At 61.5% G+C, this 54,549-nt stretch carries 48 protein-coding genes (1 of these 48 running past the window's edge); 18 read left to right on the top strand and 30 right to left on the bottom strand.

Annotated features, from left to right (window positions below):
- Nucleotides 1-185: 185 nt before the first annotated feature.
- Nucleotides 186-1,373 carry a Na+/H+ antiporter NhaA gene (nhaA, locus tag V7773_RS17670; RefSeq protein WP_092223190.1) on the bottom strand — a complete coding sequence of 396 codons (1,188 nt, stop codon included), beginning with the start codon at nucleotides 1,371-1,373 and terminating at the stop codon, nucleotides 186-188.
- Between the two features lie 266 nt (nucleotides 1,374-1,639).
- Between nhaA and V7773_RS17665 the strand changes: the two genes are divergently transcribed.
- A complete protein-coding gene (locus tag V7773_RS17665) occupies nucleotides 1,640-2,734 on the top strand; it encodes a PLP-dependent cysteine synthase family protein (protein ID WP_336074284.1) in 1,095 nt (364 codons plus the stop codon).
- Between the two features lie 148 nt (nucleotides 2,735-2,882).
- Here the strand turns inward: V7773_RS17665 and V7773_RS17660 are convergent, their stop codons facing one another.
- Nucleotides 2,883-4,496, bottom strand: a complete 1,614-nt coding sequence (locus V7773_RS17660) for an NAD(P)/FAD-dependent oxidoreductase (protein WP_336074283.1) — start codon at nucleotides 4,494-4,496, stop codon at nucleotides 2,883-2,885.
- A gap of 245 nt (nucleotides 4,497-4,741) precedes the next feature.
- Nucleotides 4,742-5,416: a COG3650 family protein gene (locus V7773_RS17655; RefSeq protein ID WP_092144308.1), complete on the bottom strand. Its 675-nt coding sequence runs from the start codon at nucleotides 5,414-5,416 to the stop codon at nucleotides 4,742-4,744.
- Between the two features lie 176 nt (nucleotides 5,417-5,592).
- On the opposite strand from V7773_RS17655, the gene V7773_RS17650 reads away from it, so the two are divergent.
- Nucleotides 5,593-5,964, top strand: coding sequence for a hypothetical protein (locus tag V7773_RS17650; protein WP_336074282.1), 372 nt, complete (start codon nucleotides 5,593-5,595; stop codon nucleotides 5,962-5,964).
- Between the two features lie 29 nt (nucleotides 5,965-5,993).
- Here V7773_RS17650 and V7773_RS17645 read toward each other — a convergent pair whose 3' ends face one another.
- Nucleotides 5,994-6,593, bottom strand: coding sequence for a short chain dehydrogenase (locus V7773_RS17645; RefSeq protein ID WP_336074280.1), 600 nt, complete (start codon nucleotides 6,591-6,593; stop codon nucleotides 5,994-5,996).
- A gap of 104 nt (nucleotides 6,594-6,697) precedes the next feature.
- Here V7773_RS17645 and V7773_RS17640 point away from each other — a divergent pair, with 104 nt between their 5' ends.
- Nucleotides 6,698-7,612: a LysR family transcriptional regulator gene (locus tag V7773_RS17640; RefSeq protein ID WP_063322668.1), complete on the top strand. Its 915-nt coding sequence runs from the start codon at nucleotides 6,698-6,700 to the stop codon at nucleotides 7,610-7,612.
- A gap of 83 nt (nucleotides 7,613-7,695) precedes the next feature.
- Here V7773_RS17640 and V7773_RS17635 read toward each other — a convergent pair whose 3' ends face one another.
- From V7773_RS17635 to V7773_RS17595, 9 genes are all read right to left on the bottom strand, one after another.
- Nucleotides 7,696-8,175, bottom strand: a complete 480-nt coding sequence (locus V7773_RS17635; protein WP_336074279.1) for a DoxX family protein — start codon at nucleotides 8,173-8,175, stop codon at nucleotides 7,696-7,698.
- A complete protein-coding gene (locus V7773_RS17630) occupies nucleotides 8,172-8,930 on the bottom strand; it encodes an HvfC/BufC N-terminal domain-containing protein (RefSeq protein ID WP_336074278.1) in 759 nt (252 codons plus the stop codon). Before V7773_RS17630 ends, V7773_RS17635 begins: the two co-directional genes overlap by 4 nt.
- Nucleotides 8,927-9,796, bottom strand: a complete 870-nt coding sequence (bufB, locus tag V7773_RS17625) for an MNIO family bufferin maturase (RefSeq protein ID WP_092144203.1) — start codon at nucleotides 9,794-9,796, stop codon at nucleotides 8,927-8,929. The genes V7773_RS17630 and bufB overlap by 4 nt, the downstream gene beginning before the upstream one ends.
- A gap of 27 nt (nucleotides 9,797-9,823) precedes the next feature.
- Complete coding sequence (locus V7773_RS17620; RefSeq protein ID WP_063322664.1) at nucleotides 9,824-10,129, bottom strand: BufA1 family periplasmic bufferin-type metallophore; 306 nt, start codon at nucleotides 10,127-10,129, stop codon at nucleotides 9,824-9,826.
- A 278-nt stretch (nucleotides 10,130-10,407) separates the two neighbouring features.
- The gene (locus V7773_RS17615) at nucleotides 10,408-11,109 is read right to left on the bottom strand and encodes an ABC transporter ATP-binding protein (RefSeq protein ID WP_063322663.1); all 702 of its coding nucleotides are present in this window, start codon (nucleotides 11,107-11,109) and stop codon (nucleotides 10,408-10,410) included.
- Nucleotides 11,110-11,877, bottom strand: coding sequence for a high-affinity branched-chain amino acid ABC transporter ATP-binding protein LivG (livG, locus tag V7773_RS17610; protein ID WP_063322662.1), 768 nt, complete (start codon nucleotides 11,875-11,877; stop codon nucleotides 11,110-11,112).
- The gene (locus V7773_RS17605) at nucleotides 11,874-13,130 is read right to left on the bottom strand and encodes a high-affinity branched-chain amino acid ABC transporter permease LivM (protein ID WP_063322661.1); all 1,257 of its coding nucleotides are present in this window, start codon (nucleotides 13,128-13,130) and stop codon (nucleotides 11,874-11,876) included. Before V7773_RS17605 ends, livG begins: the two co-directional genes overlap by 4 nt.
- Nucleotides 13,127-14,050 (bottom strand): high-affinity branched-chain amino acid ABC transporter permease LivH, encoded by a 924-nt coding sequence (livH, locus tag V7773_RS17600; protein WP_014336891.1) that lies wholly within the window; start codon nucleotides 14,048-14,050, stop codon nucleotides 13,127-13,129. The genes V7773_RS17605 and livH overlap by 4 nt, the downstream gene beginning before the upstream one ends.
- Before the next feature lie 229 nt (nucleotides 14,051-14,279).
- Entirely contained in the window at nucleotides 14,280-15,407 is a 1,128-nt protein-coding gene (locus tag V7773_RS17595) for a branched-chain amino acid ABC transporter substrate-binding protein (protein WP_336074277.1), read from the bottom strand.
- Nucleotides 15,408-15,746: 339 nt separating this feature from the next.
- Between V7773_RS17595 and V7773_RS17590 the strand changes: the two genes are divergently transcribed.
- Nucleotides 15,747-16,052, top strand: a complete 306-nt coding sequence (locus V7773_RS17590) for a DUF2288 domain-containing protein (RefSeq protein WP_092223176.1) — start codon at nucleotides 15,747-15,749, stop codon at nucleotides 16,050-16,052.
- Between the two features lie 287 nt (nucleotides 16,053-16,339).
- Here V7773_RS17590 and V7773_RS17585 read toward each other — a convergent pair whose 3' ends face one another.
- Nucleotides 16,340-18,517 (bottom strand): hypothetical protein, encoded by a 2,178-nt coding sequence (locus tag V7773_RS17585; RefSeq protein ID WP_336074276.1) that lies wholly within the window; start codon nucleotides 18,515-18,517, stop codon nucleotides 16,340-16,342.
- A 352-nt stretch (nucleotides 18,518-18,869) separates the two neighbouring features.
- Between V7773_RS17585 and V7773_RS17580 the strand changes: the two genes are divergently transcribed.
- On the top strand, nucleotides 18,870-20,219 hold the full coding sequence (locus tag V7773_RS17580; RefSeq protein WP_336074274.1) for a spinster family MFS transporter: 1,350 nt from the start codon (nucleotides 18,870-18,872) through the stop codon (nucleotides 20,217-20,219).
- A gap of 199 nt (nucleotides 20,220-20,418) precedes the next feature.
- On the opposite strand, the gene V7773_RS17575 is transcribed toward V7773_RS17580, so the two are convergent.
- Together V7773_RS17575 and pobA are read right to left on the bottom strand one after the other, a co-directional pair.
- The gene (locus V7773_RS17575; protein WP_336074273.1) at nucleotides 20,419-21,954 is read right to left on the bottom strand and encodes an MDR family MFS transporter; all 1,536 of its coding nucleotides are present in this window, start codon (nucleotides 21,952-21,954) and stop codon (nucleotides 20,419-20,421) included.
- Between the two features lie 51 nt (nucleotides 21,955-22,005).
- Entirely contained in the window at nucleotides 22,006-23,196 is a 1,191-nt protein-coding gene (pobA, locus tag V7773_RS17570) for a 4-hydroxybenzoate 3-monooxygenase (RefSeq protein ID WP_336074272.1), read from the bottom strand.
- Between the two features lie 175 nt (nucleotides 23,197-23,371).
- Here pobA and V7773_RS17565 point away from each other — a divergent pair, with 175 nt between their 5' ends.
- Nucleotides 23,372-24,265 carry a helix-turn-helix domain-containing protein gene (locus V7773_RS17565; protein WP_063322654.1) on the top strand — a complete coding sequence of 298 codons (894 nt, stop codon included), beginning with the start codon at nucleotides 23,372-23,374 and terminating at the stop codon, nucleotides 24,263-24,265.
- A gap of 7 nt (nucleotides 24,266-24,272) precedes the next feature.
- Here V7773_RS17565 and V7773_RS17560 read toward each other — a convergent pair whose 3' ends face one another.
- The 6 genes from V7773_RS17560 to arcD (V7773_RS17535) form a co-directional block, all read right to left on the bottom strand.
- Nucleotides 24,273-24,449, bottom strand: coding sequence for a hypothetical protein (locus V7773_RS17560; RefSeq protein ID WP_162843733.1), 177 nt, complete (start codon nucleotides 24,447-24,449; stop codon nucleotides 24,273-24,275).
- 286 nt (nucleotides 24,450-24,735) lie between these two features.
- Nucleotides 24,736-25,095, bottom strand: coding sequence for a DUF5064 family protein (locus V7773_RS17555; RefSeq protein WP_072349103.1), 360 nt, complete (start codon nucleotides 25,093-25,095; stop codon nucleotides 24,736-24,738).
- 65 nt (nucleotides 25,096-25,160) lie between these two features.
- Nucleotides 25,161-26,090: a carbamate kinase gene (arcC, locus tag V7773_RS17550; RefSeq protein ID WP_092463753.1), complete on the bottom strand. Its 930-nt coding sequence runs from the start codon at nucleotides 26,088-26,090 to the stop codon at nucleotides 25,161-25,163.
- Nucleotides 26,091-26,150: 60 nt separating this feature from the next.
- Nucleotides 26,151-27,161, bottom strand: coding sequence for an ornithine carbamoyltransferase (locus V7773_RS17545; RefSeq protein WP_014336901.1), 1,011 nt, complete (start codon nucleotides 27,159-27,161; stop codon nucleotides 26,151-26,153).
- Nucleotides 27,162-27,232: 71 nt separating this feature from the next.
- Nucleotides 27,233-28,489 (bottom strand): arginine deiminase, encoded by a 1,257-nt coding sequence (gene arcA, locus V7773_RS17540; RefSeq protein ID WP_092144217.1) that lies wholly within the window; start codon nucleotides 28,487-28,489, stop codon nucleotides 27,233-27,235.
- A gap of 31 nt (nucleotides 28,490-28,520) precedes the next feature.
- Nucleotides 28,521-29,948, bottom strand: a complete 1,428-nt coding sequence (gene arcD / locus V7773_RS17535) for an arginine-ornithine antiporter (protein ID WP_336074271.1) — start codon at nucleotides 29,946-29,948, stop codon at nucleotides 28,521-28,523.
- A 395-nt stretch (nucleotides 29,949-30,343) separates the two neighbouring features.
- On the opposite strand from arcD (V7773_RS17535), the gene arcD (V7773_RS17530) reads away from it, so the two are divergent.
- On the top strand, nucleotides 30,344-31,771 hold the full coding sequence (gene arcD, locus V7773_RS17530; RefSeq protein ID WP_336074270.1) for an arginine-ornithine antiporter: 1,428 nt from the start codon (nucleotides 30,344-30,346) through the stop codon (nucleotides 31,769-31,771).
- 189 nt (nucleotides 31,772-31,960) lie between these two features.
- Here arcD (V7773_RS17530) and V7773_RS17525 read toward each other — a convergent pair whose 3' ends face one another.
- The 7 genes from V7773_RS17525 to gap all read right to left on the bottom strand — a co-directional run bounded on the left by V7773_RS17525 (nucleotide 31,961) and on the right by gap (nucleotide 40,177).
- Nucleotides 31,961-33,307, bottom strand: coding sequence for a CoA transferase (locus V7773_RS17525; RefSeq protein WP_336074269.1), 1,347 nt, complete (start codon nucleotides 33,305-33,307; stop codon nucleotides 31,961-31,963).
- Between the two features lie 34 nt (nucleotides 33,308-33,341).
- Complete coding sequence (locus V7773_RS17520) at nucleotides 33,342-33,782, bottom strand: YbaN family protein (RefSeq protein WP_336074267.1); 441 nt, start codon at nucleotides 33,780-33,782, stop codon at nucleotides 33,342-33,344.
- A gap of 116 nt (nucleotides 33,783-33,898) precedes the next feature.
- On the bottom strand, nucleotides 33,899-34,489 hold the full coding sequence (locus V7773_RS17515; protein ID WP_092223162.1) for a biliverdin-producing heme oxygenase: 591 nt from the start codon (nucleotides 34,487-34,489) through the stop codon (nucleotides 33,899-33,901).
- A 141-nt stretch (nucleotides 34,490-34,630) separates the two neighbouring features.
- Entirely contained in the window at nucleotides 34,631-37,225 is a 2,595-nt protein-coding gene (locus tag V7773_RS17510; protein WP_336074265.1) for a TonB-dependent receptor, read from the bottom strand.
- Between the two features lie 119 nt (nucleotides 37,226-37,344).
- Entirely contained in the window at nucleotides 37,345-38,307 is a 963-nt protein-coding gene (locus V7773_RS17505; RefSeq protein ID WP_092223158.1) for a FecR family protein, read from the bottom strand.
- A 99-nt stretch (nucleotides 38,308-38,406) separates the two neighbouring features.
- Nucleotides 38,407-38,928: an RNA polymerase sigma factor gene (locus tag V7773_RS17500; protein WP_063322642.1), complete on the bottom strand. Its 522-nt coding sequence runs from the start codon at nucleotides 38,926-38,928 to the stop codon at nucleotides 38,407-38,409.
- A 247-nt stretch (nucleotides 38,929-39,175) separates the two neighbouring features.
- A complete protein-coding gene (gap, locus tag V7773_RS17495) occupies nucleotides 39,176-40,177 on the bottom strand; it encodes a type I glyceraldehyde-3-phosphate dehydrogenase (protein ID WP_003184623.1) in 1,002 nt (333 codons plus the stop codon).
- Nucleotides 40,178-40,395: 218 nt separating this feature from the next.
- On the opposite strand from gap, the gene edd reads away from it, so the two are divergent.
- The 11 genes from edd (at nucleotide 40,396) to V7773_RS17440 (ending at nucleotide 54,188) form a co-directional block, all read left to right on the top strand.
- Nucleotides 40,396-42,222 carry a phosphogluconate dehydratase gene (gene edd / locus V7773_RS17490; protein WP_336074264.1) on the top strand — a complete coding sequence of 609 codons (1,827 nt, stop codon included), beginning with the start codon at nucleotides 40,396-40,398 and terminating at the stop codon, nucleotides 42,220-42,222.
- Nucleotides 42,219-43,178, top strand: a complete 960-nt coding sequence (locus V7773_RS17485) for a glucokinase (RefSeq protein WP_092144235.1) — start codon at nucleotides 42,219-42,221, stop codon at nucleotides 43,176-43,178. The genes edd and V7773_RS17485 overlap by 4 nt, the downstream gene beginning before the upstream one ends.
- A gap of 184 nt (nucleotides 43,179-43,362) precedes the next feature.
- Entirely contained in the window at nucleotides 43,363-44,094 is a 732-nt protein-coding gene (locus V7773_RS17480; RefSeq protein ID WP_336074263.1) for a response regulator transcription factor, read from the top strand.
- On the top strand, nucleotides 44,084-45,553 hold the full coding sequence (locus tag V7773_RS17475; protein ID WP_336074262.1) for an ATP-binding protein: 1,470 nt from the start codon (nucleotides 44,084-44,086) through the stop codon (nucleotides 45,551-45,553). Before V7773_RS17480 ends, V7773_RS17475 begins: the two co-directional genes overlap by 11 nt.
- Before the next feature lie 209 nt (nucleotides 45,554-45,762).
- Nucleotides 45,763-47,022 carry a D-mannose isomerase gene (locus V7773_RS17470; protein ID WP_336074261.1) on the top strand — a complete coding sequence of 420 codons (1,260 nt, stop codon included), beginning with the start codon at nucleotides 45,763-45,765 and terminating at the stop codon, nucleotides 47,020-47,022.
- Between the two features lie 116 nt (nucleotides 47,023-47,138).
- Nucleotides 47,139-48,440 carry an ABC transporter substrate-binding protein gene (locus V7773_RS17465; RefSeq protein WP_092144242.1) on the top strand — a complete coding sequence of 434 codons (1,302 nt, stop codon included), beginning with the start codon at nucleotides 47,139-47,141 and terminating at the stop codon, nucleotides 48,438-48,440.
- Nucleotides 48,441-48,668: 228 nt separating this feature from the next.
- Nucleotides 48,669-49,577 carry a carbohydrate ABC transporter permease gene (locus V7773_RS17460; protein WP_003198535.1) on the top strand — a complete coding sequence of 303 codons (909 nt, stop codon included), beginning with the start codon at nucleotides 48,669-48,671 and terminating at the stop codon, nucleotides 49,575-49,577.
- A complete protein-coding gene (locus tag V7773_RS17455; protein ID WP_003198539.1) occupies nucleotides 49,570-50,415 on the top strand; it encodes a carbohydrate ABC transporter permease in 846 nt (281 codons plus the stop codon). The genes V7773_RS17460 and V7773_RS17455 overlap by 8 nt, the downstream gene beginning before the upstream one ends.
- Nucleotides 50,416-50,417: 2 nt before the next feature.
- Complete coding sequence (locus tag V7773_RS17450; protein WP_072348860.1) at nucleotides 50,418-51,578, top strand: ABC transporter ATP-binding protein; 1,161 nt, start codon at nucleotides 50,418-50,420, stop codon at nucleotides 51,576-51,578.
- 130 nt (nucleotides 51,579-51,708) lie between these two features.
- On the top strand, nucleotides 51,709-53,055 hold the full coding sequence (locus V7773_RS17445; RefSeq protein WP_336074260.1) for a carbohydrate porin: 1,347 nt from the start codon (nucleotides 51,709-51,711) through the stop codon (nucleotides 53,053-53,055).
- A gap of 278 nt (nucleotides 53,056-53,333) precedes the next feature.
- Complete coding sequence (locus V7773_RS17440) at nucleotides 53,334-54,188, top strand: D-hexose-6-phosphate mutarotase (protein WP_092144246.1); 855 nt, start codon at nucleotides 53,334-53,336, stop codon at nucleotides 54,186-54,188.
- 58 nt (nucleotides 54,189-54,246) lie between these two features.
- Here V7773_RS17440 and V7773_RS17435 read toward each other — a convergent pair whose 3' ends face one another.
- Nucleotides 54,247-54,549, bottom strand: partial view of a MurR/RpiR family transcriptional regulator gene (locus V7773_RS17435; protein WP_170842276.1) — the end only. 558 nt of this gene lie beyond the right edge of the window; only the last 303 of its 861 coding nucleotides appear in the window; its start codon lies beyond the right edge, outside the window; its stop codon occupies nucleotides 54,247-54,249.

Below are 54,549 nucleotides of genomic sequence, written 5' to 3'. Positions count from 1 at the left end.
CCGTAAGGGCGGAACCCTAAGTAGCCGTTACCGCAGAAACGGATATACACACCAACCCTACTTCTATTTTTCCATTAATTACTACTTTCCTAAATACCGGTAGGGACGGATATTGAGGACCCAGCACGACTTAAAGACAGATCGCTACACCGAAACGATGTAGCGATATGTCGTGTTGGAAAGTATCAGGAAGACAACGCAGCACGCTTGCGACTGGCCGCCGCCGTCACCGCATAACCCAACAACGCCGCCAGTATCGAACCAGTGAGAATCCCCATCCGGTCCATGCCCGCATAATCGCTGACACCCGGCTCAAACGCGAGGGAGCCAACGAACAGGCTCATGGTGAACCCGATACCGCACAGGATCGCCACCCCCAATACCTGGCCCCAGTTAGCGCCAAGGGGCAGGCTGGCGATGCCGATTTTCACCGCCAGCCAGGTCAGGCCGAAGACGCCGACGGTCTTGCCCAGCAACAGGCCAATGGCGATACCCATTGGCACATGATGGGTGAAGCTTTCGACGGTGACGCCGCTCAGGGACAAGCCGGCGTTGGCGAAGGCGAACAGCGGCAGGATGCCATAGGCCACCCAGGGATGCAGGGCATGTTCCAGGGTTAGCAGCGGCGAAGTCTCGGCGTTTTTCGTGCGCAGCGGGATGCAGAACGCCAGGGTCACCCCGGCCAGGGTGGCATGGACACCGCTCTTGAGCACGCAGACCCACAGAATCAGGCCGACAACCATGTAGGGTCCGAGTTTGACCACGCCCATCCGGTTCATCGCCACCAGGGCGGCGATGCAGGTTGCCGCCAGTATGAGCGACAGGCTGGACAGGGCGCCGGAGTAAAAGATCGCGATGATGATAATGGCGCCCAGGTCGTCGATGATCGCCAGGGTCATCAGGAACAGCTTGAGCGACACCGGCACCCGCTTGCCCAGCAAGGCCAGCACGCCGAGGGCGAACGCGATGTCGGTGGCCGTCGGAATCGCCCAGCCGGCGAGGGCGGCCGGGTTGTCGCGGTTGAGGAACCAGTAGATCAGCGCCGGCACGACCATGCCGCCAATTGCCGCCGCACCCGGCAGGACGATTTGCGAGGGTTTGGACAGTTGCCCATCGAGTACCTCACGTTTGACTTCGAGGCCGATGAGCAGAAAGAACATCGCCATCAGGCCGTCGTTGATCCACAACAACAGCGGTTTGGCGATCTTTAGCGCCCCGACCTGGGCCACTACCGGCGTGTCCAGCAAGCCGTTGTACAACCAGGAGAGCGGCGAATTATTGATGGCCAGGGCCAACACGGCGGCGGCGATCAACAGCAGGCCGCTGGCCGCTTCCAGTTGGAAGAAACGCGTCAAGGAATTACGTAGAGGCATGATCGCTCTCCCTATCGAATCAAAAAGATGGCACACCCTAACCCGTACTGTTAGTTGTTAAAACAAAAGTTATATTCTTTTTTGTTATATGTCGTTACGACGCGTGCGCCGCACAGTCGGGCAGTTGCGGCGCATATTGGACCTTAGCTGTACCTGTGCGTGATGTCGGTTTTTTCCTAAGCTTGCGCCTGGTTTTTCCGAGACCACGTCGCGCCTGCATGACCGTCAGGTTTCCCCGCGTCGAACCGAGCCAGTGAGAGGACACCATGAACGACCACCGCCAGTGGGCGCGCGAAGCGATTCGCATCATTGAGGCTGACTTCCAGCGCAGTGCCGATACACATCTGATTCCCCTGCCGCTGCCAGGTCTGCCGGGAATCGAGCTGTATTTCAAGGATGAGTCCAGCCATCCCACCGGCAGCCTCAAGCATCGGCTGGCTCGTTCGCTGTTCCTCTACGCATTGTGTAACGGCTGGCTCAAGCCCGGCGCGCCGGTGATCGAGGCTTCCAGCGGCTCGACAGCCATTTCGGAAGCGTACTTTGCAAGGCTGCTCGGCCTGCCCTTTATCGCGGTGATGCCGGCGACCACCTCCCGGGAAAAAATCGCACAGATCGCTTTCTATGGTGGCCAGAGCCATCTGGTGGACGATCCTACGCAGATCTACGCCGAGTCCGAGCGCCTGGCCCGTGAGCATGACGGTCACTTCATCGACCAGTTCACCTATGCCGAGCGCGCCACGGACTGGCGGGCCAATAACAACATTGCCGAATCGATCTTCCAGCAGATGCGCTTCGAGCGACATCCGGAGCCGAGCTGGCTAATTTCCAGCCCCGGCACCGGCGGTACCACAGCCACCTTGGGACGTTATGTTCGCTATCGCCAGCATGGTACCCGCGTGCTGTGTGCCGACGCCGAGCGGTCGGTGTTCTTCGATTACTACCGCAGCGGCGATGCCAGCCTGCGCCTGGATTGCGGCTCGCGAATCGAGGGTATCGGCCGGCCACGGGTCGAGGCGTCGTTCTTGCCGAAAGTCATCGATGCGATGGTCAAGGTGCCGGACGCCTTGTCGCTGGCGGCCATGCATTACCTGGCCGAGCGTCTGGGACGACGCGTCGGTGGGTCCAGCGGCACCAACCTGGTCGGCGCGCTCATGGCGGCCCGGCAGATGGCCGATGCGGGGGAGTCGGGGTCGATCGTGGCGATCTTGTGTGACGGCGGCGAGCGCTACGCCACGACCTATTACGATCCGGCATGGCTCAAGGCCCAAGGCTATGAGTTGAGCGGGTTGATGGACATCGTGGCGGCATGTGTGGAACGGGGCGAGGCGCTGCCGGAGAGTGTGTTGCGGGCCAATATCTGACCTTGAAGGCACTGAGGTCTTTTGTGGGAACGGGCTTGCTCGCGAAGGCGGTGAGTCAGTCAACTTATCGGTGAATGATGTACCGCATTCGCGAGCAAGCCCGCTACCACAGGGTCATGCTGTCTACTTAGGCTGAGTCATTAACCCCTCAGGCCTTGAGGCCAAGGATATCCCGCGCCACGGCCTCGGCAATCCGGATCCCGTCCACCCCCGCCGACAGGATCCCCCCGGCATAACCGGCGCCTTCACCGGCCGGGAACAGGCCCTTGACGTTCAGGCTCTGCAGCGATTCGTTGCGGGTAATGCGCAGTGGCGACGAGGTGCGGGTTTCGATGCCGGTCAGCACGGCGTCGTGCAGCGAGTAACCGCGAATCTGTTTCTCGAACGCTGGCAGGGCCTCGCGGATGGCTTCGATGGCAAAGTCCGGCAGGGCCAGGGCCAAGTCGCCCAGGGATACCCCTGGTTTGTAGGAAGGTTCGACGCTGCCCAGTGCCGTAGACGGTTTGCCGGCAATGAAGTCGCCCACCAACTGCGCCGGGGCTTCATAGTTACTGCCGCCGAGGACGAAGGCGTGAGATTCCAGGCGTTCCTGCAACTCGATGCCGGCAAGCGGGCCACCCGGATAATCCACTTCCGGAGTGATCCCGACGACGATGCCGGAGTTGGCGTTGCGCTCGTTGCGTGAATACTGGCTCATGCCGTTGGTCACGACGCGGTTCGGCTCGGACGTCGCGGCTACCACGGTGCCGCCCGGGCACATGCAGAAGCTGTACACCGAACGACCATTCTTGGCGTGGTGCACAAGTTTGTAGTCGGCGGCGCCAAGTTTCGGGTGACCGGCGTACTTGCCCAGGCGCGCGCTGTCGATCAGCGACTGCGGGTGTTCGATACGGAAACCCACCGAGAACGGCTTGGCTTCCATGTACACGCCGCGGCTGTGGAGCATGCGGAAGGTGTCCCGAGCGCTGTGGCCCAGGGCAAGGATCACATGTTTGGAATGAATCTGTTCGCCGCTGGCCAGTTCGACGCCGACCAGTTGGCCGTCCTCGATCAGCACATCCGTGACCCGCTGCTGGAAACGTACTTCGCCGCCCAGGGCACGAATCTGCTCGCGCATGGTTTCCACCACGCCTGTCAGGCGGAACGTGCCGATGTGCGGCTTGCTGACATAGAGGATTTCTTCCGGAGCCCCGGCCTTGACGAATTCGTGCAGGACCTTGCGGCCAAGGAATTTCGGGTCCTTGATCTGACTGTAGAGCTTGCCGTCGGAAAACGTCCCGGCGCCGCCTTCACCGAACTGCACGTTGGATTCGGGGTTGAGCACGCTTTTGCGCCACAGGCCCCAGGTGTCCTTGGTGCGCTGGCGCACTTCCGGGCCGCGCTCGAGGATGATCGGCTTGAAGCCCATCTGCGCCAGCAACAGGGCGGCGAAGATCCCGCACGGGCCGAAGCCGACCACGATCGGTCGCTCGCTCAGGTCGGCCGGTGCCTGGCCTACCACTTTGTAACTGATATCCGGCGCTTCGTTGACGTTACGGTCATCGGCGAACTTGCGCAGCAGGCTGGCTTCATCGCGCACCGTCAGGTCGATGGTGTAGATGAAGCACAGTTCGGAAGATTTCTTACGTGCGTCGTAGCTGCGCTTGAACAGGGTGAAGTCGAGCAGGTCATCGCTGGCGATGCCCAGGCGCTGCACGATGGCAGGACGCAGGTCTTCTTCGGGGTGGTCGATTGGCAGCTTGAGTTCGGTGATTCGTAACATGGCGGGATCCGGTTCGCGGGGCGCACAACTGCGCCAAGGCGTTTGAAGCGGGCGATTATAAGCCGCAATCGCCGGTTCCCCTATAACGCTGTTCACTTAAAGCGGCTGTGACGCCGTCGTGGCGAGGGAGCGGGGACGGTATGCTGCCGCGGATCGATCGTTCCCACGCTCCCGCGTGGGAATGTCGCCAGGGACGCTCCGCGTTCCGCTTCTGGACGACGTGAAGCTGCGGTGACGCCACGCAATCAGTCGTCGCGCGCGCCGCCGAAGTAGGCGCAGCCGCGTTGGACCTGGCCGTTGACCCGCAACTCGGCGCTCATGTGTTGCACGCTGTTGCTGACACTGTCGACACAACGCGCAGGTGTGACCCAGAGTTCGACTTTCTGGCCGTTGGCCTCGGTGCCCAGGTTGAAGCGGCCATCGCCCAATTGCTCCTCGACGTAAGGCACCGCCAGCGGCGGCTGGCCTTCGCGGTCCAGCACCAGGCCCTTGCCACTGGCCTTGAGGGTCCATTCCGGGCTGTGTCCTGCGGCGCGCAGGATCACTCGTTTGAAGTCAATGTCTTCGCAAGCCGTTCCCGAGCGTTCCAGGCGATACAGCTGTTCAACGTCCAACTGACTGTCGGTGCCGGCCGCTGCGCTGGAGACGATGCGACCGCGCACATCGGCAAACAGTTTGCCCTGGTCATCGGCCAGGCTGGCGGCCTGCTGCAGCACGCTGGTGCCGCCGCTGTCGTTGACGATGTAGCGGCGCTGTTCCTGGCATGGCTGGAACACCAGTTTGCCATCAGCTGCGGTGAGCTCACCCTGCATGCGAGTCTGGCCCGCATGGGACGCGCTCTGCCGTGGGGCTTCGAGCAATTGGCAGCCGGTGAAGATGGAGAGGAGGGCGACAAGCAACAGGGAACGGGCGGCACGCATCATTGGGTCTCCAGACAAGTGCCGCCACGTTACTCAGACTGATTCTACAGTACAAGCCATCAGGCAAACCTGGCGGGCCAGCAAGGTCTTCGCGGTTACATTGCGAATCATACCGATGGCCTGGGCAGGGGGGCGGATGCAGTAGGCTTCGCGGGTTCCTGGCCTAGGGGTGGCATATGAAAAAGACACAGCGATTCATGTTCATAACCTTGGGGATGACCGCGGCGTTGCAATGCATGGCGGCTGATATCCATTTTTCGTCCGCTTCGGATTTCACGGAAATCGATTTGAATCTCAAGCGTGCGGATGGCATCGACCTGAGAAACGTGACGTTGAAGGTGGCGCTTGCCCCCGACGCCCAGCGTCGCTTGGCAAGGGTTACTCGAGAGGAAATGAACAAGCCCCTGCGCTTGTACATCAATGGTGTGTTGGTCAGTACCGCGACAATCAAAGGGGTGATTGAAAGTCCCGAGGTCGTGATAGGCGTGCCGCGTGAGGTCGCCTCTTCATTGATACCCACATTGCTCGAGCCGTCGGCGCCCCGATGAAATCAGGCGCGCCTGCGGGCGTCCGTTTCTCAACCCACGTGATAGGTCTGGCCGGTCTGCAGGCCTTCGACGCTCTTGGCGTAGGCCAGGGCGACATCGGCGGCCGGCACCGGCTTGTAGCCCCGGAAGTAAGGTGCGTACTTGTCCATGGCCTCCACCAGCACGTTCGGGCTGACCGAATTGACCCGCAGCCCCCGGGGCAACTCGATGGCCGCGGCGCGCACGAAACTGTCCAGGGCGCCGTTGACCAGGGCCGCCGATGCGCTGCTCTTGATCGGGTCGTGACTGAGCACGCCGGTGGTGAAGGTGAAGGAGGCACCGTCGTTGGCGAATTCGCGGCCGATCAGCAGCAGGTTGACCTGGCCCATCAGCTTGTCTTTCAAGCCCAGGGCAAAACTGTCTTCGGTCATGTCAGCCAGGGGCGCAAAGGTGACGTTGCCAGCGGCGCAGACCAGGGCATCAAAACGGCCAGTCTTCTCGAACAGGGCGCGAATCGAGGTGCTGTCGCTGATGTCCACCTGCAGTTCACCGCTGTGGCGGCCGATCCGAATGATTTCGTGGCGCGGCGACAGTTCGTTATCGATGGCCGAGCCGATGGTGCCGTTGGCGCCGATCAACAGGATTTTCATGAGCTGTTCCTCAATGGGTTGAATGAGTTTTCAGTCTAGAGGGGTTCTTTCCATGGATAATCATGCTAATAGGCAACCTTTGGTTTTCAATTGGAAACAATCCAATGAGCGAAATGGATGACCTGGCGGCGTTTGCCGTATTGATGGAGGCCGGCAGTTTCACCCTGGCGGCCCAGCAGTTGGGGTGCAGCAAGGGCCAGTTGTCCAAGCGCATCAGTCTGCTGGAGAAGCGGTTTTCGGTGGTGTTGCTGCAACGCACCACGCGGCGCCTGAGCCTGACGGCGGCAGGGGCGGCGTTGCTGCCCCAGGCTCAGGCGTTGCTGGTGCAGGTGGAAAGGGCCCGTCAGGCATTGGCTCGGTTGAAGGACGATATTTCCGGGCCGGTGCGTATGACGGTGCCGGTTTCGTTGGGCGAAACGTTCTTCGAAGGCTTGCTGATGGAGTTCGCTCGTACGTATCCCAACGTGCAGATCGAGCTGGAGCTCAACAACGGTTACCGTGACCTGAGCCGCGATGGCTTCGACCTGGCGATCCGTTCCGACGCCGCCATCGATGAGCGATTGGTGGCCCGGCCACTGCTGGCGTGGCACGAAATGACCTGCGCCAGCCCGGCCTACCTCGAACACTATGGCGAACCCGAGACGCCCCAGGCCCTGGCCGAACACCGTTGCCTGCTCAATAGCCATTACAGCGGGCGGGAAGAATGGCTGTATCACCAGCAACACGAACTGTTGCGGGTCCGAGTGTCGGGGCCGTTCGCCAGTAATCACTACAGCCTGTTGAAAAAAGCCGCCCTGGCCGGTGCCGGAATCGCCCGTCTGCCGTCGTATCTGCTGCATGAAGAGTTGGCTGACGGACGCCTGCATTGGCTGCTGCGCGATTACCAGACCCGGCGCATGCCAATGTACCTGGTGCATCCCTACCAGGGCGGCCTGCCCAAGCGCACCCAGGTGCTGGCTGATTATCTGATCGACTGGTTCAAGCGCAGTGGCGAGGCGTTGGATCGGCTGCAGCGATAGTCCATCCGTTGGACAACCCTGTGGGTGGCTTGGATGTTTCGACCTGTCCAGATCCCCTGTGGGATCTGTAAGAGGATCTGTGTTCAGCCGTGGGTGTAACGCTTGGCTATCAAGTGATCGATCGACAACACCCCAGGCCCACGGGCCATCAGGTAGAGCAATACCGCCGCCCAGGTACCATGGGTCGGGTAGGCGTCCGGGTAGACGAACAGTTGGATGGTCAAGGTCATGCCCAGCAAGGCCAGCGCTGAAAAGCGCGTCGCCAAGCCAAGCAGGATCAGCACCGGAAATACATGCTCGGCAGAGGCCGCCAGGTGCGCAGCCAGTTCCGGCGACAGCAACGGCAGGGCGTATTCGCTTTTGAACAGGGGAATGGTCGAGTCCGCCAGCCGCGGCAGACCGATCTGGAAAGTGCCGTCGACCAGGTCGATGGCCAATCCTTCGATTTTGGTCTGGCCGGATTTCCAGAACACCGCGGCAATCGAGAATCGCGCGATGAAGGCGATCAGGCTGTGGGGGATTTTCTCCAGCCATTGAATGAAACCGGCAATCAGGGCGTTCATGGGGATACCTGTTCAGCTAGGAGGTAAGTGATAGCGCTGTGACGAATGAGCCCCGCCAGGGTCTGTTCCAGGTCGAGGTCGATTGAGGCTTCAATGGCAGCGGCCAGGGACAGCCCCTGTTGCAGGGCGGTGATGAACCCGTGGGCCGCGTGATTTATCGCGAACACTTGCACCTCGAGGCCGTTGCGCAGCACCAAGGCGTTTTGTGCAGAAAACGCCTCGAACGGCACGGGTGTCTCGTGCTGATGGGCGGCCCAGATCGTCACCACGGCGAAGGGCGAGTGCAGCAGCCGCAGTGACGGGTGCAGACCGATCTTCAGGTGCTTTGTCTGTGTGGCGGACGACAGCACCTCGACGATCCGTTCTGCGGCCATGGGCTCGGCGTCGGCGGCATGCCAGGCCTGCACATGCAGTCGCTCCAGCCGAGCGACGTCCGCCAGGTAAGGCACGCTGGCGGCGGGTTCGAAGTGTTCGATGAAGCCGGCGAAATCATCCCCGTAGTCGTTCATCACCGGGCTTCGCGGTGGTGCCGATTGGACGTAGACCCCAGCCATGCCTCGGAAAAATTCCTCGCCCACCAGTTGCGCCACCACCGGGTAATTGTCGGCCAGGGCGTTGATCAATGAGCTGAGCACGTTGTTGCGGTACACCGCGAAGCGACTCTGCGGGTCGGCGCCGTTGGCGCTGAGCAGGCCGGAGGGGCAAGCCTTGCGCGGGTCGAGCAGGGCGGCGGCGAATGTGCACTGGTCGCTCATGATCGGGCTCCAACGGCATTTAAAAGCTGATCGGCCTGGCGCGCTTCGGCCAGCAGCACTTCCCATGGGGGGATGTGGTTGTCGCGCTCGATCAAGGTGGCTACCGGCCCGGTCTGCGCCAGAACCTTGAGGTACAGTTGCCAGACTGCGTTATCGATTGGCGCGCCGTGGTCGTCTATCAACAGGCGCTCGCCAAGGCTGTCGGTGTCTTCGGCAAAACCGGCCAGGTGGATTTCGCCGGTCGCTTGCAGGGGCAGGGCGTCGAGGTAGGCCAGTGGATCGCGGCAGTGGTTGACGCACGAAACGTAGACGTTGTTCACATCCAGCAGCAGGCCGCAGCCGGTACGACGAATGACTTCGCTCATGAAGTGCGGCTCGTCGAGTGTCGAGGCTTCGAACGCCAGATAGGTCGCCGGATTCTCCAGCAGCAGCGTACGTTTGAGGCTGGATTGCACCTGGTCGACGTGTTCGCAGACGCGGTCGAGGGTCGCTTCGTCGTAGGCCAGGGGGAGCAGGTCATTGAGGAACACCGGGCCGTGGCTGGACCAGGCCAGGTGTTCGGAAAAGGATTGGGGCTGATAGCGGTCGATCAATGCAGCCAGGCGCTGCAAATGCGCGATATCCAGCGGCCCCTCCCCACCGATCGACAGGCCGACACCGTGCAGCGACAGCGGGTACTGTTCGCGTATCCGCCCCAGGAAGTGATGAAGCGGCCCGCCGGCCACCATGTAGTTTTCCGCGTGCACTTCGAAAAAGCCCAGGTCCGGTCGGGCCTGGAGTATCTCGCGAAAATGCTCGCTCTTGAGCCCCAGCCCTGCCCTTGGCGGCAGCCGGTTATCAGTGGCGAGGGATGGGGTATTCAACATGGTGGCAGAGGCCTCAGGCAGATGCGATCAGGACTTGGCTTTGAACGCTTCGAGCTGGCCGAAACCAGTCGGGGAGGTTTCGCTTTTGGTGGTGGTGCAAGTGCCTTTGGGGACCGATTTCCAGGCGTTGCCCTGATAGTCCATTTTTGCCGTACCGGCGCAGGTGGTGCCGGCGCCGGCGGCGCAGTCGTTCTTGCCTTTGAGGGCAACGCCGAAGCATTTTTCCATGGTGTCGTCGGCTGCGTGGACGGTCGAGACGGCTGTCATGCTCAGGGCAGAACCCAGGGCCAGGATCAGGGCGGTGGCGGACAGGGTGCGGGTCGAAGCAGTCATGATGATTCTCCAGTCATTCAGGGAAATGAACCGGCGTCAGCGCCGGTCTGCTGAACTAGAGAAGGGAGGTGGGGGAGTGTTACAGCGGACTCTCGATTTTTTTTATGCACTGCAAAACCCTGTGGCGAGGGAGCTTGCTCCCGCTGGGTCGCGCAGCGGCCCCAAGATTTTACGGTCGCTGCGCAACCGAGCGGGAGCAAGCTCCCTCGCCACAGGGGATTGCGGCTGGCCCGGGCGAAAAAAAACGGCCCTAAGGCCGTTTTTTTACTGCGACAGACTTAACCGCCCAGGTACGCCTCACGCACTTTCGGGTCGGTCAGCAGGGCCTCACCGGTGCCTTGCATCACCACGCGACCGTTTTCCAGCACGTACGCCCGGTCGGCGATTTTCAGCGCCTGGTTGGCGTTCTGCTCCACCAGGAACACCGTTACGCCGTCCTTGCGCAGTTGTTCGATGATGTCGAAGATCTGCTGGATGATGATCGGTGCCAGACCCAGGGAAGGCTCGTCGAGCAGCAGCAGCTTAGGTTTGCTCATCAGCGCACGGCCGATGGCGAGCATTTGCTGTTCACCGCCGGACATGGTGCCGCCGCGCTGGGTGAAGCGTTCTTTCAGGCGTGGGAAAAGGTGCAGGACCTTGTCCATCTGTTCCTGATAGTCGCCCTTGTCGGTGAAGAATCCACCCATGGCGAGGTTTTCTTCCACGGTCAGCCGGGCAAATACCCGACGACCTTCCGGCACCACCGCGATGCTCTTGCGCATGATGTGCGACGAGTCCTGGCCCACCAGTTCCTCACCCATGTAGCGGATGCTGCCGCTGTGGGCCTGGGGCGAACCGCAGAGCGTCATCAGCAGGGTGGATTTGCCGGCACCGTTGGCACCGATCAGCGTGACGATTTCGCCCTGGCGGACTTCGACGTTGACGCTGTGCAAGGCCTGGATCTTGCCGTAGAAGGTGGAAACGTTTTCGAATTGCAGCATTTACGCTTCCCCCAGGTAGGCTTTGATCACTTCAGGATTGTCGCGGATCTGTTCCGGCGTACCGTCGGCCAGGGGCGTGCCCTGGTTGATCACGACGATGTGGTCGGAAATGCTCATGACCAGCTTCATGTCGTGCTCGATCAGCAGCACGGTGACGTTGTGCTCTTCACGCAGCACGCCGATCAGCGCTTTCAGGTCTTCGGTTTCCTTGGGGTTCAGGCCGGCGGCCGGCTCGTCGAGCATGAGGATCCGCGGACGGGTCATCATGCAGCGGGCGATTTCCAGGCGCCGTTGCTGACCGTAGGCCAGGGTGCCGGCGGGACGGTTGGCAAACTCGGTGAGGTTGACCTTGTCCAGCCAGTACTCGGCGTACTCCATGGCCTCGCGTTCGCTTTTGCGGAACGCCGGGGTCTTGAACAGGCCGGCAAAGAAGTTGGTGTTCAAATGACGATGTTGGGCGATCAGCAGGTTCTCGACCGCCGTCATGTCCTTGAACAGCCGCACGTTCTGGAAGGTGCGTACCACACCCTTGCGGGCGATGTGGTGGCCGGGCAGGCCCTGGATCGGCTCGCCGTCCAGCAGGATGGTGCCGCCGGTGGGCTGGTAGAAGCCGGTCAGGCAGTTGAACACGGTGGTCTTGCCCGCGCCGTTCGGCCCGATCAGGGCAACCACTTGCTTCTCTTTCACGGTCAGGGCCACGCCGTTGACCGCCAGCAAACCGCCGAAGCGCATGCTCAAGTTTTCGACTTTCAGGATCTCGCGGCTCATTTGCGCAGCTCCATGTGGGGGCGTTGCATAGGCAGCAGACCTTGAGGACGCCAGATCATCATCAGCACCATCAGGGCACCGAACATCAACATGCGGTATTCGCTGAATTCACGCATCATTTCAGGCAGCAGGATCATCACGATGGCCGCCAGGATCACGCCCAACTGCGAGCCCATCCCGCCCAGCACCACGATGGCGAGGATGATCGCCGACTCGATGAAGGTGAAGGATTCCGGCGTCACCAGGCCCTGGCGGGCGGCGAAGAAACTGCCGGCAAAACCGGCGAACGCAGCGCCGAGGGTAAACGCCGACAGTTTGATCACGGTTGGGTTGAGACCCAGGGCGCGGCAAGCGATTTCGTCTTCACGCAGTGCCTCCCAGGCGCGACCGATCGGCATGCGCAGCAGCCGGTTGATGACGAACAGCGCGGCCAGGGCCAGCAACAGGGCAACCAGGTAGAGGAAAATCACCTTGTTGATCGAGTTGTATTCCAGGCCGAAGTACTCGTGGAAGGTCTGCAGGCCTTCGGCGGCTTTACGTTCGAAGGTCAGGCCGAAGAACGTCGGTTTCTCGATGTTGCTGATGCCGTTCGGGCCACCGGTGATGTCGGTCAGGTTGCGCAGGAACAGACGGATGATCTCGCCAAAACCCAGGGTTACGATGGCCAGGTAGTCACCGCGCAAGCGCAGGACCGGGAACCCCAGCAGGAAACCGAAGGTGGCGGCCATCATCCCGGCGATCGGCAGGCAGATCCAGAAGCTCAGGCCGAAGTAGTGGGACAGCAGCGCATAGCTGTAGGCACCGACGGCGTAGAAGCCGACATAACCCAGGTCCAGCAGGCCGGCCAGGCCTACCACGATGTTCAGGCCAAGGCCCAGCATCACGTAGATCAGGATCAGCGTGGCGATGTCCACCGCACCACGGGAGCCGAAGAACGGCCACACCAGTGCGCCAACGATCAGGGCCAGGACGATCCAGCGCTGGGTGGTCGGCAGGGTCAGGAAGTTGCTGGCCTTGGCCGGGATCACCGGCAGGCCGGGCGACGACTTCCACATGGCGCTGATCTGTGTGCTGAACAGCACCCGCAGGAACATCAGCAGCGAACACACGGCGATGGTCGCCAGGATGGCCGGGCTGGTGCCGTGCACTTCCAGGTTGATACCGACGATGGTCAGTTTAAGACCCAGTACCGGGTAGGCCACGGCCCAGACCAGCAGGGCGCTGAAGAGCGCCGATTTGAGATGCCTAGTCATACTTTCTCAACCTCCGGGCGACCCAGGATGCCAGTCGGCCGGAATAACAGAACCAGAACCAACAAGCCGAATGCCACGACGTCCTTGTACTGGTCGCCGAAGATGTCGGCGCCAAAGGCTTCCGCCACGCCCAGTACCAGCCCGCCGAGCATCGCCCCGGGAATGCTGCCGATGCCGCCCAGTACCGCGGCGGTGAAGGCTTTCAGGCCGACGAGGAAGCCGGCGTTGGGGTTGATCACGCCGTATTGCATGCTCAACAGCACCGCGGCGATGGCCGCCAGGGCCGCACCGATGACGAAGGTCAGGGCGATGATGTTGTTGGTGTTGATGCCCAGCAGGTTGGCCATCTTGATGTCCTCGGCACAGGCGCGGCAGGCGCGGCCCAGGCGGGAACGGGAGATGAACAGCGTCAGGCCGAGCATGGCGACCAGGGTCACCACGAACACCACGATTTGCATGTAGGAAATCAGCACTTCATGTGCCCCACCTGGCCCGATGGCAAAGTTGCCGGGAATCAGGTTGGGTATGGATTTGTCCTTGGAGTCTTGCGAAAGCAGTACCGTGTTCTGCAGGAAGATCGACATGCCGATGGCGGAAATCAACGGGATCAGACGGTTGCTGCCGCGCAGGGGGCGGTAGGCGATCCGTTCGATGCTGTAGCCATAGGAGCTGGTGACGACGATGCTCGCGATGAAAGCCGCGGTCATCAACAGCGGGACACTGTCGAGTCCCATCATGGCCAGCCCGGCGATGGCGATGAACGCCACGTAGGAGCCGATCATGTACACCTCGCCGTGGGCGAAGTTGATCATTCCAATGATGCCGTAGACCATCGTATAGCCGATGGCGATCAGGGCATACGTGCTGCCAACGGTCAGGCCGTTAACCAGCTGCTGGAAGAAGTGATAGATGTCAGGCATTACAGCGCTCCTAAAAACCTGATACGCATTTCACTGGTGGAGTCATTTTCCCGCCCGGCCCCGTGGATCTGCATCCACTTCGAGCACGAGGTTTGCCAGCGAACCGCTGATGACGGTTTTGAGATTTTCAGGTGGGGAGACTGGCGGATCACGCCAGCGCGGCCCAATACATTTAAAACAAAGCCCACGGCACGCCGTGGGCTTTATTGGCAGTCAGTCAGGCCAGGCCTTACTGAGGCGAAGCTTCGGTTTTAGGTTTGCCGAAATGCCACTCGTAAACCACGAACTTGAAGTCTTTCAGGTCGCCGTTCTTGTCAAAGCTCAAGTCACCGGTAGGGGTCTTGAAGGTGCCGGCGTGGATGGCTTCAGCCACTTTGCCCGCGTCTTCACTCTTGGCAGCCTTGATGGCGTCGGCGATCACGGTCACGGCAGAGTAGGACGGGAACACGAACGGACCGCTCGGGTCTTCTTTCTTGGCCTTGAAGGCGTCAGCCAGGGCGATGTTGGCAGGGTCCTGGTCGAAAGATTTCGGCAGGGTTACCAGCAAGCCTTCGGAAGATTCCTTGGCGATCTGCGAGATGGAGTCGTTACCCACGCCTTCCGGACCCATGAACTTGGCTTTCAGGCCTTTTTCCTGGGATTGACGCAGGATCAGGCCCAGTTCCGGGTGGTAGCCGCCGTAGTAGACGAAGTCGACGTTGGCTTGCTTGAGCTTGGCGATCATCGAGGAGAAGTCTTTGTCGCCGGCGTTCACGCCTTCGAAGACGGCCACTTTCACGCCTTTGTCTTCGAGGGTTTTCTTCACGGCGCTGGCGATGCCTTCACCGTACTGCTGCTTGTCGTGCAGGACCGCAACGATCTTCGGCTTGACGTGGTTGGCGATGTAGTTGCCGGCCGCAGGGCCTTGGGCGCTGTCCAGGCCGATGGTGCGGAAGATCATCTTGTAGCCGCGAGCGGTGATGTCCGGGCTGGTAGCGGCCGGGGTGATCATGACCACGCCTTCGTCTTCATAGATGTCCGAAGCCGGCTGGGTGGAGCTGGAGCACAGGTGGCCGACCACGAACTTGATGCCGTCGTTGACGACTTTGTTCGCGACCGCGACCGCTTGTTTTGGATCGCAGGCGTCATCGTACTCAACGGCGACGAGTTGCTTGCCGTTGACGCCACCCTTGGCGTTGATCTGCTCGATGGCCATTTTGGAGCCACTGAATTGCATGTCGCCGTATTGGGCTACAGGGCCGGTTTTTGGGCCGGCGATGCCGATCTTGATGGTGTCGGCGGCGAACGAATGGCTGGCAACCCCGGCCAGAACCATAGCGGCAAACAGTTTGGAAATCTGCTTAGTAGCCTTAGTCATAGTGCTCCACTCATGCTGTTGTAGTTTTTATAGTCCTGGCGCCGTAGCAGCAGAACCGGGTCAGATATCTTGGATACCCTCGCGGAAAATGCCCCCGGCAACTGTACCGGTACAGTGTAGAGCGCCGATTGTTGGCAAGGGAAGCTGGCGCTTGGGGGCAAAACCTGAGGGTGTCGCTTAATTGAAAGAAAAAGACAGAATGGCGGCGGGGTTTGTCCGGTCATATCGGCAATCCTTGGCTTTCCTGCGCTTTTCAATCGGTACTGCAATTGCTACCGGGTTTTTCTGCCAGACCACCGACGTTATCATTCGCGCCGATTTCTTTTCCGGACAGGTCCCATGAATCAAGAACCTAGCACCCTCTATGCCAAGCTGCTTGGTGAAACCGCATCCATCACCTGGAAAGAGCTGGAGCCGTTCTTTGCCAAGGGTGCCCTATTGTGGGTCGATCCGGCACTGGATTTGATCGCCGCCGCCGAGGCCGTCGCCCGGGACGAAGGTACTAAAGTCGCCGCCTGGCTGGCCGCCGACCAGCTCGCCAAGCTGTCTGAAACGCGGGCGCTGGATTTTCTGGAACGCGATCCGCAGCTTTGGGCGGTGGTGGTTTCACCCTGGATTATGATCCAGGAAAGAGCGTCGAACTGATCGGCGCACCAACTTGGTTCGTGATTTTTGTCGCGGGAAAGTGTGTAGGTGAGTAGCGTGATGGCAGCCTGCCGTGGCGAAACGCCACAGGGCAGGGTGACGTATACGTAACGGGAACAGTTCATGGAGCAGCCTTTGGGCTGCTCAATTGTTTCTGGATGTTGTTCAGGTGCAGGATTCAGGACCGCTATCGCGAGCAAGCTCGATCCCACAGTGGGTCTGTGTACACAAAACCCTGTGGGAGCGAGCTTGCTCGCGATTGGAGGCAACACGGTGCTGCGCCGGCCTCAGTAAGTCCTGCCAGTATGGTTATTCAAGGAAATGACCTTGGTCTTGCCAATGCGGTGACGGTAGATCTCGCGCAGGTACTTGATGGCCTTTTTCACGCAGTCGCGGGACAGGCGGATATCGTTGATCGAGACGAACTTGTCCTTGTCACTGATCAGCTCGCGGTACTTCTTCTCGTACATCGGCTTGATCGCGTACCAGTTGGTGTCGAGGATCTTCGCCGGGTTTTCGAATTCGTTGAGCAGGTCGTCGATCCGTTCTTCATCGAAGTCTTCATTGATGATGAAGTCCAGGATCGAGTTGTCCAGGGTATCGTCGAAGCGGTACGGGGTGCGGGCGAAGCAGCGTTTGATGAAGGCCACGATCAGGGTCAGGAAGTCATCCGACAGGCACGGACTCTTGGCGATCAGGGTGGTCAGCGACAGGTTGGCCGACGCGCCGATCACCAACGCATAACGCTTGAGGGTGGTGTTGGGGAACAGGCTGTTGAGGTGGGTCTTGAGCCGGTTCAGGTCCATGTAGGACAGCTTGTAGTCCTTGGGCAGGGAGACGATGGACACCACCGACGAGCAATTCTTGAAGAAGTGCAGGTCATGCAGGGCCGCGGCGTCGTAGCCGGAATTCTTGTACTGCTCCAGCGAGGCGCGGTAGCGCTTGGATTCGATCGGCAGCAGGCTGATGCCTTCGATGGCCTGGGTGACTTTGTTGAAGTGCGGCAGGTCGATGGAGCGGAAGAACAGGTCGTCGATGTTCAGGCGCGGCGGCTCTTTCTCGAATACCTTGAACTTGTCACCGCTGGGTGCCGGGGTTTCCGGGACGACGGATTCGGCGTAGGCAATCGCCACCGGGCCGGCGAGGCTCATGAACAGGTCGTTGGCGTCCAGGCGAATGGTTTCGCCAATGTCGATGCCGGCACGTCGGAAGTAGTTCTGGTCGTAGTCGGTCGTGACCGCCTGGGCCGTCAGGATGTTGAAGATCTGCTGGGAGATGTACTGGTTGGCGTGCTTCTCCATGGCATTGACATCAATGTTCTGGATGTTGCCGTCATCGCTTTCTTCGGCGTAGCGCATGATGTCGTTGGAGATCAGCATCATCGCGTTCCACGGGCGGATACGGCCCATCACGCTGGCTTCGCTGCTGTCTTCGTTGGCGAAGTTGTACGAGAAATCCCATTCTTCCGACAGGTACTTGCACAGCAGGCGTCCGGCGTTGATATGCAAGGCCTCGGACATTTCGCTGCGGTGGTCGGAAATGTTCGGCAATACACAGATGCCGCTGGTGAAAATCGGTTCGAAGACGAAGGAGTGACCGCTCTTGCTGTCGTGTTCGTCCATCGGCTTGGTGTCGAACGTCTTGTTCATGTACGAGTATTGCTGGGCCAGGCCGAACTCCGAGGCCATGCCCGAACCGGTACCGCCGCCGGCACTGAAGATCGAGAAGTACAGGCGCGACTGGTTGGCCTTGATGCCGCAGCTGTCGATCAGGTACGAGTGGATCATTTTCCAGTCGGGGCTGGAGAAGCGCTGGGTGTCCTTGTTCAGGATGATCTTGGCCAGGTACTGGCCCAGGATTGGCGCGTTACCGGCGCCACCGGCGTGGACTTCCGAGAGGTCCATGATCTTCATCTTGCTGTAGTCGCGCAAAAAGCCGCTTTTTTCGCCCTTGCGCGAGAAACGGATGCGCCCGGCGATGTCCTTGTCCAGGTCGCCGAGCATCACCAGCGGTTCCACCAGGAACACCGGTTTGCTGGCCTTGCTGGTGCCCAGGCGCAGGTTGTTGCGGATCCACTGCGCGGGGCTGTAGCCCTTGTCGCTGTAGCCTTTGTCTTCGGCGTTGAATTCGTTGAGGTAGAACTTGCGGGCGTTGTATACCAGCTCAGCCACATCCAGGGCGATGTTGGAGCCGCAGCGCCCCAGGCCGATCAGGCACACCGACGGGAATTCCTGCTGGGCACGGTCATTCTCGTCTTCCACCAGATGGGGCGGTCGCGGGAACACCGCATCGCGCAGGCCATCGAGGTTGTCGAGGATCCGGTCGGTGTTGGTTTCGGTGAAATACAGATACTGCTGAGTCGACAGGGGACGCGAGCTGCTCGATGGTTTCGAGGCTTCAGGGCCATTGGCGGCTGGGCTCAGGGTCAGATCGGATACCGCAGTGGCTGTTTTTTTGGAAGTCATTGTGCGCCATATGCCTGAACTGGTTGGCTCGACGAGCGCTGTCATCGAACCATCGCGGATGGGAGCTCGCGTCCTGGATGGCGCGAAGGTCGGCCCCGAGCGTCCAGGGCTATAGCCTGGGGGGCAGCTCGAGAGATTCTTTCCTGATAGGTTGAATCGGCCACCGGCAGACGATCTTTAATCAAGAATGGGCGAAATGATGGCAATTGTTACAGGTAATTGACCGTTATCAAGAAACGCGCCGCTCGCCATGGGGGGGTATCAGCCTTGCGAATGATTGGAGACAGCCCGCGCGCCGCTGTCTAGATTGCAGATTCCGCTAATGCTCCATAACAATAAAAGAGACGGACCCATGCAGAACTCGACCCAAGCGGCGAATGCCTGGCGCATTCTGTTCCTGTTGTTTTTGGCCAACCTGTTCAACTTCTTCGACCGCACCATCCCGGCGATCATCATCGAGCCGATCCGCATGGAGTGGAGTCTCAGCGACTTCCAGATCGGCATCATCGGCACCGCTTTCACCATCGTCTACGCCATCGCCGGGTTGCCATTGGGGCGCATGGCCGATACCGGTTCGCGCAGCAAGTTGATGGGCTGGGGCCTGGCGACCTGGAGCGCGCTGACGGCGGTCAACGGCCTGGTGGGCAGTTTCTGGGCGTTCCTGGTGGTGCGCATGGGCGTCGGGATCGGCGAGGCGAGTTATGCCCCGGCGGCCAACTCACTGATTGGCGATCTGTTCCCGGCCCATCGCCGGGCGCGGGCCATGGGCATCTTCATGCTGGGCCTGCCGATTGGCTTGCTGCTGGCCTTCTTCACCATCGGGGCGATGGTCAAGGCGTTCGACAGTTGGCGCGCGCCGTTCTTTATCGCGGCTGTGCCAGGCTTGGTGCTGGCGCTATTCATGTTCTTCATCAAGGAACCCAAGCGCGGCGCGGCGGAAACCGTGCAGGTGTCCCAGGAAAAGATCGACCGGCCGATCCGTCGGGTGCTGGCGATTCCCACGTTCCTGTGGTTGGTGCTGGCTGGGTTGTGCTTCAACTTCGCCACCTATGCCTGCAACTCCTTCCTGGTGCCGATGCTGCAACGCTATTTCCTGATGCCGTTGCACGAGGCGGCGGTGGCCACCGGGATCATGGTGGGCGTGACGGGGTTGTTCGGCTTGACCCTCGGCGGCTGGATCGCCGACAAGATTCATCAGCGCGTGCCCAGTGGTCGCTTGCTGTTCGCCGCGTTCAGCCTGGTGATTTCGACGCTCACCACTGCCTGGGCATTGCATGCCGGGCGAATTGAAATCGGCGTGTTCGTCGCGGTGTTCAGTGTCGGCTGGTTGTTCGCCTATACCTTTTATACCTGCGTGTATACGGCGATCCAGGACGTGGTCGAGCCGCGCCTGCGGGCCACGGCGATGGCGCTGTTCTTCGCCGGCCTGTACTTGCTGGGTGGCGGCCTGGGGCCGGTGGTGGTGGGCGGCTTGTCCGACTACTTCGCCCGCACGGCCATGGCCGCAGCCGGAGTCGAGCAGATGACAGAAGCGTTCAAGGCCATCGGCCTGCATGACGCGATGTACCTGATCCCGGTGGCGCTGTTCCTGACCATGGTGTTCCTGTTCCTGGCGTCACGTTGTTTTGTGCGCGATGCCAAGCGGATGAAGGAGGGGATGAGTGTGGTGGTGGTGCCGGGAAGTGTGGCGGCGACGGTTTGACTAAAGCCATACACCGTTCCCCGTGGCGAGGGAGCTTGCTCCCGCTGGGGCGCGAAGCGGCCCTCTACTGTACCGGCGAACACTGAATTTTTGGGTCTGCTGCGCAGCCCAGCGGGAGCAAGCTCCCTCGCCACAGGGTTTTGTGTTGAACCACGGGGCTGGTTCAATCACAGGCCTGTGGGGCTGCGGCTCTATCTGCCTAGTGAACCTTATCCTCTCGCCCACGCAGCAGTTGATTGGGCATCACCACCGCCGCCGCCAGCCCCAGCAACGACACCGCCGCGCTGATCACCAGCAAATGGCGGAACGTCGCCTGCAATGCCTGGCGCAAGGCGTTCTGCGCCTCGCCCGGGGCGGCGTTCAGGCCGTCCAGCAAGACGCTGCCGGAATGCCCTTCACCGATCAACGACGAGCTGGCGAGCTGGGCGAAGCTGGAATCCTGCAGCAAGGCCAGCAGCAACGCTGACATCAGTGCCACGCCCACCGCGCCGCCAAGGGCGCGGAACAGGTTGGTGGTGCTGGTGGCGACGCCGATGTCCTGTTGGTGTACGGCGTTCTGCGCACCCACCAGTGACGTGGGAAACTGCATGCCGGAGGCGATGCCGCTGAGCAGCATGAACAGACTGCTCAGCCAGAGCGCGGCGGGCGGGGTGAAGGCCATGCCGAGGATAGCGAACGGGAAGAGCAGGGCGCCGCCCAGGATCATCGGCTTGTAGCGCCCCGTGATCGAGGTCCGGCGTCCGGCGAAATACGCGCCGACCGGCAGCCCTATCGCCAGCGGCAACAAGTGCAGCGCCGCACTGTCGGCACCGGCGCCGGTCACGCTCTGGAAGCGCAACGGCACCAGCACCGTCAGGGAAATCGCCTGGAAGCTGGTGAAGAACACCGTGCACCAACACAGCACCGCATCGCGGTTGGCGAACAGGTGCATCGGCAACAACGGCTCCCGCGCCCGGCGCTCGTGCCAGGCGAACACCCCCAGCGCTGCGCCTGCGCAACCCAGCAACCCCAACACTTCACGGCTGTGCCAGGCATGACCCTGGCCGACCTGGGTAATCCCCAGCAGCAGCGCCGTCAGGCCGATGATCAGCAACACGGTGCCCAGGTAATCAATGATCGGCGTGCGTTGCGGCGCCGGCAGCCCGACCAGGCTGCGTCGGGCGACCCACCAGGCCACCAGGCCCAGCGGCAGGTTGATCCAGAACACCCAGCGCCACGACAGGTACTCGGTCATGTAGCCGCCGAGCACCGGCCCGGCCACGCTGGCCACCGCGTACATGCTGCTGAAATAACCCTGGTAGCGACCGCGTTCGCGGGGCGGGATGATGTCGCCGATGATCGCCTGGCTCACCGAAATCATCCCGCCGGCGCCGATGCCCTGGAAAATCCGCGCCAGCACCAATTGCTCCATGTCTTGTGCCAGGCCGCAGAACAGCGAGGCCAGGGTGAACAAGCCCATGCCGAACAGCATCAGCGGCCGGCGACCGTAGAGGTCACCGAGCTTGCCGTAGATCGGCACCGCCACGGTCATGGCGACCATGTAGCCGGAAATCACCCAGGCCAGCAGGTTGACGTCGGCAAACTGCGCGGAGATGGCCGGCATCGAGACGGCGACGATGGTCTGGTCCAGCGCCCCCAGGAAAATCGCCAGCATCAGGGCTACCAGCACGCTGCGGATGGCCGGTTTTGGGGCTTGGAGCGTATTGAACCGAGTCAAGGTAGAACCTGCGGGCATCGCGCCGGAGAGGCAAAATGGACGAAACCCGCAGTTTAAGTCGATAGGCGACTATTCGATAGCCTCGTAAGGAAGTCCGACGTAATTTTCCGCGATGGTCTTGCGACCGGCCTCGGAGTCGACGAAATATTCCAGCTCGGCTTCGCTGATACGCTGGTTGAAGGCATCCTCGTCGAAGCGGTGCAGCATCGAGGTCATCCACCAGGAGAACCGTTCGGCTTTCCAGACGCGCCGCAGGCAGATGGCCGAATACTTCTGCAGCAGATCCACACGGCCGTTGCGATAGACCTTGAGCAGGATGTTGAACAGTGTGCTGACATCGCTGGCCGCCAGGTTCAGCCCTTTGGCGCCAGTGGGCGGGACGATGTGCGCCGCATCGCCCACCAGGAACATCCGCCCATACTGCATCGGCTCGACCACGAAGCTGCGCAGCGGGGCGATGCTTTTCTCGATGGACGGGCCGGTCACCAGGGCTGCGGCCAGGTCGGCGGGCAGGCGGTTTTTCAGTTCGCCCCAGAAACGCTCGTCCGGCCAGTCGGTCACTTGTTCCTCGGCGGGCACTTGCAGGTAATAACGGGTGCGGGTCTTGGAGCGCATGCTGCACAAGGCAAAACCGCGCGCGTGGCGAGCGTAGACCAGTTCTTCGTGGACCGGCGGGGTATCGGCCAGCACGCCGAGCCAGCCAAACGGGTAGACGCGTTCGAAGACCTTGAGTTTTTCCGCAGGAATGGACTGTCGCGCCACACCGTGGAAACCGTCGCAACCGGCAATGTAATCGCAGTCCAGGCGCCAGGTTTCTCCTTCATGCTCGAAGGTCACGAAAGGGGTTTGGGTTTGCATGTCGTGGGGTTGGGCGTTGCTGGCCAGGTACAGGGTCCGGGCGCCGGCGGCTTCGCGGGCGGCCATCAAATCACGGGTCACTTCGGTCTGACCGTAGACCATGACGTTTTTACCACCGGTCAGGCCCTTGAGATCGATGTGCACCCGTCGATCGTTGAGCACCAGTTCAAAACCATCATGGGGCAGGCCTTCGGCGTCCATGCGCTGGCCAACGCCGGCCTGGCGCAGCAGTTCGACCATGCCTTGCTCCAGCACGCCGGCGCGGATGCGGCTCAGTACGTATTCCGGGGTCTGGCGTTCGAGGATGACAGTGTCGATCCCGGCGTTGTGCAGCAACTGGCCGAGTAGCAGGCCAGAGGGGCCGGCACCGATAATAGCGACTTGGGTCTTGAGGGTTTTCATTGTTGTTATGACTCGCACGAAGCACGCGACCAGGGTCGGTGTTGATTATTAGAAATCGAGTGCCTACATTTTTCGCTTGCGGACCTGTCAGTTGAAGGGGAAAACTGAGCCGATACCTGTTCTTTTTGCCAATTGGTGCGATTATCGCCCGCAACCCCAGGCCCGGATCCACGTTATGAAAAAACCTGACCTGCCTTCGATCCCGGTGTTCAAGCTCTATGGCGAGAGCCAGGAATGGCCGACGCCGGACTTGTTGCACTGCGAGACCATCTCCAAGCGCAGCCGCGAGCATCAATGGGAAATCAAGCCCCATCGGCATGCCGATCTGTGCCAGTTGTTGTTTGTCTTCAAGGGCCAGGCGGAACTGGAAATCGAGGGTCGGCGTACGCTACTCACCGAGCCGGCCGTGCAGATCCTGCCGCCGCTGTCGGTCCATGGCTTTCGTTTTTCCGAGGATGTGGAAGGTTACGTGGTGACCCTGGCAGCGCCGCTGGTCACGCACCTGCAAGCGCAACTGGGGCATTCGGTCAACGTCCTGGCCCAGGCCGAAAGCTACCCCGCCCTCGAGAATGCCGAGTACCTCAACAGCCTGTTCAGCGCCTTGCAGAATGAGTACGTGGGGCATCAACCGGCGCGGGAAATGCTGATGCATGCGTTGGTCAGCGTGATCATGGTCTGGGTCAGCCGCCAGGTGATGCAGCGACACACCCAGGCCCAGCGCCCGCAACGGGCCCGGGAATACCTCAATGGCTTCATCCAGTTGGTGGAAGAAACCTATCGCGAGCACGTCAAGGTCGAAGACCTGGCCCACCGCCTGGGCATTTCCGTGTCGCACCTCAACGGCACTTGCCGGGAACTGGCGGGGCAACCGGCGCTGCAGATCATGCATGAGCGCCAGTTGCTGGAAGCCAAGCGCCTGCTGACTTACACCGGCATGACCATCTACGAGATTTCCGAAATGCTCGGGTTTTCCGATCCGACCAACTTCACCCGGCTGTTCCGCCGACGCGTCGGCATCTCGCCCAAGACATTCCGGGACCGGCTCAAGACCGATCAACAGGACGACTGAGCACGCCTCAGCGCAGGGCGTTCAGGGTTGCGCTGTGGGGGATGCACCGTTCGAAGTTGCAACTGGCGTATTCACGGGGCAGTTGCCTGGCCTGCTCGACCCGGTAGGCCGCAGTGCCGTACAGCGCGAGCGTGGCGGCGCAGGTGACAAAAATGGCGAGGCGTCTTCTTGTTTTAATGTTCATGGCGGTGACCTCTGAACGAATACCCGGGGGTACTACTTTCAGAATAGGTCAGCCGTGGCGAGTTGCCAGTCAGGCAGCGAGTATGTTTAACCCGATATTCAGAGCACTGATAACCCGGTGGGAACCCAGTTCCTTGGGGATCAATGCAGTGCTTTTTTGTGGCTAGGGAGCTTGCTCCCGCTCGGTTGCGCAGCGACCGCAATATTTTGGGGCCGCTGCGCGGGCCCAGCGGGAGCAAGCTCCCTCGCCACAGGTCCACTTCAGCAATGGAAGTGTTCTGAGTCTGTTATTCCAGATGCTCTGGCTTCATCGGGTCGCCCGGCTTGACGTCCAGTTGCTTGCGCACGTCTTCGAACATTTCGTCGTAGTACTTGTGCATCGAGCCGATGCTCGCGGTCTTGGGCAAGCCATACTTCTGGGCGATGCGCGTGGCGTGGCGGGCGAAGTCGAAGGCCTGGTCCTTGGCCAGGAAGAATGTCTCGTCCAGTGACTTGTCTTCGACGGTGCCATGCACCCGGAATGACATGCCCGTGCCTTCCTTGCCGTCCTGGTCGACCTTGTAGTCGATGCACAGGTTGTAGCTGAAATCATCCTTGTTCAGCGCATGGCGCTCCATGTGCAGGTGTCCGGGTTCGAACATGGCCATAAGCAACTCTCCTTTGAAGGCATGGGGAGTAGGGCAGACCCTGGATCCGCCCCGCAAGTTTCCTGTTATCGATAAGCGATGCCAGGTGTCGCCGTGCTGATACGGGTGCCGGCCTTGCCCAGGACGATCGCGTCGATGTCCGAGAGTGAACCGATCACCGCGACCTTGCCAGTGTTGCGCGCGAATTCGCAGGCGGCCTGCACCTTCGGCCCCATGGAGCCGGCGGCGAAGCCGAGCTTTTCCATTTCGTCGGGGTGGGCCTGGGCGATGGCTTTCTGGGTCGGCTTGCCGAAGTCGATGAACGCGGCGTTGACGTCGGTGGCGATCACCAGCAGATCGCTTTCCAGCTGTTCGGCCAGCAGCGCCGAGCACAGGTCCTTGTCGATGACCGCTTCCACGCCTTGCAGCTTGCCGTCGGCGTCGTACATCGTCGGGATGCCGCCACCGCCGGCACAGATCACGATACTGCCCTTTTCCAGCAGCCATTTGATCGGGCGGATTTCAAAGATGCGCTTGGGCCTGGGGCTTGCGACCACGCGACGGAACTTGTCGCCGTCCGGGGCGATGGCCCAGCCTTTTTCGGCGGCCAGTTCCTGCGCCTCTTCCTGGCTGTAGACCGGGCCGATGGGTTTGGTGGGTTTTTGGAAGGCCGGGTCGTTGCCGTCCACTTCAACCTGGGTCAGGAGCGTGGCGAAGGGGACTTCGAAGTCCAGCAGATTGCCCAGTTCCTGTTCAATGATGTAGCCGATCATGCCTTCGGTTTCGGCGCCGAGCACGTCCAGCGGATACGGCGTCACCGAGGTGTAGGCCGCCGCCTGCAACGACAGCAGGCCGACCTGCGGGCCGTTGCCGTGGGCGATGACCAGTTGGTTGCCGGGGTGGATTTTCGCGATCTGTTCGGTCGCGGTGCGGATGTTGATGCGTTGATTGTCTGCGGTCATGGGTTCACCCCGACGCAGGAGGGCGTTACCGCCCAGGGCAACGACGATACGCATGGTGTTGTCCTTCTAAAAAATGGACGAACAACGCGCTCCCACAAGGGAACTGCGTTGGTTTCAGATATCCGCCAACGCCGAGACCAGGATCGCCTTGATGGTGTGCATGCGGTTTTCCGCTTGCTCGAAGGCGATGTTGGCCGGCGATTCGAAGACCTCCTCGGTCACTTCCACGCCATTGGCCAGGTTCGGGTAACGGGCGGCGATGTCCTTGCCGACCTTGGTTTCGCTGTTATGGAACGCTGGCAGGCAGTGCATGAATTTCACCCGCGGGTTGCCCGAGGCTTTCATCATTTGCGCATTGACCTGGTAGGGCAGCAATTGCTCGATGCGCTCATCCCAGGCTTCCACCGGCTCGCCCATGGACACCCAGATGTCGGTGTGGATGAAGTCCACGCCCTTGACGGCTTCCTTCGGGTCTTCGGTGATGGTGAGGCGCGCGCCACTTTCGGCGGCGAAGGCCTGGCACTGGTCGATGAAGTCCTGATGCGGCCACAAGGCTTTCGGCGCGCCGATGCGCACGTCCATGCCCAGTTTGGCGCCGATCATCAGCAGCGAATTGCCCATGTTGTAGCGGGCATCGCCCAGGTAGGCGTAGCTGATGTCATGCAGCGGCTTGTCACTGTGTTCGCGCATGGTCAGGGTGTCGGCGATCATCTGGGTGGGGTGGAATTCGGCGGTCAGGCCGTTGAACACCGGCACGCCGGCGAACTTGGCCAGTTCCTCGACGATCTCCTGTTCGAAGCCCCGGTACTCGATGGCGTCGAACATCCGCCCCAGGACCCGGGCGGTGTCTTTCATGCTTTCCTTGTGACCGATCTGCGATGAAACCGGGTCGATGTAGGTGACGTGGGCGCCCTGGTCATGGGCTGCCACTTCAAAGGCGCAGCGGGTGCGGGTCGAGGTCTTTTCGAAGATCAGCGCGATGTTCTTGCCCTTGAGGTGCGGTTGTTCGGTGCCGGTGTACTTGGCACGCTTGAGGTCGCGGGACAGGTCCAGCAGAAAGTGCAGCTCGCGGTTGGTGTGGTGCATCAAGCTCAGCAGGCTGCGGTTGCGCATGTTGAACGCCATGATGTGGATCTCCTCAGGTGTAGGTTATCCCCTGGGCGGGTATCGGATCGATACCGGCCCAGGCTCAAAGGTCAGTAATCGATCGGGTCGCGGATGATCGGGCAGGTCATGCAGTGACCACCGCCACGGCCCCGGCCCAGTTCGCTGGCGCTGATGGTGATGACTTCCACACCGGCCTTGCGCAGCAGGGTGTTGGTGTAGGTGTTTCGGTCGTAGCCGATCACTACGCCCGGCTCCACGGCCACTACGTTGTTACCGTCGTCCCATTGTTCGCGTTCGGCGGCGAAGCTGTTGCCGCCGGTTTCCACCACCCGCAGCGCCGGCAGCTTGAGGGCCGCGGCCACGGTATCGAGGAAGCTGCCGTCCTCGCGACGCACATCGATGCCGCCGGGCTTGCTCTCGTCAGGGCGCAGGGAGAAGGCGACGATCTGGCTCACCACTTCGGGGAAAATCGTGACCAGGTCGCGGTCGCAGAAGCTGAACACGGTGTCCAGGTGCATGGCCGCGCGGGATTTCGGCAAGCCGGCGACGATCACCCGTTCCACGGCCTTGTGCTTGAACAGGTTCAGCGCCAGTTGGCCGATGGCCTGGCGGGACGAACGTTCGCCCATGCCGATCAGCACCACGCCGTTGCCGATGGGCATCACGTCGCCGCCTTCAAGGGTGGCGTTGCCGTGCTCCTGGTCCGGGTCGCCGTACCAGACCTGGAAGTCGGCGTTCGTGAACTCGGGATGGAATTTGTAGATGGCGCTGGCCAGCAGGGTTTCCTGGCGCCGCGCCGGCCAATACATCGGGTTCAGGGTCACGCCGCCGTAGATCCAGCAGGTGGTGTCGCGGGTGAACTGGGTGTTGGGCAGCGGCGGCAGGATGAAGCTGGAGTGCCCGAGGAAGTCGCGGAACATCTGAATGGTCTTGCCACCGAAGCTGTCCGGCAGGTCATCGGCCGAGACGCCGCCAATCAGGAATTCGGCGATATGGCGTGGCTCCAGGCTGCGCAGCCACGAACCGACTTCATTCACCAGGCCCAGGCCCACCGAGTTGGCGGTGATCTTGCGCTGCAGGATCCAGTCCAGGGCTTCGGGGATGGCGACGATGTCGGTCAGTAGGTTGTGCATTTCCAGCACGTCGATGTCGCGCTCGCGCATCTTGGTGACGAAATCGAAATGATCGCGCTTGGCCTGGTTGACCCAGATCACATCGTCGAACAGCAGCTCGTCGCAGTTGTTCGGGGTCAGCCGCTGGTGGGCCAGGCCTGGGGAACACACCATGACTTTACGTAATTTGCCGGCTTCGGAATGCACGCCGTATTTCACTTTTTCCGTGGTCATTACAAATCCTCCAGTTAGAACAATCAGCCAACTACAAGGTCAGGAAGCCGTCGTAGAGCCCGTAGGCCGCCACCAGGGCGCCTGCGATCACTGCGGCGAAAATCAGCTTCTCGACAGAGGTGAAAATCGGTTTGCCCAACTCGCGCTTGGCCTTGGCGAACAGGATCGCGCCGGGGGCATAGAGCAGGGCCGAGAGCAGCAGGTACTTGATCCCGCCGGCGTACAGCAGCCATACGGCGTAGATCAGGGCGACAGCGCCGATGATCAGGTCCTTGCGCCGCTCGGCCGCGAAGCCTTCGTAGGTCTCGCCGCGCACCGCCAGCAGCACGGCGTAGGCCGCCGACCACAGGTACGGCACCAGGATCATCGAAGTGGCGAGGTAGATCAGTGACAGGTAGGTGCTGGCCGAGAACAGGGTGATGACCAAAAACAGCTGGACCATTGCGTTGGTCAGCCACAGGGCGTTGGCCGGTACGTGGTTGGCGTTTTCCCGGCGCAGGAACTCGGGCATGGTGTGGTCTTTGGCGGCGGCGAACATGATCTCGGCGCACAGCAATACCCAGGACAGCAGGGCGCCGAGCAGCGAGATGATCAGGCCGACGCTGATCAGCACCGCGCCCCAGTGCCCCACGACATGCTCCAGCACGGCGGCCATGGACGGGTTCTGCAACTTCGCCAGTTCAGGCTGGGTCATGATGCCCAGGGACAGCACGTTCACCAGTACCAGGAACAGCAGTACGGTGATGAAGCCGATGACGGTGGCCTTGCCCACGTCGGTACGTTTCTCTGCGCGGGCGGAAAAAATACTCGCGCCCTCGATGCCGATGAACACCCACACGGTGACCAGCATCATGTGCCGCACCTGGTTCATCACGCTGCCCAGGTCCGGATTCTTCAAGCCCCAGATGTCGGCGGTGAAGATATCGAGCTTGAAGGCGAACACCGCGATCAGCACGAACAACACCAGCGGCACGACCTTGGCCACGGTGGTGACGAGGTTGATGAACGCGGCTTCCTTGATGCCGCGCAGCACCAGCCAGTGCACTGCCCACAACAACACCGAGGCGCTGATTACCGCCGCAACGGTGTTGCCTTCACCAAAGATTGGGAAGAAGTAGCCCAGGGTGCTGAACAGCAGCACGAAGTAGCCGACGTTGCCCAGCCAGGCGCTGATCCAGTAACCCCAGGCGGAGGAAAAACCCATGTAGTCGCCGAAACCGGCCTTGGCGTAGGCATACACCCCGCCGTCCAGATCGGGTTTGCGGTTGGCCAGGGTCTGGAACACGAAGGCCAGGGTCAGCATGCCGACGGCGGTGATGGCCCAGCCGATCAGCACCGCACCGACGTCGGCGCTGGCGGCCATGTTTTGTGGCAGGGAAAAGATCCCGCCGCCGATCATGGAGCCGACAACCAGTGCAACCAACGCACCTAATCGAAGTTTTCCGGGGGTATCAGACATTTGCGAGACTCCAGTGCAGGAGAAGAGAGTCAACAGACTAAGTCGATTTGAAAGTTGAATAGCTGATCTGGATCAGTGCATGGCAACATTCCATTGTTAATGAAGGAGTTAACACCGTCCGTTGGCGTCTTGAAGTTGCTCGAAAGGCCCGTTTCAGGGCCTTTGGCAAAGGATTTGTGAAGGTTTTCTTGCCGCAGGATTATTCACGCTAGTTGATTTCCACTGAGTCGCAACTATTTTGTAGGCTGCGTTCGTGACAATAATGATGGGGTGTCATGGTCTTTTTAATTAGGGCCTTGGAGAATGGCCGGGTCATAAGTCTTTGGACTTTGTGTGGATGACGTTATTCAAAAACGTTATGTCGCTTTATTTACTTAATTTAATAGTGAGAGAAGATGCCGCAGCCGATTGAAAAGTTGCCCTTGGGCGCACTGATCGCACTGGTGGTGGGGTCAATGATCGGCGGCGGGATTTTTTCCCTGCCGCAAAACATGGCGGCCCGGGCCGATGTCGGCGCGGTGCTGATCGGCTGGGCCATCACCGCCATCGGCATGCTGACCCTGGCCTTCGTGTTCCAGACCCTGGCCAATCGCAAGCCGGAATTGAATTCGGGCGTGTACGCCTATGCCAAGGCCGGCTTCGGTGACTATATGGGCTTCTCGTCTGCCTGGGGCTACTGGATCAGTGCCTGGATGGGCAATGTCGGTTACTTCGTGCTGCTGTTCAGTACCTTGGGCTACTTCTTCCCGGTGTTCGGCCAAGGCAATACGCCGGTGGCCATCGGCTGTGCGTCGTTGTTGCTGTGGGCGGTGCATTTCCTGGTGCTGCGCGGGATCCAGGAGGCGGCCTTCATCAATCTAGTGACCACCGTGGCCAAGGTCGTGCCGCTGTTGATGTTCGTCGTCATGGCCGCCGTGGCCTTCAAGGCCGAGGTTTTCACCCGGGATATCTGGGGCGCGATGAATCCGGACCTGGGCAGTGTGATGGACCAGGTGCGCAACATGATGCTGGTGACGGTGTTCGTGTTTATCGGCATCGAAGGCGCCAGCGTCTATTCGGCACGGGCAGAAAGACGTGCGGACGTAGGGCGTGCGACGGTGATCGGGTTTCTCGGGGTATTGGCGCTGCTGGTGCTGGTGAATGTGTTGTCCCTGGGGGTCATGAGCCAGCCGGAACTGGCGCAGTTGCAGAACCCATCCTTGGTCGGTGTGCTGGAGCACATTGTCGGGCCCTGGGGCGCGTTGCTGATCAGCCTGGGGCTGGCGGTTTCACTGCTGGGAGCCCTGCTGTCCTGGGCGCTGTTGTGCGCTGAAATCCTCTACGCCACCGCCCGGGACAAGACCATGCCGGCGTTCCTGACCAAGGAGAATGCCAACCGTGCGCCGGTCAACGCGCTGTGGCTGACCAATGGCATGATCCAGCTGTTTTTGCTGATCACTCTGTTTTCCGCAGGCACCTACACCAGCCTGATCTACCTCGCCTCGTCGATGATCCTGGTGCCGTACCTGTGGTCGGCGGCTTATGCGGTGCTGCTTTGCGCCCGGGGGGAAACCTACGAACAGGGCTCGGCACGGCGCATGAAAGACCTGTGCATCGGTGGTGTCGCGCTGTGCTACGCGGTGTGGCTGCTGTATGCCGGAGGCGTGAAATACCTGCTGCTGTCGGCGCTGTTGTATGCGCCCGGGGTGATCCTGTTTGCCCAGGCCAAGCGCGAGCAGGGACAGCCCTTGTTCACCCATGTGGAAAAGGGAATATTTGCTTGCGTGATGTCAGGGGCGGGCATCGCGGCTTATGGGTTGTACAGTGGGTTTTTGGCGTTGTGAGGCTACCATGTTGTCGAGGCGGACTCTTGTGGCGAGGGAGCTTGCTCCCGCTGGGGCGCGCAGCGGCCCCGAGGCCCGACGACGCGGTGTTTCAAGCTGATTGTAGTGGCTTTTGGAGGGGGCTGCTGCGCAGCCCAGCGGGAGCAAGCTCCCTCGCCACAAAGGGCATTTTTTAACCGGTAGTGAGCGTCACCACCGTGCCCGATGCGCGCCCAGTTCCGCCGCTGGCAAGGCCCATTGCAGCGGCGTCCCGGTGATTTTCAAGGGCACATGCAAGCGATGGGCCGGTCCCCATGGCGTCTGTTCGACCACCAGGCCCTGATCATCCTCAGCCTCGGCTCGCAATAGGGTCGAATCCCCTGCGCCACGTTCGATCAACAGCTTCGCCGTGCGTGCCAGTGACAGGCGTGCCGAGCCGCCCTGACTGCTTGCCAGGCGCCGGGACAACAGCACCAGGGCGCTGGCCGCCAGCAGATAGCCGGTGCCATGATCCAGCGCCTGCACCGGCAGCGGTGTCGGTTTGTCGGTGTGTTTCCAGCCCATGCCGGCTTCGGCAATGCCGCTGCTCATTTGCACCAGGCTGTCGAAGCCGCGCCGGTTCTGCCACGGGCCGCTCCAGCCATAGGCATTGAGGCTGACGTCGATCAGGCCCGGGGCCATCTGCCGGCGCTGCTCGGCGCCGTAGCCCAGGCGTTCCAGGGCGTCGGCACGGTAGCCGTGCAAAAGGATGTCGGTGTCCTTGAGCAGTGCCTCGAATGCCGCGCGATCATCGGCCCGATGCAGGTCGAGGCGGGCGCAGCGTTTGCCCAGGGTGACTTCCGGCACCACGCCGGGTTCGTTCCAGGTCGGCGGGTCGATGCGCAGCACGTCGGCCCCCAGGCCGGCGAGGAAGCGGCTGGCGACGGGGCCGGCCAGCACGCGGGTCAAATCCAGCACCTTGAGGCCCGCCAGTGGCTGGGTCACGGAGCCGAGCCAGGGTTTGCGCTGCTCTCCAGTCGTTTCACTCAGGTGCACCAGCGGCTCAGCGTTCACCGCCAGCCCTTGGGGATGGGCCTGCCACGCTTGCCATGAACGCATCTCGGCGGCACAACCGCCTGCGTCGACCACGGCCTGTTCCAGCTCGGCCTTGTTCCATCGGGCCACCCTGGCCGCCATGTCGGCGCGGTCGGTGCAGGTGCCGAGGACTTTTTCCGCCGCAAGGCGATGATGCGGTGCGTTGGTGTGCAGGCGAATCCAGCCGTCGGCGCTGGCGTAGTCGCCGGCCACCGGGTCCCACATCGGCGGCACGCTCCAGCCGATGGGGCGCAGGGAGGTGGAGAACCAGAACGACGCCAGGCGTCGGTCGACCTCGACAGGTGGCAGGCGAGTGGTTTGTTGCTGGATGAGTTCGGCGGTCGCCTGGCCGGCCACGGCGATGCTGGCGCTGGCCAGCTCCGTGACGGCGAAGGCCGAGGGCAGCGCGCCATCGCCAGCGAAGGTGATCGGGGTCGTGGGCAAGCCGAGTGCGGTTTGCATGGACGTGAGCAGATCTGACATCGAAAGCCCTCCAGTACGAGAGGGCGATCATAGATCAAAAATCCGTTGGGGGCCGCTTTGCGGCCCAGCGGGAACAAGCTCCCTCGCCACAAGAGCCCCGTGCCTGTTCCGGGCGCGACCAGATCCACAGATTGCCCAGGCCCATGCCGGCGAGCGCGAGGTAAACCGGCCAGGCGTGGTCGAGCAGCACCAGCATCAAGCCTGCGCAGAGCAGCATGCTGGTAGTGGCACCGACCTTGGCCCGGCGCGGGATAACCTTGCCGTTGCGCCAGTTGTGCAGAATCGGCCCGAACAGACGATGGTTCTCCAGCCAGGCGCTCAGGCGCGGCGAACTGCGGGTCGCGGCCCAGGCGGCCAGCAGGATGAACTCGGTCGTCGGCAAGCCAGGCACGACGATGGCGACCAGGCCAATGCCCAGGCTAGCGTAGGCGAGCAGGGCGAAGAGCAGTTGGGTGAGTTTCGAGGGACGGCTCATCAGCGTTTTCCAGTCATGCACAATCTCTGTGGGAGCGAGCAAGCTCGCTCCCACACTGGTTTCTGGGGGGCTGAAGATAGGCATCCACCCTAAATCTCCTGCGGGAGCGGTATGAGTCAGGCCAGGTCGGCTGCATAAGCCTGTTCCAGCAACACCGTAAACCGGTTGAAGGCATCCAGCGCACCTTTGTCCGCCTCGGCTTCCTGCTGTTCGGTAAAGGCCAGGCTGTCGAGGGTGCGGGTGAAGGTTTTCCAGCCTTCGGCGCGCCCACCGGCAGGTTCTGCCAGGTGCCGGGCGCCGAAGGTCTCGCTCAACCCCAGGCCCACGGCACGCTTGATCAAGAACGCGGCGCCGAGCTTGGAGCCTTCGGAGACGAACAGCCAGCCCAGGGCTTCGGCCCGGGTCGGGTTTTTCACCGCACCGGCCACTGGCGCAGGGATTTCGGTGTCCAGGTCTGCCAGATCCGCCTTGGCCGCTTCCGCCCTGCATCGGGCCGGGAGGTCGGGAATCAGGGCGGACAGTTCGGCGTCGTTGTACAGCGCCACCAGTTCCGACTGGAACAGGTACTGGGCAACGACGAAACGGGCGAAGCTGGCCGGGGTTTCGAACGGGGCGTGGGCCTTGACCAGGGCGTCGAGCTTGCTGTGAGGCTCGTGGGTGATCTGGTTCAGGCGTTGGGAGCGTGAAGTGGGGCGCAGGGTATTCATGAAAAAAATCCTTTGAGTGAGCACATTGTGTGGCGAGGGAGCTTGCTCCCGCTTGAGTGCGAAGCACTCACAAAAATGGGCCTGCTGCGCAGCCCAGCGGGAGCAAGCTCCCTCGCCACAGGGGAAATCCTTGGGCCTGGGTCAGATATCCCAGATCAGGTTCACCGCGAAGTTACGCCCCGGCGCCGTCAGACGATCGAGGTTGGCGGGGTTCAGCACCGCCGCTTCGCCGACGCTGTCGTAGCCGCGCACGTCATCCCACCGCCAGTACTTCTTGTCAGTGAGGTTGTAGAGGCCGCCACTGACGGTGACGTCGTCGGTCACCTTGTAGAAACCGCTCAGGTCGAGGATGCCGAAACCCGGTGTCTTGAACTGGCTGCTCACGCCATCAGGCGAGTTGAAGTTGCTGTCGTCGACCCGGTCCTTTTTCTTGACCAAGGTCCAACTGAGCAAAGTGCCGTAGCGGTCTTGGTCGTAGCCCAGGCCGAACACACCGGTCAGCGGGTTGATGCTGTTGAGCGGCTCGCCGGTGTCGTTGTTGCGACCGTACGCGTAGGCCACCGAGCCTTGGGTGTACAAGCCCTTCGGTGCGCCAAACACCTCCAGCTCCAAGCGTCCCCTGGCCTCGGCGCCCTTGATGGTGGCGTGCTTGATGTTGTTGCTCTGGAAGGTCAACTGATCGGCGCCAGGGTTGATGGCGTCCTCGTTGATGAAGTCGCGGTACTTGTTGTAGAACACCGCCACGTCGAACGAGCCGGAATCGAAACGGCCGCGCAGGCCGGTCTCGTAGCTCTTGCTTTTTTCCGGTTCCAGATCGGGGTTGGGTTCTACGCTATAGCCGGTGTCGGTGTTCTCGAAACGACCGTACAGGGCCTTGGCGGTCGGGGTGCGGAAACCTTCGGCGTACTGGCCGTACCAGGTGTACTCATCGCTCAGGGCGTAGGTCAGGCCGAACTTCGGTGAGACGCGATGCCAGGTCTTGTTCTTGCCGCTGACTGTACCGCCGCCGGTAGGGTCCACGGTGTTGAGGAATTCCTCGGTCAGGTGCGGCTTGAGCCGGGTGTAGTCGTAGCGCAGGCCTGGCATGAAGGTCCAGCGCTCCCAACTGATCTGGTCCTGGGCGAACAGGCTGTAGGTGTTGATGGTCGGGTCCGGGAAGTCGCTGGCTTTTGCCAACACGTCCCGGGTGCTGATGGCGCCTACCGCGGAGCAACCGACGCCAACCGCCAGGCACACACCATTGCCGCTGCGCGAGCCGGTGACTTTCTGTTGCTTGAGGGTAGTGCCGTAAGTCAGCGCGTGATCGGTGTCGGCGACACTGAAGGCCTTTTCCAGTTGCGCGTCGAAGACCCACTGTTTCTCTTCATAGAGGGTCTCCCGGGTGCGCAGGACCTGGCGGGTGATGGGGAAGTAGAATTCGGCGGTGCTCTGGTCGGTCTTGGCAACCTGGTGATTCAGGCTCCACTTCATGTGATCGGCCAGCAGGCTGTCGAGGGCGAAGCTGTGTTCCAGGCCGAAACGCTCGCGGCTGATGGTGTCGTTGCCGGTGCGCCACTGGTACATGCCGCCGGGCAGTACAAAGTCGGGGATCGCCGGCTGGCCGTTGGCGTAGGGCCCGCCGTAGGCGCTTTTCAGGTCGCTGTCGCGGTCGTCCTTGTACTTCTCGTAGACCAGGCCAAGGCGTGCGTCATCGCTGTAGTTCCAGCCGAGCTTGGCCAGCACGTTGTTGGCGCGCACGTCTTCGGGGTTGGCCGCGGTGCGGTCCAGGCCGGTGCCGTTGTGGCTGCCGTAGGATTCGGTTTCATGACCGTCGCGCTGGCTGTAGTGCAACAGGCCGTCGAACTGCCCGCTACGGCCAGCGACGGTGGCGGACTTGAGCCAGCTCTCGTCGACGGAGCTGTAGCCGGTCTTCAGGCGGGCGCCAACATCCTCGCCTGGCTTGATGATGTCGTTCGGATCCAGGGTGAAGTAGCTGACGGCACCGCCAATGGCATTGCTGCCGTACAACACCGAGGCCGGACCGCGCAGGATTTCCGCGCGCTTGATGATTTCCGGGTCGACGTAGTTGCGCTGGGTCTTGGCGTAGGGGCCGTTGAAGAAGCCGCCGGGAATTTCCACGCCATCGACCTGGGTCAGGATCCGGTTGCCGTCGATGCCGCGGATGTTGTAGCCGCTGATACCGCCGCGCTGGCCCGCGCCGCCCACCGATACGCCTGGTTCATAGCGCACCAGATCCTTGAGGGTATTGACGTTGTTGCGATCCAGTTCCTGGCGGTCGTGGACCGTGACCGTGCTCGGTACGCTGGTGATGTCCTGTTCCTGGCGGGTGGCGCTGATGGTTACTTGTTGCAACTCCAGCGCGCCGCCGGCACTGCGTTTTTCCAGGACGATGCTGTTGTCGCCCAGCTTGCGGTAGCTCAGGTGGGTCCCCACCAACAGGCGCTCCAGGGCTTTTTCAGGTGACAGCGAGCCGTTCACCCCTGGCGAGGCGACGCCTGCGGCCAGTTCCGCGGGCATCCCGATTTGCCAGCCGGTGACCGCAGTGAATGCATTCAGGGCCGAAACCAGGGGCTGCCGGGCGATGGCAAAGGTGTAGTCGCCCATGTTGCGTGCAGCGGGTTGCACGGCGGTGGCGGCCAGGGCGAGCGGCGCTGTGCCGGCCATCAGGAGGGCGGCGGTGAGCAGTGACAGCGTGCAAGAGGGGGCAAGAAACCGGCAAGTAAGGCGAGAGGACATCGATAGCGCTCCGTGTCGCATCTGTTATAGGTGCAGATCCACATCGTTGGATGCGAATCAATTGCATTGGCTATAACGAGACGAATCAGCGGAGCCTATCGAGTAAAAATAATTCTCATTTAGTTCAGGATCACCAGCGCCGGGAACTCCTGAAGCCGCGCCGAGGTGATATGGGCCAGCGAACGGACCACGTCCAGCGGCTGGTCTAGGCGGTAGTTGCCGGTCACAGCCACGTTGGCCAATTGTTCGTTACTGTTGATGATCCAGCCGGGGTAATAGCGTCGCAGCTCGGCCAGTACCTGGCTCAGGGGCCGGTTTTCGAACACCAGCCGACCCTGGACCCAGGCCAGGTCGGTGTTGGCATCGAGCCGGGCCGGGCGGTCGAAGCCGTTGGGGCCGATGCGGATGCTTTCGCCAGCCGACAGCCGCACATGGGTGTCGTTGCGGGTGGCCCGCAGGTCCACGTCGCCACGCTGCACCTGGACCTGGGCCACGCCGTCGAGGTAGCGCACGGCGAACGCGGTGTCGCTGACGCTGGCCATGACCGGGCCGGCATCGATTTCCAGCGGCAGGTTACGGTTGCCCGGGACTTCGAAAAACGCCTCGCCCTTGTACAGGCGCGCCACATGTCGCTGCTCGTTGAACGTGCTGGAGAAGGCCGAATCGGTGTTGAGCAAGACCTTGGAGCCGTCCTCCAACTGCAGGCGCTGGCGCTCACCGACCACGGTCAGGTGGTCGGCCTGCAGGCGCAGGGGCAGGTCGCTGAAGTTGAACAGACCGAGAAACAGCACGGCGGCAGTGGCCAGGGGTTTCCAGTGGGCGCGCAGGCGCGACAGCGCGGTAACCTTGGGCGCGGCTTCAAGCTGGCGGGCACTTTCCATCACCTGCGGGCCGTTCCAGATCGCCTGGGCTCGGGCGAACGCCTCGCCGTGGCGCGAATCGGCCGCCAGCCAGGCGTGGAACTGCCGCGTCTGTTCCTCGCTGGGGGTGTCCAGCAGGATCAGCCAGTCCAGCGCCTGCTCCATGGCATGGGCGGTTTCCGGCGTCGCAGTGGGCTCGGCAGAGCGGAGATTGTCCGTCACAGTGGGGTCTCGGTATTAGCGGCATGGGCTCAAGCTACAAGCTGTACGCAGCAAGTGGCAAGCGTGTACGCAGCTTATGGCCTGACGCGTGGGGGCGGGTCACTGCTCGCCGTGGCTACGTTCAGCCACACCCACACAGATCGCCATGATCAGTTTCAGTTCCTTTTGCACGGTGCTCAGGGAGACGCCCAGGCGTTCGGCGATCTGTTGGTAACTGTGGCCATGCAGGCGGCTGAGAATGAAGATCTGCTGTTGTCGCGAACTCAGGGCCTGGAGGCTGACGTTCAGGCGTTCGAGCAGTTGCTGGGCATGGGCGGCGTCCTCGGCACTGCTCTGGGGGGCGACGACGTTGTGGACAACTTCCGGCGGTACGTCATCCAGCAAGGTCCGCGACTGGATGCGCCGGGCACGCAGATGGTCCAGCGCCAGGTTGCGGGCGGTCTGGAAAACAAAGGGTTCGAGGTGCTCGACTGTGCGTTCGGCCAATGCACGGGTGACACGCAGGTAGGTTTCCTGGAGCAGGTCTTCGGCGGTACTGGGGTTGCTGACCATGCGCTCGAGAGTGCGCAGCAGCGGTGTGCGTTGGGCGAGGAAAACGTGATGAAAGCGCGATTGACTCACGGTAGGGCCCGATCCGGTTCGAGTTGATGATAATGCTTATCATCTACGTTGCGGGTCAAGCCTTCATTTCATCACGTCAAGCCATGCGGGGAGCGCAACCTGTGGGAGCAAAGCTTGCTCGCGATAGCGTTCTCAAAGCTTGCACAGGTGCTGCATGCGACGGTGTCATCGCGAGCAGGCTTTGCTCCCACAGGCCTGCTCCCAAGGTTTGCTCTTACAGGCCCGCTCCACATTGGCCAGCAATGAGTTACTCGGCGTTACACAACGCCAGGCAGTTATCCAGCATACGGTTGGAGAAGCCCCATTCGTTGTCATACCAGGCCAGCACCTTGAGCAGCTTGCCGCTGGCCTTGGTGTGGTTGGCGTCGAAGATCGACGACAGCGGGTTGTGGTTGAAATCGCTGGAGACCAGCGGCAGGGTGTTGTAGCCGAGGATCTTCGAATGCTGGCTGGCGTGGCGCAGCAGTTCGTTGACTTCTTCGGCCGACGCTTCGCGCTTGAGTTGCACGGTCAGGTCCACCAGGGACACGTTGATCACCGGTACGCGCACCGCCATGCCGGTCAGCTTGCCTGCCAGTTCCGGCAGCACCAGGCCCACCGCTTCGGCGGCGCCGGTCTTGCTCGGGATCATGTTCTGGGTGGCCGAGCGGGCGCGGTACGGATCGCTGTGGTAGACGTCGGTCAGGTTCTGGTCGTTGGTGTAGGCATGGATGGTGGTCATCAGGCCGCTTTCGATGCCCAGCTCGCGGTGCAGCACCTGGGCCACCGGGGCCAGGCAGTTGGTGGTGCACGAAGCGTTGGAGATGATCTGGTGGGACTGGCGCAGGATGTCGTGGTTCACGCCATACACCACGGTGGCGTCGGCGCCCTTGGCCGGGGCCGAGATGATCACCTTGCGGGCGCCGGCGCTGATATGCGCGGCTGCCTTGGCACGGTCGGTGAACAGGCCGGTGCATTCGAACACGACGTCGATTTTTTCAGCGGCCCAAGGCAGTTCGGCCGGGTTGCGGATGGCGCTGACCGAGATGCGGTCGCCATTGACCGTCAGGCTTTCGTGATCGTGCTGCACGTCGGCGTCGAAAGTGCCGTGGACCGTGTCGAACTTGAGCAGATGAGCGTTGATCGCACTGTCGCCCAGGTCGTTGATGGCGACGATCTGCAGGTCGCGACGATAGCCTTGGGTATACAGTGCACGAAGAACGTTGCGGCCGATGCGGCCAAAACCATTGATTGCGATTCGAAGAGTCATTAACGGCGCCGCCATCGATTTGTTGTTGGAATTACAAGATTATTCGCATAAAAATAGAAAACAAGCCTTTTTAGTGGCAATATTTTGTTTTATCTACAACGAGTGACCTGAATCAACTGGTCCGAATGGTCAATAAACCGCCTGTCGCCCAACGCCAGGGGGCTTTTGACCAGCATAGACAATCAGGTCGCCACACCCGTTAGCCTGGAGTTCTACACATGCATCCCCGCGTCCTTGAGGTCACCGAACGGCTTATCGCCCGCAGTCGCGCCACGCGTCAGGCTTACCTTGCATTGATCCGTGATGCAGCCAGCGACGGGCCGACGCGCGGCAAGCTGCAATGCGCCAACTTCGCCCACGGCGTGGCCGGTTGCGGCACCGAAGACAAACATCACCTGCGGATGATGAACGCCGCCAACATCGCCATCGTGTCCTCCTATAACGACATGCTCTCGGCCCACCAGCCTTACGAAACCTTCCCGGAACAGATCAAGAAAGCCTTGCGCGAGATCGGCTCGGTCGGCCAGTTCGCCGGCGGCACGCCCGCCATGTGCGACGGTGTGACCCAGGGCGAGGCGGGGATGGAACTGAGCCTGCCGAGTCGCGAGGTGATCGCGCTGTCCACGGCGGTGGCGTTGTCCCACAACATGTTCGATGGCGCGCTGATGCTCGGTATCTGCGACAAGATCGTCCCGGGCCTGATGATGGGTGCGCTGCGCTTCGGTCACTTGCCGACGATCTTTGTACCCGGCGGACCGATGGTGTCCGGCATCTCCAACAAGGAAAAAGCCGACGTTCGCCAGCGCTACGCCGAAGGCAAGGCCACTCGCGAAGAGCTGCTGGAATCGGAGATGAAGTCCTACCACAGCCCGGGCACCTGCACCTTCTACGGCACGGCCAACACCAACCAGTTGCTGATGGAAGTGATGGGCCTGCATTTGCCGGGCGCTTCGTTCGTCAACCCGAATACGCCGTTGCGCGATGCCCTGACCCGTGAAGCGGCGTTCCAGGTCACGCGCATGACCAAGCAGAGCGGCAACTTCATGCCCATCGGCGAGATCGTCGACGAACGCTCGCTGGTCAACTCCATCGTTGCGCTGCACGCCACCGGCGGCTCCACCAACCACACCCTGCACATGCCGGCCATCGCCATGGCGGCGGGTATCCAGCTGACCTGGCAGGACATGGCCGACCTCTCCGAGGTGGTGCCGACCCTGAGTCATGTCTACCCGAACGGCAAGGCCGACATCAACCACTTCCAGGCGGCGGGCGGCATGTCGTTCCTGATCCGTGAATTGCTGGAAGCCGGTTTGCTCCACGAAAACGTCAACACCGTGCTCGGTCACGGCCTGAGCCGTTACACCCAGGAGCCGTTCCTCGAGGACGGCGAGCTGGTGTGGCGCGACGGCCCGATCGAAAGCCTCGACGAAAACATCCTGCGCCCGGTGGCCCGCGCGTTCTCGTCTGAAGGCGGCCTGCGGGTGATGGAAGGCAACCTGGGCCGTGGCGTGATGAAGGTCTCGGCTGTGGCCCTGGAAAACCAGGTCGTCGAAGCCCCGGCCATGGTCTTCCAGGATCAGCAGGACCTGGCTGATGCATTCAAGGCCGGCCTGCTGGAGAAAGACTTCGTCGCGGTGATGCGCTTCCAGGGTCCGCGCTCCAACGGCATGCCCGAGCTGCACAAGATGACGCCGTTCCTCGGCGTATTGCAGGACCGTGGCTTCAAAGTGGCGCTGGTGACCGACGGGCGCATGTCCGGTGCGTCGGGGAAAATCCCGGCGGCCATTCATGTCAGCCCCGAAGCTTATGTCGGTGGTGCGTTGGCCCGGGTGCAGGAGGGCGATATCATCCGCGTCGATGGCGTCAAAGGCACCTTGGAATTGAAGGTGGACGCCGAGGAATTCGCCGCGCGCACGCCGGCCAAGGGCCTGTTGGGCAACAACATCGGCACCGGCCGCGAGCTGTTCGGTTTCATGCGCATGGCCTTCAGCTCGGCGGAGCAGGGCGCCAGCGCCTTCACTTCTGCCCTGGAGACGCTTAATTGAAACTGGCTTTGGTCGGTGACATCGGTGGGACCAACGCACGCTTTGCGCTGTGGAAAAACCACGCCCTGGAAAACATCCAGGTGCTGGCAACAGCGGATTATGCCTGCCCGGAAGATGCCATCCAGGTGTACCTGAGTGGCCTGGGCCTGAAACCGGGCGCCATCGGTTCGGTGTGCCTGTCGGTGGCCGGTCCCGTGAGCGGCGATGAGTTTCGCTTTACCAACAATCACTGGCGCCTGAGCAACCTGGCGTTCTGCCAGACCTTGCAGGTGGAGAAGCTGTTGCTGGTCAACGATTTCTCGGCCATGGCCCTGGGCATGACTTGCTTGCGTCCCGATGAGTACCGGGTCGTATGCGAAGGCACTCCGGAGCCGTTGCGCCCGGCAGTGGTGATCGGCCCGGGTACCGGGCTGGGCGTTGGTACGTTGCTGGACTTGGGCGAAGGCCGTTTCGCCGCGTTGCCGGGGGAGGGCGGCCATGTCGACCTGCCCCTGAGCAGCCCGCGGGAAACCCAACTGTGGCAGCACATCTACAACGAGATCGGCCACGTCAGCGCCGAAACCGCCCTGAGCGGCAGCGGTTTGCCTCGGGTGTACCGGGCCATTTGCGCGGTGGACGGCCATGTGCCGGTGCTCGACACCCCCGAATCCATCACCGCCGCCGGCCTGGCTGGCGACCCCATTGCCCTGGAAGTGCTCGAGCAGTTCTGCCGCTGGCTGGGGCGCGTGGCCGGCAACAATGTGTTGACGTTGGGCGGGCGCGGCGGTGTCTACATCGTCGGTGGCGTGGTCCCGCGGTTTGCCGATTTCTTCCTCGAAAGCGGTTTCGCCCGTTGCTTCGCCGACAAGGGCTGCATGAGCGATTACTTCAAGGGCATTCCGGTCTGGCTGGTGACCGCGCCGTACCCCGGCCTGATGGGGGCGGGTGTGGCGTTGGAGCAATCCGCCGCCGCTTAAGGTTCGGTAGGTACTGTACTGTGGGAGCGAGCTTGCTCGCGATGACGGAGTGTCAGTCGCCATTGAGGTTGGCTGTTGCACCGCTATCGCGAGCAAGCTCGCTCCCACAGAGTTTTTGCAGTGTGTTTGTAGGCCTTGTCCATCAGGCATAATCGCCCCAATCCAAACAACAAGGACGAGGCCCGTGAGTTCAGTAAACAAATCGATTTTGTTGGTCGACGACGACCAGGAGATTCGCGAACTGCTGGACACCTACCTCAGCCGTGCGGGGTTCCAGGTGCGGACCACGCCTGATGGCGCCGGGTTTCGCCAGGCGCTGAACGAGGCGCCGAGCGACCTGGTGATCCTCGATGTGATGCTGCCCGATGAAGACGGCTTCAGCCTATGCCGCTGGGTTCGCCAACACCCACGCCAGGCTCATGTGCCCATCATCATGCTCACCGCCAGTTCCGACGAAGCCGACCGGGTCATCGGCCTCGAATTGGGCGCCGATGATTACCTGGGCAAGCCCTTCAGTCCGCGTGAATTGCAGGCGCGCATCAAGGCACTGCTGCGCCGCGCACAATTTGGCCAGGAACGCCCCAGCGGCGAAGTGCTGGCCTTCGATGAATGGCGGCTGGACATGGTCAGTCATCGACTGTTCCACACCGACGGTGAAGAGGTGATTCTCTCCGGTGCCGACTTCGCGCTGCTCAAGTTGTTTCTCGATCATCCCCAGGAAATCCTCGACCGCGACACCATCGGCAATGCGACCCGCGGTCGTGAGCTGATGCCCCTGGACCGGATCGTCGACATGGCGGTCAGTCGTCTGCGTCAGCGCTTGCGTGACACCGACAAGCCGCCGCGACTGATTCGCACGGTGCGTGGCAGCGGTTATCAGCTGGCGGCCAGTGTGGTTGCCAGCAATGGTCATTGACTGGATCAAAAAAGTCGCCCGACGGGTGCCGGTACCGCGCTCGCTGCTGGGACGGATGCTGCTGCTGACCTTGCTGGTGGTGTTGTTCGCCCAGACCTTGTCCAGCCTGATCTGGGTCTCGCAGTTGCGCGCCACCCAGCTCGAAGGCCTGGTCACCAGTGCCCGCAGCCTGGCCCATTCGATGACCGCCAGCGTCAGTTATTTGCGTTCGCTGCCGGTGGCTTACCGGCCGCTGGTGCTGGATCAGTTGCGCAGCATGGGCGGTACGCGATTTGTCGTCACGCTCAACGACAAGCCCCTGGGCATGGACGTGTTGCCGATCACGTCGCGCAAACTGGCGGTGCTCAAGGCGGTGGACGATGTGTTGCGCCGGTCGTTGGGCAGTAACGCCGACATATCGGTGAATTTTGTCAGCCCCGACGACCTGCGAATTTTCAACGCTGGGCTCAAACTCGATGAACTGCCCCGTTCGTGGGCTCACTACGCCTTGACCCTGGAACCGGTGAACCCGCCGGTGCTGGTCACGCAGATCCAGATGGCGCCGGGGGAGTGGTTGTACATCGCCTCGCTGCTGCCCGAACCTTACACCAGCCTCGAAGAGCAGGACCTGCCTACGCAACAGGTGGGTTTCATCGTGCTTACCAGCAGCTTGTTATTGCTGTTCATCGGCTTGCTGGTGCACTGGCAGAGCCGACCGCTCAAGCGTTTGGCCCGGGCCGCGCGGGACATGTCCCTGGGTGCCGAAGTGGAGCCGGTGGCCGAGGGCGGCGGCAGCGAAGTGGTGGAAGTGGGGCGGGCGTTCAATGCCATGCGCGAACGCATCAGCCGTTACCTGACCGAACGCAGCCAGTTATTCAGCGCGATTTCCCACGACTTGCGCACACCGATCACCCGCTTGCGCTTGCGGGTCGAGCTGTTGGAAGACGAAAACCTGCAGGCCAAGTTTGGTCGTGACCTGGATGAGTTGGAGTTGTTGGTCAAAGGCGCGCTGCAATGCGTCAAGGACACCGACATCCACGAAAACATCGAACCGGTGGACCTCAATCATGTGCTCGATTGCCTGGTCGAACCTTACCTGGCGCCCAACGGCAACGGTCGGGTGACCCAGGATGGCCGGGCGCTGGCGCCGTATCCGGGCAAGCCACTGGCGCTCAAGCGCTGCATCGGCAACCTGATCGACAATGCCTTGAAATACGGGCAGAACGCCCACCTGCACATCGATGATGATGAAACTGCCTTCATCCTGCACGTCGACGATGAAGGCCCCGGCGTGCCGGAACAGCGCCTGGAGCAAGTTTTCGAACCGCACTTCCGCCTGGCCGGGCAACAGCAGGGCTATGGCCTGGGCCTGGGCATCGCCCGCAACATCGCCCACAGCCATGGCGGCGAAGTGAGCTTGCAGAACCTGCGTGAAGGGGGGTTGCGGGTGACCCTGCAATTGCCTCGTTCAACTGACTGATCGTTCCCACGCTCTGCGGGGGATGCCTCAACGGACGCTCTGCGTTCGGCTTTAAAGGGGATGCAGAGCGTCCCGGGCGGCATTCCCGCGCGGGGGGAACGATCATCAATGTCACAAGTCGGTGACATAACTCGTCCCTTTCGTTACCTGCCGCCCGCCATCCCTTGTTTAGACTCCCTGCGTCAAAACAACAAAAAAGGTACCACCCAATGGACACCTTCCAACCGGCCTTCAGCAGTTGGCTGAACGCCCCTGCCCACCAGCAATGGCTTGCCGACGAAGGCTTGCGGCTGCTGGCGTTCGCCAAGGCATCGAAGCTGCCGGACGGCTTTGGCAACCTGGACGAGCTGGGGCGCCTGCCGGCCAATGCACGGGCCGAAACCATGAACACCGCGCGCATGACCCACAGCTTTGCCATGGCCCACATCCAGGGTCTGCCGGGGTTTGCCGAGCTGGTGGACCACGGTGTCCAGGCGCTGAGCGGCCCCTTGCGCGACGCCGAGCACGGTGGCTGGTTTGCCACGACACGGCCTGATGAAGATGGCGCGGGCAAGGCGGCCTACTTGCATGCATTCGTTGCCCTGGCGGCCAGTTCCGCGGTGGTGGCCCAGCGGCCTGGCGCCCAGGCATTGCTGGACGAAGCGGTGCGAATCATCGATGAGCATTTCTGGAGCGAAGAAGAGGGGGCACTGCGCGAATCCTTCAACCGCGACTGGACTGAGGAAGAGGCCTATCGCGGCGCCAACAGCAACATGCACGCCACCGAAGCGTTCCTGGCCCTGGCCGATGCCACCGACGACCCGCGCTGGCTGGCTCGCGCCCTGCACATCGTCGAACGGGTGATCCACGGCCATGCCGCCGCCAACGACTACCTGGTGGTGGAGCATTTCGATCGCCACTGGCAGCCGCTGCGCGAATATAACCAGGACAATCCTGCCGATGGTTTCCGTCCCTACGGCACCACCCCTGGCCACGGTTTCGAATGGGCGCGACTGCTGCTGCACCTTGAGGCGGCGCGCGTCCAGATCGGCATGCTGACCCCGGGTTGGCTGGCCCAGGACGCACAAAAACTCTTCGATCAGAACTGCCGCCACGGTTGGGGCGTCGACGGTGCGCCGGGCATTGTCTACACCCTGGATTGGGACAACCGCGCGGTGGTTCGCCATCGACTGCATTGGGTCCACGCCGAAGCGGCGGCCGCTGCCAGCGCCTTGCTCAAGCGCACCGACGAGGCGAAGTACGAAGCCTGGTACCGGCGCTTCTGGGAGTTCTGTGACAAACATTTCATCGACCGCTGCAACGGCAGCTGGCATCACGAACTCGATCCGCAAAACCGCCCCAGCGCCGACATCTGGCCAGGCAAGCCGGACCTGTATCACGCCTGGCAGGCGGTGTTGATTCCGCGCCTGCCCTTGGCACCGAGCATGGCGTCAGCCCTGGCGCGGTTATCCAGTCCTTCGCCTGTGTAACCATGTCGTGACATTTGCACGTCCCTTCGTTACCTGCGAAGGGATTCCCTCTGATTAGAATCCATGCAGCGCAAGCACCAGACTTGCATGCATAACAACAAGAAAGGTAATTCTAGATGAATGCGATTTCTCGCCTCGCTACTGTCATTTCTCTTGCTTCCCTGCTTCCCGTCGCAGCCTTCCCTGTCAGCACCCTTGCCGCCGAATCCAAAGGTTCCGTGGAAGTCGTCCACTGGTGGACGTCGGGTGGTGAAAAAGCCGCGGTCGATGTGCTCAAGGCCCAGGTAGAAAAAGACGGCTTTACCTGGAAGGACGGCGCTGTCGCCGGTGGTGGCGGTTCCACTGCCATGACCGTGCTCAAGAGCCGTGCCGTGGCTGGTAACCCGCCTGGCGTCGCCCAGATCAAGGGCCCGGACATCCAGGAATGGGCGTCCACCGGGCTGCTCGACACCGACATCCTGAAAGATGTTGCCAAGGCCGAGAAGTGGGACAGCCTGCTCGACAAGAAAGTCTCCGATACCGTGAAGTACGACGGTGACTACGTCGCCGTGCCGGTGAACATCCACCGCGTCAACTGGCTGTGGATCAACCCGGAAGTCTTCAAGAAAGCCGGCATCACCAAGAACCCAACCACCCTCGAAGAGTTCTACGCAGCCGGCGACAAGCTCAAGGCCGCGGGCTTTATTCCGCTCGCCCACGGTGGCCAGCCTTGGCAGGACAGCACCGTATTCGAAGCCGTGGTGCTCTCGGTCATGGGCGCCGATGGCTACAAAAAGGCCCTGGTCGACCTGGACGATGAGGCCCTGACCGGTCCGGAAATGATCAAGGCGCTGACCGAGCTGAAGAAAGTCGCGACCTACATGGACGCCGACGGCAAGGGCCAGGACTGGAACCTGGAAGCGGCCAAGGTCATCAACGGCAAGGCCGGCATGCAGATCATGGGTGACTGGGCCAAGAGCGAGTGGACCGCGGCGAAGAAAGTCGCCGGCAAGGACTACGAGTGCGTGGCCTTCCCGGGCACCGACAAGGCCTTCACCTACAACATCGACTCCCTGGCGGTGTTCAAGCAGAAAGACAAAGGCACTGCGGCCGGTCAGCAGGATATCGCCAAGGTCGTGTTGGGCGAGAACTTCCAGAAAGTCTTCAGCATCAACAAAGGCTCGATCCCGGTTCGTAACGACATGCTGGCCGACATGGCCAAGTACGGTTTCGATTCCTGCGCCCAGACCGCTGCCAAGGACTTCCTGACGGACGCCAAGTCTGGCGGCCTGCAGCCAAGCATGGCGCACAACATGGCGACCACGCTGGCGGTACAGGGTGCGTTCTTTGACGTGGTGACCAACTACATCAACGACCCGAAAGCCGACCCGGCCGATGCCGCCAAGAAACTCGGCGCTGCGGTTCAGTCTGCGAAGTAATTAGCGCCGCTTCCCTTGTGGGAGCTTTTGTGGTGAGGGGATTTAGCGAAACGTCGCACCGCCCCGATGGGTCGCGCAGCGGCCCCGAAAAGTCGCAATGGCGGAGTGTCAGAAACACCGCATGCAATGGCTTTGCGGCTGCTTCGCAGCCGATCGGGGATAAATCCCCTCGCCACAGAGCTCGCTCCCACAAAGGGATGCCCTTGTAACCTTGTTTTGGATCTTCCCATGAGTTCTGTTGCTGTGTTCAGCAAGGCCTCGCCGTTCGATGCATTGCAGCGCTGGCTCCCGAAACTGGTGCTGGCGCCGAGCATGTTCATCGTCCTGGTGGGCTTCTATGGCTATATCTTGTGGACGTTCGTCCTGTCGTTCACCACTTCGACGTTCCTGCCGAACTACAAGTGGGCAGGCCTGGCGCAATATGCCCGGCTGATGGACAACGATCGCTGGTGGGTGGCGAGCAAGAACCTGGCATTGTTCGGCGGCCTGTTCATCGGTATCACCCTGGTGATCGGCGTGCTGCTGGCGGTGTTCCTTGACCAGCGCATTCGTCGTGAAGGTTTTATCCGCACGATTTACCTGTACCCGATGGCGCTCTCGATGATCGTCACCGGTACAGCCTGGAAATGGCTGCTCAACCCGGGCATGGGCCTGGACAAATTGTTGCGTGACTGGGGTTGGGAAGGCTTCCGCCTGGATTGGCTGATCGACCCGGATCGAGTGGTGTACTGCCTGGTGATCGCTGCGGTGTGGCAGGCCTCGGGCTTCATCATGGCGATGTTCCTGGCCGGCCTGCGGGGTGTCGATCAATCGATCATCCGTGCCGCGCAGATCGATGGCGCGAGCATGCCGCGCATCTACTGGAAAGTGGTGCTACCGAGCCTGCGCCCGGTGTTCTTCAGTGCCGTGATGATCCTGGCGCATATCGCGATCAAGAGCTTCGACCTGGTGGCCGCGATGACGGCCGGTGGCCCGGGTTATTCCTCCGACCTGCCAGCGATGTTCATGTACTCCTTCACCTTCAGTCGCGGCCAGATGGGCATGGGCTCGGCCAGTGCAATCCTGATGCTCGGTGCGATCCTCGCAATCATCGTGCCTTACCTGTACTCCGAGCTGAGGACCAAGCGTCATGACTAGTCTCGCTGCCAAACCTTCCATCAGCCTGAGTCGCATCGCCATCTACGCGGTGCTGATCCTCGCCGTATTGCTTTACCTGGTGCCGTTGGTGGTCATGCTGTTGACCAGCTTCAAGACGCCGGAAGACATCAGCACCGGCAACCTGCTGAGCTGGCCGACCGTGGTCAGCGGCATCGGCTGGGTCAAGGCCTGGGCCACGGTGGACGGCTACTTCTGGAACTCGATCAAGATCACCGTCCCGGCGGTGCTGATCTCCACCGCCATCGGTGCCTTGAACGGCTACGTGTTGTCGATGTGGCGTTTTCGCGGTTCGCAGTTGTTCTTCGGTCTGTTGCTGTTCGGGTGCTTCCTGCCGTTCCAGACCGTCCTGCTGCCGGCCTCGTTCACCCTCGGCAAGATGGGCCTGGCCAGCACCACCACGGGCCTGGTGTTCGTGCATGTGGTCTACGGCCTGGCATTCACCACGCTGTTCTTCCGCAACTACTACGTCAGCATTCCCGACGCGCTGGTCAAGGCTGCGCGGTTGGACGGTGCGGGGTTCTTCACCATTTTCCGGCGGATCATCCTGCCAATGTCCACCCCGATCATCATGGTCTGCCTGATCTGGCAGTTCACGCAGATCTGGAACGACTTCCTGTTCGGCGTGGTGTTCTCCAGCGGTGATTCGCAGCCCATCACGGTGGCGCTGAACAACTTGGTCAACACCAGCACCGGGGCCAAGGAATACAACGTGGACATGGCGGCGGCGATGATCGCCGGGCTGCCGACCCTGCTGGTCTATGTGGTCGCAGGCAAGTATTTCGTGCGCGGCCTGACGGCCGGCGCAGTCAAGGGGTAATCATGGCAACGCTTGAACTTCGCAACGTAAACAAGACTTATGGTGCCGGCCTGCCGGACACCCTGAAGAACATCGAGTTGTCGATCAAGGACGGTGAGTTCCTGATCCTGGTCGGGCCTTCGGGCTGTGGCAAGTCGACGCTGATGAACTGCATCGCCGGCCTCGAGACCATCACTGGCGGCGCGATCATGATCGGCGACCAGGATGTCAGCGGCATGAGCCCGAAAGATCGCGACATCGCCATGGTGTTCCAGTCTTACGCGCTGTACCCGACCATGAGCGTGCGCGAGAACATCGAGTTCGGTCTGAAAATCCGCAAGATGAACCAGGCCGCCATCGACGAAGAAGTCACCCGCGTGGCCAAGCTGCTGCAGATCGAACACCTGCTCAATCGCAAGCCCGGCCAGCTTTCCGGCGGCCAGCAACAGCGCGTGGCCATGGGCCGGGCGCTGGCGCGGCGGCCGAAGATCTACCTGTTCGACGAACCGCTGTCCAACCTCGACGCCAAGCTGCGGGTCGAGATGCGTACCGAAATGAAACTGATGCACCAGCGCCTGAAGACCACCACGGTCTACGTGACCCACGACCAGATCGAAGCCATGACCCTGGGCGACAAAGTGGCGGTGATGAAGGACGGGATCATCCAGCAGTTCGGTACGCCGAAAGACATCTACACCAACCCGGCCAACCTGTTCGTGGCGAGCTTCATCGGTTCGCCACCGATGAACTTCATCCCGCTGCGCCTGCAACGCAAGGACGGTCGCTTGCTGGCGCTGCTCGACAGTGGCCAGGCCCGTTGTGAACTGCCGATGGGCATGCAGGACGCCGGCCTGGAAGACCGCGAAGTGATCCTGGGCATGCGCCCGGAGCAGATCATGCTGGCAGGCAGCGAGCCCAACGGCTTGCCGACCATTCGCGCCGAAGTCCAGGTCACCGAGCCCACCGGGCCGGACACCCTGGTGTTCGTCAATCTCAACGACACCAAGGTCTGCTGCCGCCTGGCGCCGGACGTGGCACCGCAGCCGGGGGAAACCCTGACGCTGCAATTCGATCCGTCGAAGGTGCTGTTGTTCGATGCGCAGTCCGGTGAACGCCTGGGCGTGGCTGGCCAGCCGCAAGCCGATGCTCGGTCGGCGAACGTGGCGCAGTTCAAAGGCCGATGAAGAACAAATGAGGGAGTCAACGTGCTCCCACAAAGAAGGAGTATGCGGTGAGTGGGGGACCACCCGCCGCAATCGTTGTAAACCGCGTTAGATAAAAACAGTTAATAACAATAAAGACGAGGATGTAGGGATGAAGAAGAAAAATAACGCCCAGCTTATCTGCCAGTTGTCAGCCGTTGCGGCGATGATGCTGGCCGGTAGCGCACAGGCTGCCGACGCCTTCAGCGCCGATTCGCCGTGGATGACGGGTGACTGGGGTGGTAAGCGTACCGAGCTGATCGAGCAGGGTATCGACATCAAGGCCGACTACGTCGGTGAAGTCGGTGGCAACCTGCACGGCGGCTACAACAACGACAAGACCGCGCGTTACTCCGACCAGTTCGGTCTGGGTGTGGCACTGGACCTGGAAAAACTGATGGGCTGGGATAACACCCAGGCCAAGATCCAGCTGACCAACCGTAACGGTGAAAACATTTCCAACGACCGGGTCGGCGACCCGCGTGCCGGCACCTTGAGTTCTTCCCAGGAAGTCTACGGCCGTGGCCACATGGTCCGTCTGACCCAGTTGTGGATCAAGCACCAGTTCCTCGACGGCAAGCTGGACGTCAAGGCCGGTTACTTCGGCGAAGGCGAAGACTTCAACACCTTCCCTTGTGAATTCCAGAACCTGGCCTTCTGCGGTTCCCAAGTGGGTAACTGGGCGACCGGCATCTGGTACAACTGGCCCGTCAGCCAGGCCGCGATCCGCGTGAAGTACAACCTCACGCCTGAGTTCTATGCGCAGATCGGCGCATACAACCAGAACCCCTCGCAACTGGAACACGGCAACGGCTTCAAACTCAGCGGCAGTGGTACCAAGGGCACCGTGATTCCGGTCGAATTGGTCTGGTCGCCGAAGGTCAACAACCTGCCGGGTGAGTACCGTGTGGGTTACTACAAGAGCACGGCCGATGCCAATGACGTCCGTGAAGACGACAACGGTGACGATGCCGCGACCACCCTTAACGCCTATCGCAGCCACGATAGCAAGCACGGCTACTGGTTCGTGGCACAGCAACAACTGACCACGCACAACGGTGACGCGTCCCGCGGCCTGAACATCGCCGCCAACGCGACCTTCCACGATAAGGACACCAACATCGTCGACAACTACCAGTCGCTGATGTTCGTGTACAAGGGGCCATTCGATGCGCGTCCAAAAGATGACATCGGCATCGGTTTTTCCCGCATCCATGTCAACGAAGACGTGAAGAAAAACGCCGAGCTGACCAACGCGGCCAATGGTGTCACCGATTACAACGATCCGCTGTTCGCACCGTTGCGTAGCACTGAGTACAACTACGAACTCAACTACGGTGTCCACGTTACCAACTGGCTGACTGTGCGTCCTAACCTGCAATACATCACTCACCCGGGCGGTGTGGATGAAGTCGACAACGCGCTGGTGGCCGGCCTGAAAATTCAGTCGGTGTTCTAACGCTGTTGCGATAAGCTCCTCTCTATGTGCGCATATTTGCGGACGGCCATGGCTGTCCGCTTTTTTTTGGGGAGCATAGGGTCAGTGCGAAGCCTGTGGCGAGGGAGCTTGCTCCCGCTGGGTTGCGAAGCGACCCCAAAACCATTCACTGCGGTGCGTCAGCCAGACCGCATTTGCCTCGTTTACGACTGCTTCGCAGTCGAGCGGGAGCAAGCTCCCTCGCCACAAAATAGTGTCGTACATAGTTGAGTATTCAATGATCTCCAGGACCGCGGCCCATGCATGAGCATCCGCTACAACGCTTTTTCAGATCCTTGCGCGAACGCCCGGTGTTCGCGTGGGAGCGCTATCGGCAGCGCGATGTGTTGGTGATCGATCACCCGTTGTGCCAGGCGGTGTTCAGTCGCCAGGGCGCACAGTTGCTGCATTTTCAGCCCAAAGGCCAGAAGCCCTGGTTGTGGTGCGCGGCCAAGTGGCCGCAAGTCGGTGCGATACGCGGCGGGGTACCGGTGTGCTGGCCTTGGTATGGTCGGCATCCCAGCGAAAATGCCTGGCCGTCCCATGGTTGGGCGCGGCTGATCGATTGGAAACTGCTCGACAGCCGCAGTGATGACGAGGGCGTACACCTGCATTGGCAGTTGCAACTGTGCGACTGGCAGGTGGACCTGCATGCCGATCTGGGTGAAAGGATGGAACTGCGCTTGAGCACCGAGCACCAGGACAGCCTGCCATGCCAGTTGAGCCAGGCCTTGCACGCCTATTGGCGTATTGGTGATGTCGGCGAGGTAGCGCTGTCTGGCCTGGAGGGCGCACAGGGCTACGACCAGTTGAGCCGTGCGGTTTGCCAGCAGGAAGGCGAGTTGCGGGTCGAGGGCGGTTGCCAGCGGGTGTTCCAGCATGAGGGGGAATTGCAGCTCAAGGACCACGCCTGGCAGCGCGAACTGCGCATCGACACCGGCGACAGCGCCGACACCGTGGTCTGGCATCCCGGCGCGCGACCGTTGCTGGGGGTGAGTTGGGATGAAGTCAGTGAATTCGTCTGCGTCGAAGCGGCCAGTGGCGGCACCGACAGCCTGTGCCTGGCGCCGGGGGAGCGGGCGCACCTGAGTTTGCAGGCACGGATGGGGGCTTAACTCTGGATCGTTCCCACGCGGAGTGGGAACGGTCAGGCAGTGAGGCTTCTGGATCGGTTCAGTTGAACTCATCCCCCACCGGATACCGGCTGGCATTCAGACTTTCCTTGATCTTGCGCAGATGCGGCTGGAAGTCCACGCCCCGACGCAGGGTCATGCCGGTGGCGAGCACGTCCAGTACGGTGAGCTGGATGATCCGTGAGGTCATCGGCATATAGATATCAGTGTCTTCGGGCAGGGGGATGTTCAGGCTCAAGGTGCTGGCCTTGGCCAGTGGCGAGCCTTCGGCGGTCAGGCCCAGCACCGACGCGCCGTTTTCCCGGGCGATGCGCGCCACTTCCACCAGCTCACGGGTACGACC

Origin of the sequence: Pseudomonas sp. 3JA, from assembly GCF_036961705.1 — a bacterium.
Taxonomy (GTDB): Bacteria; Pseudomonadota; Gammaproteobacteria; order Pseudomonadales; family Pseudomonadaceae; genus Aquipseudomonas; species Aquipseudomonas fluorescens_Q.
This window is presented reverse-complemented; position numbering and strand designations above follow the sequence as displayed.

Excerpts from the sequence above, each read along its gene's own strand:
- V7773_RS17515 (WP_092223162.1), bottom strand. The coding sequence starts at position 34,489 with ATGAATACCCTGCGCCCCACTTCACGCTCCCAACGCCTGAACCAGATC.
- V7773_RS17475 (WP_336074262.1), top strand. The coding sequence starts at position 44,084 with ATGGTCATTGACTGGATCAAAAAAGTCGCCCGACGGGTGCCGGTACCG.
- edd (WP_336074264.1), top strand. The coding sequence starts at position 40,396 with ATGCATCCCCGCGTCCTTGAGGTCACCGAACGGCTTATCGCCCGCAGT.
- bufB (WP_092144203.1), bottom strand. The coding sequence starts at position 9,796 with ATGTTGAATACCCCATCCCTCGCCACTGATAACCGGCTGCCGCCAAGG.
- V7773_RS17460 (WP_003198535.1), top strand. The coding sequence starts at position 48,669 with ATGAGTTCTGTTGCTGTGTTCAGCAAGGCCTCGCCGTTCGATGCATTG.
- V7773_RS17575 (WP_336074273.1), bottom strand. The coding sequence starts at position 21,954 with ATGCCCGCAGGTTCTACCTTGACTCGGTTCAATACGCTCCAAGCCCCA.
- V7773_RS17450 (WP_072348860.1), top strand. The coding sequence starts at position 50,418 with ATGGCAACGCTTGAACTTCGCAACGTAAACAAGACTTATGGTGCCGGC.
- arcC (WP_092463753.1), bottom strand. The coding sequence starts at position 26,090 with ATGCGTATCGTCGTTGCCCTGGGCGGTAACGCCCTCCTGCGTCGGGGT.
- V7773_RS17615 (WP_063322663.1), bottom strand. The coding sequence starts at position 11,109 with ATGCTGCAATTCGAAAACGTTTCCACCTTCTACGGCAAGATCCAGGCC.
- V7773_RS17545 (WP_014336901.1), bottom strand. The coding sequence starts at position 27,161 with ATGGCGTTCAACATGCGCAACCGCAGCCTGCTGAGCTTGATGCACCAC.
- arcD (WP_336074270.1), top strand. The coding sequence starts at position 30,344 with ATGCCGCAGCCGATTGAAAAGTTGCCCTTGGGCGCACTGATCGCACTG.
- V7773_RS17470 (WP_336074261.1), top strand. The coding sequence starts at position 45,763 with ATGGACACCTTCCAACCGGCCTTCAGCAGTTGGCTGAACGCCCCTGCC.
- livH (WP_014336891.1), bottom strand. The coding sequence starts at position 14,050 with ATGCCTGACATCTATCACTTCTTCCAGCAGCTGGTTAACGGCCTGACC.
- nhaA (WP_092223190.1), bottom strand. The coding sequence starts at position 1,373 with ATGCCTCTACGTAATTCCTTGACGCGTTTCTTCCAACTGGAAGCGGCC.
- V7773_RS17510 (WP_336074265.1), bottom strand. The coding sequence starts at position 37,225 with ATGTCCTCTCGCCTTACTTGCCGGTTTCTTGCCCCCTCTTGCACGCTG.
- V7773_RS17595 (WP_336074277.1), bottom strand. The coding sequence starts at position 15,407 with ATGACTAAGGCTACTAAGCAGATTTCCAAACTGTTTGCCGCTATGGTT.
- V7773_RS17640 (WP_063322668.1), top strand. The coding sequence starts at position 6,698 with ATGAGCGAAATGGATGACCTGGCGGCGTTTGCCGTATTGATGGAGGCC.
- V7773_RS17635 (WP_336074279.1), bottom strand. The coding sequence starts at position 8,175 with ATGAACGCCCTGATTGCCGGTTTCATTCAATGGCTGGAGAAAATCCCC.
- V7773_RS17665 (WP_336074284.1), top strand. The coding sequence starts at position 1,640 with ATGAACGACCACCGCCAGTGGGCGCGCGAAGCGATTCGCATCATTGAG.
- V7773_RS17620 (WP_063322664.1), bottom strand. The coding sequence starts at position 10,129 with ATGACTGCTTCGACCCGCACCCTGTCCGCCACCGCCCTGATCCTGGCC.
- V7773_RS17445 (WP_336074260.1), top strand. The coding sequence starts at position 51,709 with ATGAAGAAGAAAAATAACGCCCAGCTTATCTGCCAGTTGTCAGCCGTT.
- arcA (WP_092144217.1), bottom strand. The coding sequence starts at position 28,489 with ATGACCACGGAAAAAGTGAAATACGGCGTGCATTCCGAAGCCGGCAAA.
- V7773_RS17455 (WP_003198539.1), top strand. The coding sequence starts at position 49,570 with ATGACTAGTCTCGCTGCCAAACCTTCCATCAGCCTGAGTCGCATCGCC.
- V7773_RS17525 (WP_336074269.1), bottom strand. The coding sequence starts at position 33,307 with ATGTCAGATCTGCTCACGTCCATGCAAACCGCACTCGGCTTGCCCACG.
- V7773_RS17585 (WP_336074276.1), bottom strand. The coding sequence starts at position 18,517 with ATGACTTCCAAAAAAACAGCCACTGCGGTATCCGATCTGACCCTGAGC.
- V7773_RS17465 (WP_092144242.1), top strand. The coding sequence starts at position 47,139 with ATGAATGCGATTTCTCGCCTCGCTACTGTCATTTCTCTTGCTTCCCTG.
- V7773_RS17630 (WP_336074278.1), bottom strand. The coding sequence starts at position 8,930 with ATGAGCGACCAGTGCACATTCGCCGCCGCCCTGCTCGACCCGCGCAAG.
- V7773_RS17605 (WP_063322661.1), bottom strand. The coding sequence starts at position 13,130 with ATGACTAGGCATCTCAAATCGGCGCTCTTCAGCGCCCTGCTGGTCTGG.
- pobA (WP_336074272.1), bottom strand. The coding sequence starts at position 23,196 with ATGAAAACCCTCAAGACCCAAGTCGCTATTATCGGTGCCGGCCCCTCT.
- V7773_RS17660 (WP_336074283.1), bottom strand. The coding sequence starts at position 4,496 with ATGTTACGAATCACCGAACTCAAGCTGCCAATCGACCACCCCGAAGAA.
- V7773_RS17650 (WP_336074282.1), top strand. The coding sequence starts at position 5,593 with ATGAAAAAGACACAGCGATTCATGTTCATAACCTTGGGGATGACCGCG.
- V7773_RS17440 (WP_092144246.1), top strand. The coding sequence starts at position 53,334 with ATGCATGAGCATCCGCTACAACGCTTTTTCAGATCCTTGCGCGAACGC.
- V7773_RS17645 (WP_336074280.1), bottom strand. The coding sequence starts at position 6,593 with ATGAAAATCCTGTTGATCGGCGCCAACGGCACCATCGGCTCGGCCATC.
- V7773_RS17590 (WP_092223176.1), top strand. The coding sequence starts at position 15,747 with ATGAATCAAGAACCTAGCACCCTCTATGCCAAGCTGCTTGGTGAAACC.
- V7773_RS17560 (WP_162843733.1), bottom strand. The coding sequence starts at position 24,449 with ATGAACATTAAAACAAGAAGACGCCTCGCCATTTTTGTCACCTGCGCC.
- V7773_RS17520 (WP_336074267.1), bottom strand. The coding sequence starts at position 33,782 with ATGAGCCGTCCCTCGAAACTCACCCAACTGCTCTTCGCCCTGCTCGCC.
- V7773_RS17565 (WP_063322654.1), top strand. The coding sequence starts at position 23,372 with ATGAAAAAACCTGACCTGCCTTCGATCCCGGTGTTCAAGCTCTATGGC.
- livG (WP_063322662.1), bottom strand. The coding sequence starts at position 11,877 with ATGAGCCGCGAGATCCTGAAAGTCGAAAACTTGAGCATGCGCTTCGGC.
- arcD (WP_336074271.1), bottom strand. The coding sequence starts at position 29,948 with ATGTCTGATACCCCCGGAAAACTTCGATTAGGTGCGTTGGTTGCACTG.
- V7773_RS17555 (WP_072349103.1), bottom strand. The coding sequence starts at position 25,095 with ATGGCCATGTTCGAACCCGGACACCTGCACATGGAGCGCCATGCGCTG.
- gap (WP_003184623.1), bottom strand. The coding sequence starts at position 40,177 with ATGACTCTTCGAATCGCAATCAATGGTTTTGGCCGCATCGGCCGCAAC.
- V7773_RS17580 (WP_336074274.1), top strand. The coding sequence starts at position 18,870 with ATGCAGAACTCGACCCAAGCGGCGAATGCCTGGCGCATTCTGTTCCTG.
- V7773_RS17655 (WP_092144308.1), bottom strand. The coding sequence starts at position 5,416 with ATGCGTGCCGCCCGTTCCCTGTTGCTTGTCGCCCTCCTCTCCATCTTC.